Origin of the sequence: Ignisphaera sp. (genome assembly GCA_038735125.1) — an archaeon.
Lineage (GTDB): Archaea > Thermoproteota > Thermoprotei_A > Sulfolobales > Ignisphaeraceae > Ignisphaera.
This window is the reverse complement of sequence record JAVYNU010000002.1, coordinates 98,816-156,486: the sequence shown is the minus strand read 5'-3', so window position 1 is coordinate 156,486 and position 57,671 is coordinate 98,816. Positions and strand designations below refer to the sequence as shown.

55 protein-coding genes (1 of these 55 cut by a window edge) are annotated in these 57,671 nt (G+C 41.2%); 17 read left to right on the top strand and 38 right to left on the bottom strand.

All coding sequences use genetic code 11. The features are described from left to right. The 9 genes from QW284_04040 to QW284_04000 form a co-directional block, all read right to left on the bottom strand. On the bottom strand, positions 1–256 hold the beginning of the coding sequence (locus QW284_04040; protein ID MEM0338838.1) for a 4Fe-4S dicluster domain-containing protein. It extends 821 nt beyond the left edge of the window; 256 of the gene's 1,077 nt are visible here — the first part of the coding sequence; it begins with the start codon at positions 254–256; its stop codon lies off the left edge, out of view. Between the two features lie 225 nt (positions 257–481). Next, on the bottom strand, positions 482–841 hold the full coding sequence (locus QW284_04035; GenBank protein MEM0338837.1) for a DUF1667 domain-containing protein: 360 nt from the start codon (positions 839–841) through the stop codon (positions 482–484). A gap of 2 nt (positions 842–843) precedes the next feature. After that, on the bottom strand, positions 844–2,109 hold the full coding sequence (locus QW284_04030) for an FAD-dependent oxidoreductase (protein MEM0338836.1): 1,266 nt from the start codon (positions 2,107–2,109) through the stop codon (positions 844–846). Between the two features lie 39 nt (positions 2,110–2,148). Next, the gene (locus QW284_04025; GenBank protein MEM0338835.1) at positions 2,149–3,651 is read right to left on the bottom strand and encodes an NAD(P)/FAD-dependent oxidoreductase; all 1,503 of its coding nucleotides are present in this window, start codon (positions 3,649–3,651) and stop codon (positions 2,149–2,151) included. A 63-nt stretch (positions 3,652–3,714) separates the two neighbouring features. Beyond that, the gene (gene glpK, locus QW284_04020; protein ID MEM0338834.1) at positions 3,715–5,298 is read right to left on the bottom strand and encodes a glycerol kinase GlpK; all 1,584 of its coding nucleotides are present in this window, start codon (positions 5,296–5,298) and stop codon (positions 3,715–3,717) included. Between the two features lie 178 nt (positions 5,299–5,476). Continuing rightward, positions 5,477–6,379, bottom strand: a complete 903-nt coding sequence (locus QW284_04015) for a hypothetical protein (protein MEM0338833.1) — start codon at positions 6,377–6,379, stop codon at positions 5,477–5,479. Between the two features lie 15 nt (positions 6,380–6,394). Further along, positions 6,395–7,666, bottom strand: a complete 1,272-nt coding sequence (locus QW284_04010; GenBank protein ID MEM0338832.1) for a DUF4157 domain-containing protein — start codon at positions 7,664–7,666, stop codon at positions 6,395–6,397. A gap of 70 nt (positions 7,667–7,736) precedes the next feature. Beyond that, a complete protein-coding gene (locus QW284_04005; protein MEM0338831.1) occupies positions 7,737–8,348 on the bottom strand; it encodes a class II aldolase/adducin family protein in 612 nt (203 codons plus the stop codon). Positions 8,349–8,432: 84 nt separating this feature from the next. After that, positions 8,433–9,932 carry a rhamnulokinase family protein gene (locus tag QW284_04000; protein MEM0338830.1) on the bottom strand — a complete coding sequence of 500 codons (1,500 nt, stop codon included), beginning with the start codon at positions 9,930–9,932 and terminating at the stop codon, positions 8,433–8,435. A gap of 154 nt (positions 9,933–10,086) precedes the next feature. Here QW284_04000 and QW284_03995 point away from each other — a divergent pair, with 154 nt between their 5' ends. From QW284_03995 to QW284_03980, 4 genes are all read left to right on the top strand, one after another. Continuing rightward, positions 10,087–11,259: a sugar-binding protein gene (locus QW284_03995; GenBank protein MEM0338829.1), complete on the top strand. Its 1,173-nt coding sequence runs from the start codon at positions 10,087–10,089 to the stop codon at positions 11,257–11,259. A gap of 64 nt (positions 11,260–11,323) precedes the next feature. Then, positions 11,324–12,838 (top strand): sugar ABC transporter ATP-binding protein, encoded by a 1,515-nt coding sequence (locus QW284_03990; GenBank protein MEM0338828.1) that lies wholly within the window; start codon positions 11,324–11,326, stop codon positions 12,836–12,838. Between the two features lie 7 nt (positions 12,839–12,845). Next, positions 12,846–13,844: an ABC transporter permease gene (locus QW284_03985; GenBank protein ID MEM0338827.1), complete on the top strand. Its 999-nt coding sequence runs from the start codon at positions 12,846–12,848 to the stop codon at positions 13,842–13,844. Between the two features lie 121 nt (positions 13,845–13,965). Next, positions 13,966–15,369 (top strand): hypothetical protein, encoded by a 1,404-nt coding sequence (locus tag QW284_03980; protein ID MEM0338826.1) that lies wholly within the window; start codon positions 13,966–13,968, stop codon positions 15,367–15,369. Positions 15,370–15,584: 215 nt separating this feature from the next. Here QW284_03980 and QW284_03975 read toward each other — a convergent pair whose 3' ends face one another. The 4 genes from QW284_03975 to QW284_03960 all read right to left on the bottom strand — a co-directional run bounded on the left by QW284_03975 (position 15,585) and on the right by QW284_03960 (position 18,398). Then, a complete protein-coding gene (locus QW284_03975) occupies positions 15,585–15,947 on the bottom strand; it encodes a HEPN domain-containing protein (GenBank protein MEM0338825.1) in 363 nt (120 codons plus the stop codon). A 19-nt stretch (positions 15,948–15,966) separates the two neighbouring features. Next, a complete protein-coding gene (locus tag QW284_03970) occupies positions 15,967–16,293 on the bottom strand; it encodes a nucleotidyltransferase domain-containing protein (protein MEM0338824.1) in 327 nt (108 codons plus the stop codon). A gap of 466 nt (positions 16,294–16,759) precedes the next feature. Further along, positions 16,760–17,962, bottom strand: a complete 1,203-nt coding sequence (locus QW284_03965; GenBank protein MEM0338823.1) for a glycerol dehydrogenase — start codon at positions 17,960–17,962, stop codon at positions 16,760–16,762. Positions 17,963–18,182: 220 nt separating this feature from the next. Next, positions 18,183–18,398 (bottom strand): hypothetical protein, encoded by a 216-nt coding sequence (locus QW284_03960; protein MEM0338822.1) that lies wholly within the window; start codon positions 18,396–18,398, stop codon positions 18,183–18,185. Positions 18,399–18,958: 560 nt separating this feature from the next. Here QW284_03960 and QW284_03955 point away from each other — a divergent pair. Together QW284_03955 and QW284_03950 are read left to right on the top strand one after the other, a co-directional pair. Then, positions 18,959–19,540 carry a hypothetical protein gene (locus tag QW284_03955; protein ID MEM0338821.1) on the top strand — a complete coding sequence of 194 codons (582 nt, stop codon included), beginning with the start codon at positions 18,959–18,961 and terminating at the stop codon, positions 19,538–19,540. An 80-nt stretch (positions 19,541–19,620) separates the two neighbouring features. Further along, positions 19,621–20,040, top strand: coding sequence for a hypothetical protein (locus QW284_03950; GenBank protein MEM0338820.1), 420 nt, complete (start codon positions 19,621–19,623; stop codon positions 20,038–20,040). 30 nt (positions 20,041–20,070) lie between these two features. Here the strand turns inward: QW284_03950 and QW284_03945 are convergent, their stop codons facing one another. Together QW284_03945 and QW284_03940 are read right to left on the bottom strand one after the other, a co-directional pair. Next, complete coding sequence (locus tag QW284_03945) at positions 20,071–20,463, bottom strand: transcriptional regulator (GenBank protein MEM0338819.1); 393 nt, start codon at positions 20,461–20,463, stop codon at positions 20,071–20,073. Beyond that, the gene (locus QW284_03940; protein ID MEM0338818.1) at positions 20,463–21,788 is read right to left on the bottom strand and encodes a DUF438 domain-containing protein; all 1,326 of its coding nucleotides are present in this window, start codon (positions 21,786–21,788) and stop codon (positions 20,463–20,465) included. Before QW284_03940 ends, QW284_03945 begins: the two co-directional genes overlap by 1 nt. 236 nt (positions 21,789–22,024) lie before the next feature. Here QW284_03940 and QW284_03935 point away from each other — a divergent pair, with 236 nt between their 5' ends. Beyond that, positions 22,025–22,360 (top strand): rubredoxin, encoded by a 336-nt coding sequence (locus QW284_03935; GenBank protein MEM0338817.1) that lies wholly within the window; start codon positions 22,025–22,027, stop codon positions 22,358–22,360. 60 nt (positions 22,361–22,420) lie between these two features. Here the strand turns inward: QW284_03935 and QW284_03930 are convergent, their stop codons facing one another. Beyond that, complete coding sequence (locus QW284_03930) at positions 22,421–23,284, bottom strand: SPFH domain-containing protein (GenBank protein MEM0338816.1); 864 nt, start codon at positions 23,282–23,284, stop codon at positions 22,421–22,423. A 47-nt stretch (positions 23,285–23,331) separates the two neighbouring features. Further along, positions 23,332–24,564 (bottom strand): NfeD family protein, encoded by a 1,233-nt coding sequence (locus QW284_03925; GenBank protein MEM0338815.1) that lies wholly within the window; start codon positions 24,562–24,564, stop codon positions 23,332–23,334. Positions 24,565–24,856: 292 nt separating this feature from the next. On the opposite strand from QW284_03925, the gene QW284_03920 reads away from it, so the two are divergent. Further along, a complete protein-coding gene (locus QW284_03920; protein MEM0338814.1) occupies positions 24,857–26,134 on the top strand; it encodes a hypothetical protein in 1,278 nt (425 codons plus the stop codon). Positions 26,135–26,301: 167 nt separating this feature from the next. On the opposite strand, the gene QW284_03915 is transcribed toward QW284_03920, so the two are convergent. From QW284_03915 to QW284_03905, 3 genes are all read right to left on the bottom strand, one after another. Then, on the bottom strand, positions 26,302–27,516 hold the full coding sequence (locus QW284_03915; protein ID MEM0338813.1) for a hypothetical protein: 1,215 nt from the start codon (positions 27,514–27,516) through the stop codon (positions 26,302–26,304). Positions 27,517–27,580: 64 nt separating this feature from the next. Beyond that, positions 27,581–27,832, bottom strand: coding sequence for a hypothetical protein (locus tag QW284_03910; protein MEM0338812.1), 252 nt, complete (start codon positions 27,830–27,832; stop codon positions 27,581–27,583). A 238-nt stretch (positions 27,833–28,070) separates the two neighbouring features. Further along, entirely contained in the window at positions 28,071–28,967 is an 897-nt protein-coding gene (locus tag QW284_03905; protein ID MEM0338811.1) for a hypothetical protein, read from the bottom strand. A 556-nt stretch (positions 28,968–29,523) separates the two neighbouring features. Between QW284_03905 and QW284_03900 the strand changes: the two genes are divergently transcribed. Beyond that, positions 29,524–30,249: a pyridoxal-phosphate dependent enzyme gene (locus QW284_03900; GenBank protein ID MEM0338810.1), complete on the top strand. Its 726-nt coding sequence runs from the start codon at positions 29,524–29,526 to the stop codon at positions 30,247–30,249. Next, on the top strand, positions 30,246–30,587 hold the full coding sequence (locus tag QW284_03895; GenBank protein ID MEM0338809.1) for a pyridoxal-phosphate dependent enzyme: 342 nt from the start codon (positions 30,246–30,248) through the stop codon (positions 30,585–30,587). The genes QW284_03900 and QW284_03895 overlap by 4 nt, the downstream gene beginning before the upstream one ends. Before the next feature lie 133 nt (positions 30,588–30,720). Here QW284_03895 and QW284_03890 read toward each other — a convergent pair whose 3' ends face one another. Genes QW284_03890 through QW284_03880 form a run of 3 tightly spaced genes read right to left on the bottom strand, consistent with a single transcriptional unit; the run spans position 30,721 to position 32,919 of the window. Then, positions 30,721–31,410: a SagB/ThcOx family dehydrogenase gene (locus tag QW284_03890; GenBank protein MEM0338808.1), complete on the bottom strand. Its 690-nt coding sequence runs from the start codon at positions 31,408–31,410 to the stop codon at positions 30,721–30,723. Further along, a complete protein-coding gene (locus QW284_03885; protein MEM0338807.1) occupies positions 31,407–32,135 on the bottom strand; it encodes a cyclophilin-like family protein in 729 nt (242 codons plus the stop codon). Before QW284_03885 ends, QW284_03890 begins: the two co-directional genes overlap by 4 nt. Positions 32,136–32,193: 58 nt before the next feature. Further along, complete coding sequence (locus QW284_03880) at positions 32,194–32,919, bottom strand: hypothetical protein (protein MEM0338806.1); 726 nt, start codon at positions 32,917–32,919, stop codon at positions 32,194–32,196. A gap of 107 nt (positions 32,920–33,026) precedes the next feature. Between QW284_03880 and QW284_03875 the strand changes: the two genes are divergently transcribed. Continuing rightward, a complete protein-coding gene (locus tag QW284_03875) occupies positions 33,027–34,976 on the top strand; it encodes a glycoside hydrolase family 42 (protein ID MEM0338805.1) in 1,950 nt (649 codons plus the stop codon). Positions 34,977–34,979: 3 nt separating this feature from the next. Here the strand turns inward: QW284_03875 and QW284_03870 are convergent, their stop codons facing one another. From QW284_03870 to QW284_03860, 3 genes are all read right to left on the bottom strand, one after another. Further along, on the bottom strand, positions 34,980–35,810 hold the full coding sequence (locus QW284_03870) for an aldo/keto reductase (GenBank protein ID MEM0338804.1): 831 nt from the start codon (positions 35,808–35,810) through the stop codon (positions 34,980–34,982). A gap of 98 nt (positions 35,811–35,908) precedes the next feature. Then, on the bottom strand, positions 35,909–36,637 hold the full coding sequence (locus QW284_03865) for an ABC transporter ATP-binding protein (protein MEM0338803.1): 729 nt from the start codon (positions 36,635–36,637) through the stop codon (positions 35,909–35,911). Between the two features lie 2 nt (positions 36,638–36,639). Then, positions 36,640–38,115, bottom strand: a complete 1,476-nt coding sequence (locus QW284_03860; GenBank protein MEM0338802.1) for an ABC transporter permease subunit — start codon at positions 38,113–38,115, stop codon at positions 36,640–36,642. A 96-nt stretch (positions 38,116–38,211) separates the two neighbouring features. Between QW284_03860 and QW284_03855 the strand changes: the two genes are divergently transcribed. Continuing rightward, a complete protein-coding gene (locus QW284_03855; GenBank protein MEM0338801.1) occupies positions 38,212–38,709 on the top strand; it encodes an AAA-associated domain-containing protein in 498 nt (165 codons plus the stop codon). A gap of 70 nt (positions 38,710–38,779) precedes the next feature. On the opposite strand, the gene QW284_03850 is transcribed toward QW284_03855, so the two are convergent. From QW284_03850 to QW284_03840, 3 genes are read right to left on the bottom strand one after another with little or no spacing between them, the layout of a single operon-like run. Next, on the bottom strand, positions 38,780–40,120 hold the full coding sequence (locus QW284_03850; protein ID MEM0338800.1) for a TldD/PmbA family protein: 1,341 nt from the start codon (positions 40,118–40,120) through the stop codon (positions 38,780–38,782). Further along, positions 40,120–41,550: a TldD/PmbA family protein gene (locus tag QW284_03845; protein MEM0338799.1), complete on the bottom strand. Its 1,431-nt coding sequence runs from the start codon at positions 41,548–41,550 to the stop codon at positions 40,120–40,122. Before QW284_03845 ends, QW284_03850 begins: the two co-directional genes overlap by 1 nt. Positions 41,551–41,587: 37 nt before the next feature. Continuing rightward, a complete protein-coding gene (locus QW284_03840) occupies positions 41,588–42,427 on the bottom strand; it encodes a hypothetical protein (GenBank protein MEM0338798.1) in 840 nt (279 codons plus the stop codon). A 272-nt stretch (positions 42,428–42,699) separates the two neighbouring features. Here QW284_03840 and QW284_03835 point away from each other — a divergent pair, with 272 nt between their 5' ends. Next, a complete protein-coding gene (locus QW284_03835) occupies positions 42,700–43,266 on the top strand; it encodes a hypothetical protein (protein ID MEM0338797.1) in 567 nt (188 codons plus the stop codon). Here QW284_03835 and QW284_03830 read toward each other — a convergent pair. The 3 genes from QW284_03830 to QW284_03820 form a co-directional block, all read right to left on the bottom strand. Further along, positions 43,259–44,089, bottom strand: a complete 831-nt coding sequence (locus tag QW284_03830; GenBank protein ID MEM0338796.1) for a class II glutamine amidotransferase — start codon at positions 44,087–44,089, stop codon at positions 43,259–43,261. The genes QW284_03835 and QW284_03830 overlap by 8 nt on opposite strands. A gap of 46 nt (positions 44,090–44,135) precedes the next feature. Beyond that, complete coding sequence (locus tag QW284_03825) at positions 44,136–45,470, bottom strand: cyclic 2,3-diphosphoglycerate synthase (protein MEM0338795.1); 1,335 nt, start codon at positions 45,468–45,470, stop codon at positions 44,136–44,138. A gap of 118 nt (positions 45,471–45,588) precedes the next feature. Next, on the bottom strand, positions 45,589–46,482 hold the full coding sequence (locus QW284_03820; GenBank protein ID MEM0338794.1) for an RAD55 family ATPase: 894 nt from the start codon (positions 46,480–46,482) through the stop codon (positions 45,589–45,591). On the opposite strand from QW284_03820, the gene QW284_03815 reads away from it, so the two are divergent. The 3 genes from QW284_03815 to QW284_03805 are packed head-to-tail and all read left to right on the top strand — an operon-like array spanning position 46,457 to position 49,033. Next, the gene (locus tag QW284_03815) at positions 46,457–47,446 is read left to right on the top strand and encodes an ABC transporter ATP-binding protein (protein MEM0338793.1); all 990 of its coding nucleotides are present in this window, start codon (positions 46,457–46,459) and stop codon (positions 47,444–47,446) included. The two genes, QW284_03820 and QW284_03815, sit on opposite strands and share 26 nt — an antisense overlap. After that, positions 47,436–48,257: a hypothetical protein gene (locus QW284_03810; protein ID MEM0338792.1), complete on the top strand. Its 822-nt coding sequence runs from the start codon at positions 47,436–47,438 to the stop codon at positions 48,255–48,257. The genes QW284_03815 and QW284_03810 overlap by 11 nt, the downstream gene beginning before the upstream one ends. Then, positions 48,254–49,033, top strand: a complete 780-nt coding sequence (locus tag QW284_03805) for a hypothetical protein (protein MEM0338791.1) — start codon at positions 48,254–48,256, stop codon at positions 49,031–49,033. The genes QW284_03810 and QW284_03805 overlap by 4 nt, the downstream gene beginning before the upstream one ends. Before the next feature lie 7 nt (positions 49,034–49,040). Here QW284_03805 and QW284_03800 read toward each other — a convergent pair whose 3' ends face one another. The 6 genes from QW284_03800 to QW284_03775 all read right to left on the bottom strand — a co-directional run bounded on the left by QW284_03800 (position 49,041) and on the right by QW284_03775 (position 56,990). Further along, positions 49,041–49,985, bottom strand: a complete 945-nt coding sequence (locus QW284_03800; GenBank protein MEM0338790.1) for an iron-sulfur cluster loop — start codon at positions 49,983–49,985, stop codon at positions 49,041–49,043. A 24-nt stretch (positions 49,986–50,009) separates the two neighbouring features. After that, the gene (locus QW284_03795) at positions 50,010–50,879 is read right to left on the bottom strand and encodes an ABC transporter permease (protein MEM0338789.1); all 870 of its coding nucleotides are present in this window, start codon (positions 50,877–50,879) and stop codon (positions 50,010–50,012) included. Between the two features lie 6 nt (positions 50,880–50,885). Further along, positions 50,886–51,941, bottom strand: coding sequence for an ABC transporter permease (locus tag QW284_03790; protein MEM0338788.1), 1,056 nt, complete (start codon positions 51,939–51,941; stop codon positions 50,886–50,888). After that, complete coding sequence (locus QW284_03785; protein MEM0338787.1) at positions 51,934–53,406, bottom strand: ATP-binding cassette domain-containing protein; 1,473 nt, start codon at positions 53,404–53,406, stop codon at positions 51,934–51,936. Before QW284_03785 ends, QW284_03790 begins: the two co-directional genes overlap by 8 nt. A gap of 67 nt (positions 53,407–53,473) precedes the next feature. Then, a complete protein-coding gene (locus QW284_03780) occupies positions 53,474–54,817 on the bottom strand; it encodes a BMP family ABC transporter substrate-binding protein (GenBank protein ID MEM0338786.1) in 1,344 nt (447 codons plus the stop codon). Between the two features lie 310 nt (positions 54,818–55,127). Beyond that, positions 55,128–56,990, bottom strand: a complete 1,863-nt coding sequence (locus tag QW284_03775) for an ASKHA domain-containing protein (GenBank protein ID MEM0338785.1) — start codon at positions 56,988–56,990, stop codon at positions 55,128–55,130. Positions 56,991–57,140: 150 nt separating this feature from the next. Between QW284_03775 and QW284_03770 the strand changes: the two genes are divergently transcribed. Further along, positions 57,141–57,671, top strand: a 531-nt coding sequence (locus QW284_03770; GenBank protein ID MEM0338784.1) for a thymidylate synthase, incomplete at its 3' end; no start/stop codon positions are given.

Here is a 57,671-nt window from a genome sequence, read left to right as displayed (position 1 = left end):
CAATAGCTATATCTGTTCTTGGCGGGTAAAGGAAGTTTTTGGGGGATTGAAAGGAATGGACAAATCCAAAACCAGCATTAATTCTATAGTATCCAGGTCTTTGAGTTGTGGTAACATCTAGTGGAAGTTCGCTGGCACCTGAAATAAAATCAAATTTTATTTCATTGTCAGACTTCTTATAGCCATACACAATCCCAATGCTTTTAACAGATTCATAAACTTTTAAAACATCTTCCTCATTACCTTTGTAGAGCAAAATCTTGGTCACCGCGCAGTCACAACATTATTAATATCATCTTTACCGAATTTTAAATATTTGTTAAAATATTTATTGTATAAATTGTTCATTTAACACTAATATTTATTGCACCTTATTAATAATCTTAGTAAAAGCGCAAGACATAAACAGTAAACAAGTATTAAGAGCTTTACAGATATTTGAATCCTTGCATCAACGTTCTTCGTTCTTGCTTAATGAAATTTACTTCACTTTTCTAACCCTCCTAGTTGCCACTATATTTGCACCACATATATCTTTCAATACCACTTGGCCTATTTCTATCGGTGCCTCTAAAACAAGATTCGATGCAATCTTCATTATCTCTTCTATGCATTTTTTCGGCACAGGCTTATCTGTTTTAACCGATACCGTTGGCAAATCGCCGTTAAGTACTGGGATAACTGTCATTACAACTCTTCTAGGGTCTAAAATTTCTTGGGTTGCAAATTCTGTTCCCCTGGGGCATAGATTTCCCTCGATCCTCTCTATTTTGTTATCATCACTTAGGTATACCCTTAGTGCACATCCAATGGGGCATATAATGCATGTTAGTTCTCGCATTTTCACTGTGGTAATACCTCAAGAGTTATTCTATCAAAACTCTTTGCTTTTTGCAAAATTGATCTGCTTAGCGCTAGCCTAATCATTTCTGCTGGCCTTACTTTAAACATCCTCATCTTTAATCCTATCTCTGGTATTTGCACAACAACATTTGATTCTGGCGAAGACACCCTCGCATATATTACAACAGATTTTTCGCAACTAATGTAATGTGGAGCAACAAGTCTTACGTTACGACCCTTAACAACCTTTTTCCAGCCAGACTCTGGTGTGGGTATACCATTGTTCTCTATGAAGTATTTCGCGCTTTCAGCAGCCCACTCACCCTGCTCTGCAGCATAGTCAACCAAATCATTTATGACCAATGCATTGCCGGCAACAAATAGACCTGGCATGGTAGTCTCAAGATAGTCGTTGACTATGGGCCCCCTCGTTGCTGGATCCATAACTACACCAATTTGCTCTAAAAGCTCTACATATGGTACAAGCCCAGCTGCAACAATAACGGTATCGCATGTAATCTCAAACTCTGTTCCTGGAATTGGCTTTAGATTTTCGTCTACTCTAGCTACAACAACTTTCTCAACTCTATCTTTACCAATAACTTTAGTTACAACATGACTAAGATACAAAGGTATATTGTAGTCTTGAAGACATTGAACAACATTTCTCATTAACCCACCTGGATATGGCATTAACTCAATAACTGCCTTGACCTTGGCGCCTTCAAGTGCAAACCTTCTAGCCATAATCATTCCAACATCTCCAGAACCTATTACAACAACTTCTTTTCCAGGCAAAACGCCATAGATATCCATAAGTGTTTGAGCCTCTCCTGCTGTATAAATGCCATCTGGTCTATTGCCAAGAACATTTATTTCGAATATGTGTCTTTCTCTAGCACCTGTTGCAAAGATTATTGTTCTTGTCTTAAGCCTCTTTACACCATTGCGTGTAACTACATTTACTATTTTCTCAGTTGGGTTCACTAAATCTATTGAGTGCACATATGCGTTCAATAGATATTCCACACCATGGCTATGTAACTTATCCAACAACCTCGTTATGAATTCTGTACCCGTTAAATCCTCCTTAAAATAGTGGAGACCGAAGCCTGGATGCACACATTGAAGTGGTATACCGCCTAAAAGACCTCTATTTTCTATGAGAAGCACCTTTAAGCCAAGCTCTTTTGCCTTGATGGAGGCTGCTATACCTGCTGGGCCACCGCCAATAACTATTGTATCATACACCCTAACCTCAACCATGTGGAATCACAGACCATAATTTAGTTGATTGACCTTGAATCAACTTTGATCTTTAGTTTCAAGCTTAAGCAAAGTTTTAATATCTCCAATACCATATCTAGTCTTCTTGACGGTAACCTCGTGTAGAGGTTTCTTCATGTATTCTGATATGAGTAGAGCTATTCTCCATCTACAGAAAGACCCTTGGCAACGCCCAAACATGGCTAAGGTTCTAAACTTTATGCCGTCCAATGTAATTGTCTTAACACCTATCTTCTTCATTCTCTCTATAGCCTCCAAAATCTCTGCTTTTGAAACCATTCTACAATAGCAAATTATCTCTCCATAATCTGGATTCTTCTTTATCAACTCATCCACTTCCTCTAATCTCCTCTCCTTCAATCTAATGATATTCTTTCTAAACGGATTCCAACTCTCTTTTTTCCTAAGTTGGATATCGTATGTTTTTATCATTTGCTCTAAAATGTAATAGGCAATTGCCGGGGCAGCAGTAAGTCCTGGAGATCTAATGCCGATAGCGTTCGCAAATCCCCATGGATTATCATATGCTTTGAGAAGCCAGTTACCATCAGGGGGCTCTGGTCTCAATCCTGCAAAGGTTCTAATTAATTTTGTGCGCGAGGGCAAATCAGCTAAAAGTTTTGATGTTTCTTTCCAAAGATGGTCTAAACCCATTTCTGTTGTTGAAACATCCTCTTTAGCATTATATGGCAAGTCTTCAGCTGTTGGCCCTATCAACAATGTGTTATGTGTTGTTGTTACAACGTAAATACCTTTAGTTATAGGTGTTGGTGTTGTGTGAACAACTCTTTGAGGCTTTACCTTTACAGTTTCGTCAAAAAGCAGATATTCTCCTTTCCGAGGCTTTATAAAAAAGCTTTCCTCCACACTTGCTGAATGAGAAATTTCGTCACCATAAAGCCCAGCAGCATTTACAACTATATCAGCTTCTACAAAGCCATTATCTGTTTCTACACCAAAAACTCTTCCATTTCTTATAACAACTCTCTTAACCCTCGTTTCTGTTAAAAGTTTAACTCCATTATCTACTGCATTTTCTATAACTGCTATAACAGCTTCGAAAGGCGATATTACACCAGCTGTAGGTGCATATACAGCCCCTAAAGCATTTCTATTTAGAGCTGGCTCAAGCTGAAACAGCTCATCATTATATACAATCCTTACACCTGGTATTCTATTTAGGTTAGCCAATTCGATATACCTTTTAGCATTTTTCTCTTCTTGAGAATCAAAGAAAACCATTAGTTCTCCAGGCCATTTAGCAGGGATATCAAGTTCCTCTACCCACGTCCTCCAAAGCTCATTACCTTTTCTACATAGCTTAGCTCTTAAAGGATATACTTGCGGATCTTCCTCATGACAGGGGTGTATAATGCCTGTATTGGCTTTACTGACACCCCATCCAACATCAAATTCCTTCTCAACGACAATAACATTGAAATTTTCATACATGCTAAGAACCCTAGCTATAGATGCACCAATAATACCAGCACCTATTATAACAACGCGGAGGGTTTTCAAATTCTAATATCACCTAATAGTATTAGTACAATACAAAAAGATGAAGAAATTAAGAATTAATATTTATTCGTAGCCATATGCCCATGGAACCTCCTTTGCCCATCCAAGTGCTCTTTGAACAGCTGCCTTCCAGCCTTTATACAGTTTCTCCCTAGTCTTTTCATCCATCTTGGGTATGAACTCCCTATCTACCCTCCAATTCTTTTTAACATCATCTAAATTCTTCCAAAATCCAACTGCTAACCCAGCTAGATATGCTGCCCCCAATGAAGTTGTTTCAAGTACAACTGGTCTTACAACTTTAATGTTGAGTATGTCTGCTTGGAATTGTAATAGAAAATCACTTTTTGCAGCACCTCCATCAGCTTTCAGAATAGTTATATCTCTATTTGTATCAGCCTTCATAGCCTCTATAACATCTCTTGTGAGATAAGCTATAGCCTCTAAAGCTGCTCTAGCTATATGTCTTCTCTCAGTCCCTCTTGTAATGCCTATTATAAGCCCCCTTGCATAGTGATCCCAATACGGAGCTCCCAAGCCAACAAACGCTGGAACAAAATAGACACCACCAGTATCTGGTGCTGACTCAGCTAATGGGTTAATCTCTGCGGAAACCTCGATAATCTTTAAACCATCTCTAAGCCACTGTATAGCTGCGCCAGTTATAAATATGCTTCCCTCTAAGGCATAAATAGCCTTCCCTGGCTCAAGACTATAGAAAATGGTTGTTAGAAGCCCATGTTTGGATGGAACTGGTGTAGATCCTGTGTTGAGTAATATGAAGTTTCCTGTTCCATAAGTACACTTAACATCGCCTACATCAAATCCGGTCTGGCCGAAGAGTGCGGCTTGCTGATCTCCAGCATCACCTGCTACAGGTATGTTAACACCTTCAAAAAGCTCGTTGCTAACCTCTGGTCCCGTGTAACCGTAGATAGTCTTATCGCTTGAAGGTCTTGGAAGAGGTAGTATATCCCTCGGTATCTTACCTTGAATCTCCAAGAGCTCATCATCCCAATCAAGCTTGTGAATATTGAATATCATTGTCCTAGAAGCGTTTGAGTAATCCACTACATGTGCTCCATATCTTTCAGGTGTTAGAACATCTTTTGATCCTCTAGTTAAATTCCAAATAATCCAAGTATCTATAGTTCCAAATAAGAATTCGCCTTTCCTAGCCTTCTCTCTAACATTAGGAACATTGTCTAAGATCCACCAAATCTTTGTACTTGAGAAATAGCAGTCGGGTATCAGACCAGTTTTCTCTTGTATAGTCTTAAAGTAGTGCTCGCGTAGATAATCTACTTCTCTGGCTGTTCTCCTATCCTGCCACACAATAGCATTATAAACAGGTTTGCCGGTTTTAGGATCCCATATAACTGTAGTTTCCCTCTGATTTGTAACACCAATAGCAACTATCTCTCTAGGATCAACCTTTGCCTGCTCTAAAACCATTTTTATAACTACCTTAGTTTTTTCCCAAATTTCGAGAGGATCATGCTCAACCCAGCTAGGTCTAGGATAGATTTGATTATGTTCTAGATAGGCCCATCCACCCTTTATGGGAAGCCCATCATATGTAAATATCATTGCCCTAGTACCAGTAGTTCCTTGGTCAACCACCAAAACAAATTTTCTCTCAACCAAATTCAATCACCCTCTATACTACATTAAAGAGGTGACTATTTTAAAATATTTCTTAAAGGAGAGGATACTGGAGCTTAGAATCCATAGTCATTATACTTAAACGAGGACGCCAATCCTTTATGCTTATTCATATGGTGGTTGCAGAAATGCTAACTGAGTTGATCTAAAGTGTGTTCGATTATCTTCTTCTACACCCTATGTAAATTCCTGCTATGGCTGCTAATATTGCTATCGCACCTCCAATTGCTATCGCATGTTCTATTTTCATTGGTATTTGAATCAAGGTAATTGTTGTTGACGATATTGTTACCAGTGTTTCTGTTGACGATACTGTTTGATATATTGGAACTGTTTTTTGAATTGATATTGTTTCTGTCGTTGTAGTTGTTTCTGGGGTTATCAATGTATAGGTGTAAGTATGTGTATATCTAAGTGTTGTTGTAAATGCTGATGTTATTGTGGTTGAGGCTGTGTATGTATGTGTCGTTTCAATTGTTTGTGTTAATATATTAAATACTGTTGTTGGCATATAGGCCACTTGCGTTATTGTTATAACTATTCTTGGGGTTTCTATTTTTGGAGGGGTTTCTGCAAATTTCTTTAACTCCTCTGTGCTTGTATTGACCATGAATATTTTTTGTGTTCCTGCAAAAGGTGTTTTTAGCAAAGCTTCTGCCGATACAAGCACACCTTTGTAGTACTGCAAAACCATGTTGTCAACGGTGTAGTTTCCTGTGTATCTCGGGGATATTATCATGTTTCTGCTTTCTGGCGTAGAGTTGCTTATGTTTATGGGGTATCTGGTTTCAAAGTAGATTGCCGTTATTAGCAAGTCTGTTACAGAATTGCATAGAGTACTATTGGAAACTGTGTCTACAATCCCTAGCGAGTAGCTAACAGCCTGGCTACTGACATTTTCTATCTCAAGTCTTAGAATGTATAGGCATCTTGCAGATCCGATCTCAAATAGAACTCCGTATTCAATCCAATCACCAACTCTATAAACAAATTCGCTTTGTGCTTGCAGAGCCGGGAGCAGAAACAATAGCACCAGTATCGAAAGGCTTAAAGCACTTCTCATGCTATATCCAAGCCCCTACCTCTTCACAGTTATGTATACAGATTTTATAAATGTCCATGAATCCCCCCTGTATATCTCGACCATCAATGTGTTATTATTGTATTCCCCTCCAAGTGGTTTTACAGCATTTGAGAAAACCTCGTAGAATTTATCTAGGCTTTGTTGGGATCTCCATGTTATGTTCCAACATAGAGTCCATGTCACGTGAGTCACATTCTCAATCTTGTATAGCACTACCCTATCGCCTCCCCAGCTAGATGCTATCTCCATGGCATTATCTAAACCCATTCTCCTAGCAAGCACAAGCATGACATAGTATTCGCCGAGCCTATCAGAATAAACCTTGCTACCACTACAGTTACAGGCGATGATAGGGTCTTCAAAGCCTTTCTCACCTGTGGACAGGTAGACAACGTACCTATCTGGGTGCATAACCATAGATGTTGAGATAGGGGGCATCGAATAAGCTTTGTTGACGATGCCCCAGCCACTCAAATTGTACAGGTATGAAATGAACCACTCTCCATAGACATACGGAAACGTTACAAGAGCTATATACGGGTTTCCAAGATCTATCCCAGTCCTTGGAGATGGTGTGCACAAGCCAGTTATGACACAGTATAGATGCTGTGTCCACCCAGCATCGCCCTCTATAAGAGCTTGTTTAGCTAAGCCAGAATCTGTTGTGTTATCCCCAGAGAAGATGTTTGGAAAGTGTATGAATTGAAGAACATGTGTAAGCTCATGTGCTAGAACATTTCTGGATCCAGGGCTATTGGGATCAAAATAATCTGTGTTTATATAAATTGTTGTGCCAGCTGTTGCAGCTAAAAACATTCCGATGAAACCCCTCTCGCCAGAGATTAGAGAGAAGTTAAGTGGTGTTAGAAACGTCAGCTTGTAGACCATCTCCTTGTATAGAACATCTGGAGGCACCTCAGAAGACTCGCTAGGAGCCCAGTGCTCCAAGGCCCACGAAGTATTTATAAGCTCGAAGTTAACACCGCCATTAAATGATAGGTTTCTGATTCGCTCCACAACATTCTCAACATCTCTAGCCAAAGAGAGTATCAGTTCATAGCGAGAACTCGTTGATGTGATACTGGTTACAGGGTTTGTATATATAGGTGTCGTCACTACTGTTGTCACATATGTTACCGTTCTTGTCTTCGTCAATGGTACTGCCGACTCTTGCTTCACAAAAACTATATATATGTACTGCACGAGGACTGCTACAACTATTGCTGCAAGTACCACAGCAAACAATAGCAATGGTGCCCTACTCAAGTAAATCACATAAAAATGGTTTGTAGCAAAACAAAGTAATAAATATTCAAGAAAATTTAGGTATGGTAATCTACCTTAGCATTATCAGCTTGTAGAAAATGGTTCGAGTTGCTATAACCTCTGCCAATTCCGCTAGCTCGAGTGCCATACCAATGTTATCAGAGACAGATACAACACCATGCCTCTCCAAGTATATTATCTCACAACCCTCTGCAACCTTCCTAGCAACAGCATCCGCCAAATCTGTTGTCCTTGGAATAAGTTCTTTCACGAGACATATCCTCGGTTTGAGAATGTACTTCAGCTCCGTGTCTAGGAACAGATCCTCCATATCTTTTTCCGATATAAGCGGAGAGTAAACCCCATGTATATGCACAACAGCTTTGCATTTACTACAGCTTCTATAGATAGCTAGATGCATTGGCAGCTCTGTTGTCGGTTTTCCACCACTAATCACATTACCCTCTATATCAACCTCAACCAGATCCTCAGGCTTGAGCTCGTATTTTAGTCTTATGGTCGGAACAAATGCTGATGGCGTCATAACAATGGTTTTCTCATCTACCCTAACACTGATATTGCCTGTAAGTGGTGTTATTAGTCCCTTTAGATACATCATTCTAAGAGCTTCACATATTTGTCGCATAACCTTATCTTTCTCGCTAATGTCATGTTGGTTCATAATATATCACAAGCCATATTGATAATAGCCCAGTTTTAATAAGCTTTCAAAAAGTGTTATAAAATGCTAAAATGTTAAGATATATCACTTTATTCTGCCAAGCTTCTCTAGCATATCTAGAAAAGATGAGTACATATCATCATGTTTAGCACTATAACGAGGCTCGAATGTTCTTAGATTAAAGGAGTTTCTTACATATTCCCTAATCTCTTTTAATGATTTTATGTAGCCTAAACCAACTAGCTGTGTAAGCATATTGCCTATTGATGTGGCTTCCTCTGGCCCTGCTACAACAACTCTATTTGTAAAATCTGCTACCAGTTGATTGTGTAACCAGTTCCTTGATCCCCCTCCAACAATGTTAATCTCTCTTATCTTCTTTCCTGATATATCCTCTAACCTTTCTATAACAAATCTATATTTCATTGCAAGACTTTCTAAAACCAGACGAACCAGCTCACCGATGTTTCTAGGCTTGTTTTGCTTTGTCTCTTCAAGAAACTTCATGATTTCTCCAACCATATTTGTTGGTGCTAAAAATCTTGGGTCGTCTGGATCAATGAATCCTATGAATCCTTTTGCTTCTGAAGCCATTTTTGTTAGTTCCTCATATGAGTAATCCTCTCCTTTTAGTGCAAGTGCACGTTTTATCTCTTGTAGGAACCACATTCCCTGGACATTCTTTAGAAATCTAATTGTGTTGAAAATACCTCCTTCATTAGTGAAGTTATATTCCATAGCCTTTCTATTTATTATTGGGCTAGACAGTTCTATACCAACTAAACTCCATGTACCACAACTTATATAAGCAGAGTCATCTTCTATTGGAGAAGCTGCAACAGCTGATGCAGTATCGTGTGTAGCTGGTGCAATGATAGTTATGCTTCTTGGTATATCCAGTTCTTCTGCAAGACTAGGGCTCACTTCACCTAGTCTTGTTCCAGGTTCAATAATATTGGGAAATATATCTGTTGGAAACCCTATTTCCTCTAGCAAATCAAAGGCCCACTTCTTTGACCATGGATCAAGGAACTGAGTTGTAGAGGCATCTGTATATTCAGATGCTATAACACCTGATAGCCAATAATTGAATAGATCCGGTATCATCAAAAAGGTTTTTGCCGCTTTAAGCGAAGAGGAGTTATCTTTGACCATAGCGTAGAGTTGGTAAAGTGGATTTATAGGCATGAACTGTATACCTGTTCTCATATATATTCTCTCAGCAGGTATAGCTCTCAAAAGCTCTTCCATAGCCTCTTTCCTTCTAGGATCCCTATAGCAATAAGGCAGTCCAACAAGCTCACCATGATTATTCAACAAAGCAAAGTCAACACCCCACGTATCAACCCCAATAGAAACAATGTCTTCACCATACCTTCTGTAGGCTTTGAGAATACCTTCCTTAACTTCACTCCAAATCTTTGGAACATCCCAATATAGATGATTACCTATTCGAACAGGGCCATTAGGAAATCTGTGTATTTCTTCCATTTCAAGCTTTTTGTTATCTACATCAACTTTTCCTACAAGGCACCTACCACTACTTGCACCAAGATCAAATGCAACTAATATTGTGCTCTTCATTATTTTTCGCCTGCAGCACAAGTCCAATTCTTATTACTTTATTTATTGAACCATTTTAAGTTTTATCTTATTATCGAGTATATATATGCTGTTTTATTCACTTCTTAAAAATTTTTAAACCGCAAACATGATACCAGTAATATTGGTGTCCAAGGTGTCGGTATCAAGAGCCCTATCTAAACTATGGACTATAATAATCATAGTCGTAGTAGTTGTTGCGGTTGCGGCGGGTGGAGGGCTGTATTACTACTATACTACAACATCAAAACCTCAGAAACTGACATTCGTATTGATAGGCAAGGGGGTACATCCCTATTGGTCTGTAGTTGAAGCAGGCATGAAAAAAGCAGCTGATGAAATACGAAGTAAGTATGGCGCTGACATTGAAGCAACATTCTTTACACCAACTCGTGAAGAAGCATATTTACAGCTATCGCAGGTAGATACATACATAGCTCAAAAAGTTACAGGCCTTGCTATAGCACCTGTCGATGCTGAAGCTGCAATACCCTATATCAACAAGGCATTGCAACAAAACATTTTAACAATAACATTTGACACAGATTCTCCCAACTCTAACAGGCTAGCCTATCTAGGTACTAACAATTACAAAGCCGGCTACCTAGGTGGTTTAGCCGCATATATGCTAGCCAAAGAAAAAGGCTACATCAAACCAGGGGCAACATTAAAGGTTGGAATAATTACAGCAACATTATCTGCACAAAACGCACGTGAAAGAGTCCAGGGGTTCCAAGACGCTATAAAGAAATGCATTGAAACAGATCCTGACATAAGAGGCAATATCAATCTAGTGATTATAGGACCATATGAAGATAAAGGTGATGTATCCACAGCCGTTAATTATGCACTATCGATTCTACAAGCAAATCCAGATCTTCAAATAGCCTTTGGCTCTAACGCATATGAAGGGCCTGCATGGAGCCAGGCAATGCAACAACTTAACTATCCCCCTGGAAAAATAGTTCTAGTTGAATTCGATGTTACATCAGATAATGTTCCACCACTCCAACAGGGCTATGCACTTGCCACCGTTGGCCAAAGAGAGTATTTCATGGGATATTATGCTGTATGGCTCCTATACAATATGACTAAGTATGGTGTTGACAAAGCTCTCAAGAGCTTCATACCTGGCTATCCAAACAACAAAATATATGATACTGGCGTAGACCTTGTTGGAACGCAGCACATGGAATTCACAGCACCAACAGGAGAGAAGGTGGTAATCCTAGGTCTCTCTGAATATAAGCAACTAATGAGCAAACTTGGTGTCGATCCATCACTTCTCGGGTTACAAAACGTGAGTTAAAACAAAACCATTTTTTAACTTTATATTTATTGAACATGTTTGATAATGATATAAGGTGGTTTTAATGGAGCTTAATGTGAACAATGGTTTACTTGTTTTAGAGAATATTTGGAAGAGGTTTCCAGGAGTTGTTGCACTAAAAGGCGTATCGATGTGTGTTAAAAAAGGCGAGATTATCGGCTTAGTTGGAGAGAATGGAGCGGGAAAGTCGACGTTGTTGAAAATTATATTCGGCATATTTAAGCCTGATAGTGGGAGGATATTGTGGAAAGGGAGAGAAGTTCATATCGAAAATCCTTTGCATGCAATGAAGATGGGGATTTTCTATGTTCCTCAAGAGCTTTTGCTTCCACCTAATCTATCAATCGCTGAAGCAACTATGATGGGAATCGAAATTAGGGGAGGTTTAAAAATTGTTAACTATAAACAATTAAGCGAAGAAGCTAAGAAAATTATGTCAATTGTTGGTATTGAGAATTTAGATCCGAAGACAAAAATAAGACAGCTAGATGCTGCGACGAAGCAGCTTGTTCTGATTGCAAGAGCCTTGGCCATGAAGGCAGAGCTACTGATTTTTGATGAGCCTACCTCAAGTTTGAGTATAGCCGAGACCGAAAGATTGTTAAATACGATGCTGGAACTGAAAAAGAATGGCATAGCCCAAATATTTGTTAGTCATAGGATTGAAGAGGTTATAAAGGTTGCTGATAAAATAATTGTTTTAAGAGACGGATACAAAATTGCAGAGTACGACAATACCACTAAAAAGATCTCAATAGAAGAAATTATAAGGGCTATGATTGCTCGCGAAATTAAGGAGTTCTATCCAAAGGTGGCAGTGCCAATAGGTGATGTGATACTAGAAGTTAGAAACCTGACAACGAAAACTTTGCATAAGGTAAGTTTTAATGTAAGAAGAGGGGAGATAGTTGGAATTTTTGGTCTTCTTGGCTCAGGAATCTATGAAATACCGAAAGCCATTACAGGCTTAATCGAAAAAACCGAGGGAGAACTGCTCTTGGATGGAAAACAAATAAGCATTAGAAGCCCCACAGAAGCCATCAGAAAATACGGCATTATCTACATACCAGAAGATAGGAGAAATCTTGGTTTATTCTCCCTTCTCCCAATAAGAAGTAACATAACAATATCGTCATTAGATATTTTAAGCAAGTACAAGGCCATCCAGGTAATAGATAATTATAGAGAGCGAGATATTGTAAGCAAATTGATGAAAACATTAAATATAGTGCCACCGGATCCAAGTAGGAAAGTGATGTATCTGAGTGGTGGAAACCAACAGAAAACATTAATTTCCCGAGCGTTTTCAAGACCGGTTAAAGTTGTGTTTTTGGGCGAACCCACCGTGGGTGTGGATGTTGGGGCCAAGGTCGAGATTCGTAAGCTTATGGTAGAACTAGCATCTAAAGGCTGTGGCATTGTTTTGATATCTGATGATGTTCATGAGGTGCTTGGAATGAGCGATAGAATCATTGTGGTTTCTAAGGGTAGGGTAGTAGCAGAAACCTTAAGAAGTGAAGCAACCGCAGAAAAATTGCTGGAATATGCATCTAGGTGAAAAATGTATGGCGAAGCGGCAAAGTACCGAGGCTAAAGCTGGTCAAGTATCAATAAAAACAATCTTGCTTGGAAGTCCTGAGATAGGTACTGCAATTGGCATACTAGGATTAACAATTATCATAGGCGCAATAAACATTAGATTCATAGAGTTCTCAACATGGGTAACAATACTACGTTGGTTTGCTGGTATAGCGATTCTCGCTATGGGCGAATCAATGGCGTTAATTATTGGCGGCATTGATCTATCTGTAGGATCCTTAGCCTCATTATCGTCTATGGTATTCGCATATCTCCTTGTGAATATAGGTGTAGATCCAATCATTGCGTTTATAGCCACCTTGTGCATGGGGATCATTGTAGGGCTGTACCACGGATCTATAGTGGCAATATTTTCACCTCCTCTACCAACGACTATTCCAGCATTTATCGTAACCCTAGGGTCATTAATGCTGTTAAGAGGGATAGCGATTGGCATGACAAAGGGCTTTCCAATAAAAATCTATGACATGTCTAAAATAGAGTTCTTGGCGTCGTCATATGGAGTTGCAATTATACTGCTATTACTAGCGTTATTAACAATGTTCATTCAGCAGAGGACAGCTATAGGAAGATACCTCTATGCTATAGGTGGTAACCTAGAGGCTGCTAGAGTTGCTGGTATTCCAATACATAAAGCAAGGATATTTGCATTTGTGTACTCTGGTGCCATGGCTAGCATAGCTGGAATGATATATGCGGGGCTAGTAGCATCTGGTTACGCAGATATAGCCACGGGGCAGGAACTCTTGGCAATTGCGTCTTGTGCATTGGCAGGTGTAAGTCTAGCTGGAGGCGAAGGAAATGCCTTCAACGCCATACTCGGAGCATTGCTTGTGTCAATTGCTAGAACTGGTATAGTATTCATAGGGATTTCGCCTTATTGGCAAGATGTAGCAACAGCATTGATACTGGTTATAGCTGTGATCGTTGACTTATCGAGAAGAACACTAATATTTAGATCTTAGGGAAAACTTGTAATACGTTTTGCAGAAAACTTATTTTTTTAACTCAATAGAATCTTATATAATATTTCAGAAAAACTTAAAAAAGACTTTCATCATATATGATAGGATTTGGTGGGTGGTTTTGGAAAGGATAAAGATTGGGTTTGTTCCTCTGCATCGATATCCATTTGACGAGTCGTGGGCTCAGGAGCTTAAGAAGAGGTTTGTCAGCGTTGTTGAGCAGAGGTTTGGGAACTTTGTCGAGGTTGTTTATCCTAGTGAGAAGGATACTAAGATGGGGTTGGTTACAGATGATGAGGATGCTGAAAAGGTTGTGAAGCTTTTTAGGGAGAGGGGTGTTGAGGGGCTGGTGCTATCAACTCTTACCTTTGGAGATGAGCTTGCTGGTGCTAGGGTGGCTGAGGAGTTTAGGGGTTTGCCAATAATTGTCTTTGCTACTAAAGAGCCTGAGACTCTCCCTGGTGGGTTTAGGAGATCCGATTCTTTCTGTGGCACACTGTCCTTGGCCTCAGCTTTGTATAGAAGGAAGATACCATTTCTGTTCGGAGGTATAGTGTTTCCAGAGGACAGGGAGTTTGTAGACAACTTTGATAACTTCATTAGAGTTGTTTCTATACATAGGAGGTTTGTCGGGGCTAGAGTTGGAATTGTGGGTCCAAGGCCAGAGAGGTTCGAGACTGTAACATTTAATGAGGCTAAAATGGCTGAGAAGTTTAAGCAGAGGGTTGTTCACGCAACACTGCTTGAGGTTGTTGAAGAGGCTAAGAAGCTTGGTGATGATGACCCAGCTGTTCAGAGAATAGTAAGCGAGATTACAAGTTATGCAGATGTCTCGCAGATACCCAAAGAAGCACTCCTCAAGATAGCTAAGCTAGAGCTTGTCTTGAGAAGATTCGCAGAGTCGAAGAAGCTTAGCGGTATTGGCTTTAGATGCTGGACAGAGATTCAGAAATACTATGGTGTTTCGCCATGCCATGCAATGGCCAGGCTAACACAAAGCGGCATCATGACAGCATGCGAGGTTGACGTCTATGGGGTTTTGACAATGATAATGCAGTACGCGGCATCGCTTGAACAAACACCACCATTCTTCATAGACTGGACAATCAAACACCCAGAAAAACCAAACGTGCTCTTAGCGTGGCACTGCGGAAACGCTCCACCAGCTCTATGCGCCGGTAGATGCTCATTGATATACCACAGCATAATGTATAGAGATGTCGGTGTTGAGAGAGCATATGGAACCTATGAGGGGAGACTCAAACCAGGTGTTGTAACAATATCAAGGCTTGTTGAATATGATGGAGAATTCAAGTTATTCATAACCAGAGGCAGGGCACTGGAAGATGAGAAGCCAAGCTTTAGAGGTAGCTGGGTATGGGTAGAGGTGGAGGACCTAGACAAAGTGTATAGAACACTAATAGAAGAGGGCTTCGTACACCATGCTAGCATGATATATGGAGACTATGTGAAGCCCCTTGCAGATGTGGCAAAGATTCTTGGAATAAAAACAGTTATTGTATGAAGCAATTCTCTTTTTTAGGTATTTATTTAAGTCAAATTATTTATACAAAATTATTTATATAGGTTCATGGCCACATCTGAGATGTGTACATGGGATTTGTTAGCAAGACTCTGAAAACATAATGCTAAAATTTTTCTTTGGCCCTAGGCTTTGAATATCTTAGTAGTTTTTACTAAGTCTCCTTTATTTGCTCTTTAAAATACTTATCGATTTTCTCAACGATTTTCTCGGCTATTGTCAACATTCTTTGGGGGGTTCCCCTGGGCTATTTCTTTCCAGGGTTTTCTAAGTCCCGCATTTGGGTATCTCGATATTGTGTAGTATGGTGAGAGTTCTGATAGAGCCTCCATCTCATTTGGCTCCAATGATATTGATGCTAGTGTTGCAAGCTCTACGAGGTCATGTGACTTGGGAGGCCCGATTCTTCTAAAGGCTATCATAAATGCCTTTAGTGCTTTTTCTACTGCTTGATGGGCTAAGAATACCGATAGATGATAACTCCCTCTAAGATGGGCCTTCCTAGCCTCATCCAAATCCACCAAAGCACTTTCAAACCAATCCAAAGCCTCTTCCCTCACTGTATGCACCTACTCAAGCTCAAGTTATTTTTATCCAGTATTCCGAGGCATCTTGAATAACAATGCTTCTCTTCTTAGCATACTCAAACTCCTCAGGTGTGTAGGTAAGTATCTCAAAACCTCTGTTAGGTGGCAGAAGCTTTCTTACAAGAGCATACCTCTCCCCGAGACCAAGACCCCTAAAACCATCCGAAACAACAATGAGATCTATAACGCTATCAACAAGCCAATCACACCTAGCATAACTACCAAACAAATAGACCTCGGCAAAACCCAAAACAGCTCTAAGCCTATCAGCAAAAGCCCTAAGCAACTCCAAAACATCTTCAGGAACACAACTAGACACTAAACACATCCAAAAAAACAGAGAATCTTTAGCATCTTAAAAGCTGTTTATGGTTTTGAAGCTGTGCCCAATTTTAAGCTAGGTACCACACCTCCTATCTTCTTCTCCTAATCTTCGAATTGCCCTCCTTGCCCAAGATTATATGCATTATATAAGCCCTTCTACTTTTGAACACCCTACCACATCTTTTACATATATACATAGAGCCCCTATATTTAGACACCATATAAAAGTGTTCATAGCTTAAATACCTAGGGAAATCTTTATATGGTTAGGGTTAGTAGCTATTTTCTAATTTGAAGGTCTTTATAGGATTGGTAAAACTTATAGCACCTACAGATGTGTCTAGGTGTCTCCGAGACTACCACTCCCGAGCAGCAACCCCACACAGCTACTTTCAGTGCGAAGGGCTGGCATAAGAAGCTAAGTAAGAAGCTAAGAGAACCATCATGCTTTATCTCTTACTTTACCTCTTAAATTTCCTTTTGGGGATTTTCTCAGCCACAGTCAGGCCTATTTCGTTTGCTATTTTTATGGCATTGAAAACCATTTCTGGGGTCACTCTATACGACTTGTTGTGTATAGTTTCACCTAGTTTTGTAGCTGCTTTAGCAACTTTCATAATGTCTTCATCTGAGATTTCCTTGAATCCAAGTTCTTCTAGGTTTATCGGAAGGCCTATTCTGTGACCAAACTCCATAATCTTTACTATCTCGTTTTTCGGATACCCATCTAAAATCATCTCTACCAGCGTGCCGAAGAATACCAGCTCCCCATGGTATGGAAACTGTCTGTGTTTATATTTTGGATCTGTTTCAAGTGCTGTAAAACCATTGTATATAGAGTGCGCTGCTGAGAGTCCTCCATCCTCAAATGCTATTTGACTTAAAAGTGTTGTTGCCTCTACAACCGCCTCTAGAGCAGGTGTTACAACCCCTAGCTCAACACTCTCTATAGCCTCTTCCGAATAGTCAAAGAGTATATCTATCATGAGTTTTTGGGCTGCTATGGCTATCATAGGTGGGTATCCGTGAACAGGCTTCAGCAGAAGGTTTTTGGCACCCGCTCTAACAGACGATGGAACCTCTGTGTACTTGCCCATCGCATCTCCGATACCACATGCCAAAAACCTTGGAGGAGCCTTAGCTATGATCTCAGTATCCACAAGCACAACATCGGGTCCCTTGGGATAGAATCTATACTCCTTAAAAACATGGTCACATGTATAGATAACCGCTACCGAACTGCAAGGAGCATCTGTAGACGCTATAGTTGGAATGACTATGAGAGGTAATCTAAGGTTATTTGCAACAGCCTTTCCCGTATCAATAGCCTTTCCACCACCTGCAACAACTACAGCATCGCAACCATTAGACTTTGCTACTCCAGATAGAAGTTGTATCTCCTCATCACATGTTTCAGATCCGCAAGAAGTCTTCCCAAAGAACTCTTTAACATAATCAATGCCGCTTTGTGTAAAAGATTCGAAAAGCCCATACTTCTCAATAACATTCATGACTATATTATCTGCAAACACAAGAGGTTTTCTAATATTATAATTCTTAGCAATCTCGCCAATCAGTTTAATTGATCCAGGCCCTTGAATATATCTTCCAGCTGTACCAAACGTTTTAATGTTCATCGAAGGCACATAAAAACTCAGCATCATTTTTAAAGCCACCGAATCTTTATCTATGTAGGAAAATATAAATTTTTATGAACATTTGCATAGAGTACCATAGTCATATCCATCGTAAATCGTAATGTTTATAGTAATTTAACAAGTAGACATGGAAACTACATTTAGGATTCGAATAGTGCACATTAAGTGAACATTAGAAGCAGTTTTAATTACAACAACTATTAGCTTATTGTTGGTATTCCACTGTTTAGTGCTTCTCTACAACTGGATTTCTTTTCTCTTTTAATTTCTCAAATTCTTCTCTAGTAATTATCAGCGGCTCTATTGGGGCACCCACAGCTGTTATGCATGGCACTACAAGATCTATTCTCTCTGTTGGTTTCTTAGGCAGCTCATCCCCAACAACTACCAGAACATCTATATCACTCCATTCCTGTGGAATACTAGTTCCCGAGATCCACACCAGTTTGTGGAGAGGAGCTAGGGGAAGCTGTGATAAATCGACACAGAGACCTAAAAAGACCAAGGTAGGAAATGGTCTACAGCTATAACTTTTAGTCTGTTCCGTATAGAAGGTTTGGATCTGCCCATTATTTTTAACTACTTCTAATAAAAATATCTTTAATTATTTTCCTCACTCCCACCTGCCCCTACTCCCTCTGGTATCTGCCTCGCCAAGCGGATAAACGCCTTCATCGGAAACCTCACAAGCAACTATTAGTATACAGACTCAAAAGTTTCTCAAAAGTTTTGTACCCAGCAACAGGGGAAGCGACTAAAGGTAATTAAAATTCATGAGAAGTAATGCAAAACCCTAAACGGCTTTCCATGTTAGTCTCTTTGTGATTGGGTTTCTGAAGATGGAGACAGTGTAGTTATTGTTTTTAGAGAGGTATACATAAATCATATTCTGTACTGCATAGACCATGTAATGTATGTTTGATTGTTCGTGTAGAAGTTGGATTTAAATTTTGGATTGCCGATTACAGTTTCTGATATTGCTGCATGCTAGGTGAGTGACTAATGGTATCATCTCTAAGTGGTATTGTCGAGGGGTTGAGGAGTCGGTATAGAGATGTTAACTGCGCCATTGCATGTGTTAGCGGTGGTGTTGACAGTACTGTAGCTGCAATTATTGCTAAGATTGCTTTTGGTGATAAGGTCTACCCTGTTTTTATTGATACAGGTTTTATGAGGATTGGAGAGGGTCTCAGGGTCAAGGAGTACCTCAAGAATTTCCTAGACATCGAGATATATGACTTTTCTGAGCAGATAATCTCTAGGGTTGAGGGTCTCGAGGATGCTGAGGAGAAGAGAAAAGCGTTTAGAGACGCTTTCTACAGAGCTGTCAAAGCTGTTACTGAGGAGAAGGGCTGTGAATGGGTTGTTCAAGGGACTATAAAAGCTGATGTTGTTGAAACTATTGGCGGTGTTAAGACTCAGCACAATGTTTTGAATGAAGAGCTTCTCAAAAGGTATGGGCTTAGAGTTATAGAGCCTCTAATAAATCTCTACAAGCATGAGGTTGGGAACTTGCCAAGGAGCTTGGACTACCCAAACAAATTGTTGAGAGACAGCCCTTCCCAGGGCCAGGCCTTCTCGTAAGGTCTGTTGGCAGACTCTACAGAGAGAAGCTTGAGTTAGTCAGAAGAGCGACCTCTGTTGTAGAGGATATGCTGAATGGCATGGGCTTCAGCCAATACTTCCCAGCGGCATGGGAATACAACGTGGTGGAAAAAGGCTTTGTCAACAGCTATGAGCACCTCATATTCTCTGTTAGGGTAACAGGTGTTATAGATGGTAGGCGTAGCTATGGCCACCCCATTCTAGTTAAAGCAGGGGATTACGATCCATACACAATATACAAACTATTTGACACATCGAGATATCCACACATACTTGTAGAGCTCGGTGAAAAGAGAGAGGGAGACTACCTGATAGCGATAAGAATTGTTAAGACAGAGAACTTTATTGTGGCTGAGGTTCCCAGGGTAGATATAGGCTACCTAAAGAAGGTGGCTGAAAAGCTTCTTGAGATCGACAAGGTCAGGGCCATGGCTTTTGATGTGACTCCAAAGCCTCCGGCAACAATAGGGTATGAGTAGTGTTTAAATGGAGTGGATAAATCTCAAAAACTATATGTTGACTTTGTATAGAGATGGGCATATATTACACTTTGTAATGTCTATCGATGGCTCTATCTCCTTATGTTTTTTGCATAGATATTTCCTAGCCATGAAAGCCATTACAATTCTATCCAACTCTCTCACAACATCGTATTCACTCATATGATTTTCGATAATCCTGTTCGCCAAACCCTCTACAAGCTTCACAATATCTGCATATTCATCTATATTGATGTAGCTTCCCCTCTCCCCACTTAAATATCGTGTTACTAGAGATTGTGATATGCTCAACTTCCTAGCTATCTCCACACCCATTAAACCCTTTTTCGCAAGCTCTAAAACGAGTCTTCTTTTTATTGCTGGGACAACATATTTTGATGCTAGCTCGTATGTGGATCTCATTATAGAACCACTATCTTCTTCTTTATCTCCTCAACATTGTTTATAACGTCTGTAAAGTCTTCGACTATCTCGAGAGTTCCTAGATACTCTCCCCTATCATTTTTGACAGCGACTATAAGTACTCTCAATATCCTGTCTCCTTGTCTAGTCCAAAACTCTCTATACTCTGCTTTGCCGGCTTTCAGCTCATCCACGGTTTCCCTAACCAACTTCTCTAGTCTTGGTGGGTGGCAAAACTCTATTCTTCTACCAAGAATGGTCTCAGTTCTTATGAACCCCTTCAACAGTTTGCTTTCATTGAATAGTGTTACCCTATCATTTTTATCCGCATATGTTATTTCGATTGGAATTGATTTGAGTAGCGCCTTAATCTCCTCAACATTTAGATACCCCGTACCCAGATCTATATCGTTCTCCTCTACAATATTGTAATCATCTGGCTTCAAACCCATTTTAGCGACAACATCCTTGAACTCCTGTGGGAGCTTCTCAAGTTGCTGTGGCTCTACAACAGGCTTTAGCTCATGTGGCAAAACCGGTTTTGAGCCAGGCTTCCAAACACCGTCTTTCGCCTCGACTATCCACCCAATCCTATTAGCAATCTCGTATATAGCAGCCCACTCACCCTCTGTGAATAGCACCCACACAGCTGGGAACAGGATCTTGTTTTCTCTAAACACAAGCTCTCCAATCTCTCTAGCAATCTCCATTCCAAGCTCTCCAACAGCTCTGACATCCTCTAGTGATCTGCTGTTCCGAGCCTTTGTGGCAAGATCAAACAACTTTCTGAGCTTTACGATAATCTGGTCTTCTCTACCCCACAAAACTCTTGGAACTGCTATGATCCCCCTTCTCTCAAGATATGGAAATATGAGCATCTGCACCTTTCTATAGTGGCTTCTTAAAGCCCTTAGATTACTAGCTAAGTCCATTAGTATTGAGAGTTGCCTCAAAGCCTCGTCAGCATCCCTAGCCCTTAAGAGTATGGAGGACTGGAGGCCAAGAGCCTCAGCCTGCTTCAATATCCACTCATTCTCTCTCATGAGCAGGTCTACAGGATGGCCCTTTGGAACGTCTGAGAGCTCTCTACTGGCAAGATACTCTCTAAACAGCTCTACATGCAGATCACAGAGCTTTAGAATATCGTTAATTGATATGCCCTCGCCAACAAGTTGCTGCTCTATCAAAGGAATTTCAAATGGGGATATCTGCTTAAGTATATCTCCAAACCTCTTCTTGAGCTCCTCTACACTCTCTCCTCTGTGAATAGCCTTCAACATGTTTTTAACTAGCTCTGCCTTTTTATTCATATCCAAACTTGACATGTGTCAAGCACCGATTAGAATAGATGGCTGGAGAGCAATATAAGAATAGCGATAGTGAATCGCAATGAAAAACCCATAAAGAGTTTTACATCGTCACATCATTTTTACACAACATCGCAAGTCGTTTATAAAGCCCTTACAGTTGTATGTTTACATCTATGCTCTAAGACAAGGATCTTTTCAAAAGGAAAATCTATATATAGGTCGCCTTTGCCATAGTATATACGGGGTCTTGCATGCCCCTCTGGAAATGCCAGGTGTGTGGATTTGTATATGAGGGTCCAGAGCCCCCTGAGAAATGTCCTAAGTGTGGCGCCCCCAAAGAACAGTTCAAACAGCTTTCACCACAAGAAGAGCAGCTTGTTCTAAGGTCTAGAAAGACTAACTATCTCCACATGAAGGCTCTATCACTATTAAGAGAGCTTCAGGCTGTTGCTGAAGAGATTATCCAAGATAATCTGGATCCACCATGTGTTAAGATAGCAAATGAGGAGAAGGAGTTCGCTTTAACGATGATTCAGAAGATTATGGCTGAGCTTGAAACCCATATGAAGAAGGGCAAGTGGGGCTAAACCCAATAGAATGCCATGTTTAAAAATGATTTGATTTAATAAAAAATGTTTTTTATAGCCTCATTCTCTTTGCTCGCCTCTGCCAACCATCTTTGTTAGTGCTGTTAGCAGCTCTAGTGGAATGACTATCTTCGTAGATGGTGCTTCTGCTATCGATTTGAGCGCCTCTAGATACTGAAGCAGAATGGCGTTTGGCCCTAGCTTCGCCGCCGCCTCGTTTATCAGCTCAAGTGCCTTCGCCCTTCCCTCTGCCACAAGTATCTGGTACTGTTTCTCTCCCTCACCCTTCTTTATCATTGCCTCTCTCTGGCCCTCAGCCTCTAGAATAGCCGCTGTTCTCTTGCCATCGGCCTCAGCTATCATAGCCCTCCTATTTCTTTCAGCCGCCATCTGCTTTATCATCGCCTCTTGAACCTCCTTTGGCGGTTTAATCTCTTTTATCTCAACTGATGTTACTTTTATCCCCCATCTATCTGTGACCTCATCTAGCCTAGCCCTAAGAGTAGAGTTTATGTACTCTCTTTTTGCAAGCACATCATCTAAAAGCATATCGCCTATTATAGCCCTTAGAGTGGTTATTGCTATACCTGTAGCCGCATTAACATAGTTTTGAACTGCTGTAACTGCTTTTATAGGATCGAATATCTTCATATAGACAAGCAGATCAACATCTACTGGCGCATTATCCTTTGTTATGCATGTCTGTGGAGGGATATCAATTACAAACTCCCTCAAGTCGATTGTTACACCAGTGTCTATTATGGGTATCAAAAAGACTATTCCAGGCCCCTTAACACCAACAAGTTTACCAAGCCTAAACACAACCAATCTTCTATACTCTGGCACAACCTTTATCCTTGGAACCACAATTGCTAGTATAATTATCAAAAACAGTATTAGTAGAAAGATTGAGACCACATCCATATCTGCCACCAAAACACATAGTTTTTGGCTGTAAAATAAATGCTTTTCTAATCAATTTTCTCGACATATAGCTTTAGACCATCGACCCTAACTACCCTCACTCTAGAGCCTGCTGGTATAGCCCCCCTAACAGAGTATGCTGTCCAATCCTCGCCAAGTACATAGACAACGCCAGGGCTTGTTTCACCAATATCTGTTTTGGCGATGCCTATAGAGGATAGAAGCTGTTGCTCCAAAGATGGTCTTCTTCTCCTAGCGGTTTCAACAGCTTTATACGCTGCAAAAACCATTATAGATGATATTGTTGCCAAGCCTCCAATAACTATGTAGACAGCTTGGGTAAGCAGCTGTGGGGGTGTTAGATAGATCTGGTAGGCAGCTCCAATAACGAGTAGTGCTATACCACTAACCCCGAATAAGCCGAACCCAGGTGTGAACATCTCTACTGCTAATAGTGTAGCCCCTGAAACAGCTATTATCAATGCAAATATGTCTGGGGGTATAATATTCATTGAGTAGAGAGATAGGGAAATAAGTATTGCGCCAGCTACTGCATATCCCTGGAAACCAGCTGTCAGAATCTCAGCCACAACCAAAATAGCTCCAGAGACTAGAAGAATCATAGACACTATTGGCAGTGAAAATACAGAGACTAGCCTATCCCATAAACCAGGTCTAAACACACCCGAGACAGAGACTCCAATAGCTTTTTCAACCTCCTCTAGAGAGTCAGCTCTTCTAGCAAAACCAATCGATATAGCCTCATCAGCTGTTAGAGTCTTTCCCTCTCTAACCATAGACTCTGCAACCATAACAAGAGTCGCATTGTTGCCGAAGAGCCTCTGAGCCAAAGACCTGAACCTGGCAGCTACATACTCAACTGTTTTCTTGTCAGATGGCTGGGGAATAGCATCGCCAATAACAGAGCCAGAGCCCATGAAAATACCTCTGCAAGCCAATGCAACCATAGATGCAGCTGAGACAGCATATCCACCTGGGGGGACCCACGCATAGCAAGTTATGTTTCTCTCAACAATTGTATTAACAATCTCGTCAGCAACAGATAGATACCCACCATAGCTATTGATACCCAGAATAACAACCCTATCACCAGCATCCCTAAAAACCCTCTGAAGAAAAGTCAATGCACCACCATCTACATTCATAGCCAGATCAACAAAAACAGCATTAGAATCCCCAGCAAACGCTATAGAGACTAAAGAGGCTAGATAACCTAAAACAACCAAAACAGCTATTACAAAAACCCTTGAAACAGCCATAGCATACACCCTAAATCATTTCGACTCCATTTATCGAGCTACACTATTTACTTTATCAATCTGTTCTCACAAAACAAAAACTTATAATACTTTATGGTGTACACTATGTTGGATCGAGCATAAAACTTTATGGCTATGAGAACAGCGAAAATTAATTTGCAATCCAATGTAGAATGATAATAAATGATTATAAATTATTGAACTGAGTATTACTGGTACACTCTATAAACATTGTTTTCCACCGTTAAAAAAAAAGCTTGCTCAGCTATACATTATATTATGAGGTGAGCAGATGGCTCTTACCACAATCTTTCGTGGGCATAGAACACTGGTTGTGTCAGCCCTTGTAGCTACCGTAGCAATAATAATACATGGTGTTGCGCCTGGATATTTCGCGATAAACAGTATTGATGTTATGAATAGTTTTAGCTCCTCATTGCAGAGTATCGGAGGATTTCTGAAGAACTCTATAAGAGACTTTATAGGGAATTTGTTTAGTTGCGCCACTTGTACATATGATCATAAGGATTGTATTATTATACCTGGTAAGTATTGTAACGGGACTGGTGTGTTCTCCAGGGAGATGATGATCTATGGTGGAACCAATGGTTCGTGGATCGACAGGATCTATTTAAGAACATCCATAGTTCCTGTCCCAAACAACTATGCCTATGCTATTGCGCATTCCCTTAGGCAGAGAGTTGGCATTAGCGTCAATATTGATGAGCAGCATCTATACACAATAATATTGAGGATAATTAGGCATACACCTGTTAAGGAGAGATGCAGTAGCGAGGAATGTGTTAAGATTTATAGGGTTCCAAGCGATGAGGCAATAGCATTTCTGGTTCTTAAAAATGGTAGCGGTATATCGATATATGTTGCCAAATTCAATGGCAGTAGGGTTGTCAGCATCTCTGCAGCTAGATACCTTGTTTATAGTCGAGAAATTGTTCTAGAGAATAGGCGGAGCATTAGGGATGAAGTGAAATCAAGGCTCAACATCACAGAAAACGATATTGAGAGGCTTGGCATCCCCACAGAGGTTGTAGAGAAGCTTATTGTCTATCGCTATAAACTTGATTTGAATAGTCTTGGCAAAGAATATACAACTATCGATGGCATCAACATTGATCCCGCAATGGCCCCGGGACCAGTTCTATATGAGCTAAGGTCCCAGATAGCAACAGGCTCCATAGTCTATGCCGAGACCATACTCAGAATAGAAACTTATTGGTCTCCAGTAATAGGGGTGATAGTATCGGCTATAGACAGAAGTGAATGCAAATCCTATACCCCAACAATGCTTGTATCTGACTGTTATCACAAAGTATATCTAACTGCATCGACAGTTGAAGGAGAGGCTTATGGAAAATATGTGCTTATTGTAGGCATACTCCCACCGATATACATAACCTACTGTGCTGGGGCAAAAATGGCTGTAAATAGAACAACTGGGCTACCTATTGTTGGCAATACACGTGTTTGTTGGTGGCTTGGCTCACCGCCACCAAGTCCGAGGGGATCCACCGGGTGTAAAGATATGTGCCCAGTTTGTATATATGGGTAAAGCCTGTCATAGGCAATGCAACAACTCTTTCCAAAGGATTCCAAAATCAGGGAAGGGTAATGTGTTTTCGAAACATTTTATGTGTCTAGCTGAAAGATTCTGACCTCTCTGTTTTTTAATTGGGGTAGGGGCAGCAATGCTAAAAGCAATGTTTTTTGTGTTTGGAGCTATTTGCTTCTTTTCTTTATTAAAATGTTTATTGCTATAGCTATTACCGCTGCTATTATTGAGAATATTGCTGAGAGGAGAGCTGTTGTAATGAATGAGCCTGTTAAGTCCCTGGCTAAACCTCCTATTAGTGGACCAGCTATGGATGCTGCCATTACAACTGATGTTTGTATACCCAGTAGTTTCCCCATGTTGTTTTGTCCAAACAGCTTTGGTATTAGAAGCATATGTGCAACTGGTTCTCCGCCAAATGCTAGAAATCTCAGCCAAATCATTGAAACTACCGCCTCTATGCTATGTTTGGTAAAGCTTATCGCTAAAAACATTGATGCTGCTTCTACAGCGTATAGCAGTGGGAGAGTCTCTAAAACACCTAGGCGCATAGCTATAAACCCCCATGCAAAGGCTCCTACACTTTGCAGCACACCCGATACGCTCATGACCATTGGTACATAGCTTCTAGATATAGTAGTGCTATCCATGCCCAGGTTCTTGCAGAAATCTGTTGTTATAGGTGCTAGGAACTGGAGGAGTATAGTGGATGACATAGCTATGAAGAATATTGGAGCAAGTAAGAATATGAATGTTGCCGGGATTTTTGCAAAGGTTGTCGAAGACCCTTTTACAGAATCTCTATATAGGCTTTGTCTAGAGTATATAATGCCGCAAACAATCATTGCTATAAACGATACTATTGATAGAGCAAGAAATACTTCAAACACGTCAAACACCTCTATCATTGCAGATATTATAGGAGACCACATAGTCAGAGCTAGATAGCTAGCGCTTTGGGCAATAGCCAAGGCAATGGCAGGTTTGTCAGAGAATGACATTAGCAGAGCGGGATTAACGCTCAACACTAGAGCTGTTGCGCCAAGGCCAGCCACAACATTTCCCGCATACCACATCCACATAGATAAACCCCATGAGAAAAACTTCATGGGGTAAAATACAAAGGCTGATAGAAGCTGTGTTAAAGCACCTATGTAAATAACAACCGAGGGCCCCCTCCTATCGTATAGACCACCAAGAAGATAAGATGAGAACACAGATGCCACACCCGATAGCATAGGACCTAGGGACAGCAGTGTAACAGCGCCAATGCTATAGTAGCTCATTAGATGTGAATAGAATATCGAGATATTCATTCTCCAACTAGATACGAGAATAGCTATTAAACCAGCCAACATGAGAACCAATCTCTTGCCGTTCATTGGCACCCCCTTTACATGCACATTTTGCATAGAAAGGGTTTTTAATATTTAGACTAATTATTTGTTATCTCCCATGTTTTCTAGCTATAGCAACTACAGCATTTTTGTCAAAGTACACTAACTCTACTACTGTGAAGCCCTCTCTAGATAGGAAAAAGCGAAGAAGATTCACAGGTATGTCGCTTGCATTGAATATGATTCTGATCTCCTCGACCTCCTCTCTAGAAATACTACGCAAGCTATTTACTAAAACAGCTATGGGATGCGAATTGCAAGAGCTTGGCACACCCCTCAAATCTATTTCCTTGGTTCTCAACCTCCTCACCACACCATGGCAGACCCCACCATCGAAACCCAGGAGTTAACACTATTACATAGATATTTGTTGAGGAAACAAAAGTTTTTGCCTTGTTTGCGAAAAAAGCTTTTGATGATGAGTGCACGTCAGGTTGAGTGATGATTGAACAGTCGTGTGCTGAGCAAGGTAATTTCAGTTTTTTGCATAGACATGAGGTTTAAGAGCTGTGGAAAATTCCTTGGTGTTGTATAGTGGGCTAAGTTGCTTTTCTAAAGATTTTGAATCCGTTGGTGTAGCACCATAGAAGCAGTGCTATAGCTATGATTATGCCTCCCACCAACGCATATATAATACTCATGGTGTTCTGAGGAACCTTTTCCAGTGTTGCTGTAGAGAGGATTGTTGTTAAAACAGTTTCTTGGGATGACACAGTTTTTGTTGTAGTAACTGTCGCAAATTGTGTAGCTGTTTGCTGTGATGGGGCTTGAACAGTTTCTCTCTGTGTTAAGGTAATTAAGCTGATGTAGGTTGATACTTGCTGCACTGTTGTTGGTGTAATACGCTCCACAGTAACTGTTGTTGGTTGTAAAAGAAGAGCCCACACTGTTGATGTTGTTGTGGTGGGGGATAGCTGTGTGAGGGTTACTGTTGATAGAAGTGTTGTTGTCGCTGTAATTGTTGTAGTTGGTATAAGGACTTGGGGTGTAGTGGCATTTAAGCCGCTAACCCTCTCTAGGCTTATGCTCACATATGCCTCATAAGATATGAGATTCATTAGTATAATGGTATAGTTGCCGCCCGCCATAGTCTTAATAGAGAATGTTGTTTGCTGCCTAGTTGCATTAATTCTAAAAATGGCCACAGGATAATTCTGCGGATCCAAAACAATTCCAGCTACATCTATACAAAAATCGACTGTACATGTAGCTCTACTCTTTATTGTGCCAACCACACTATCTAGTGGATTTAGCCTAATCTGAAACCTTACAAAAGACTTTGGCGGTATAAAAACATAGTCATTGGAATATATGACCTGGCCATACAGACTCTGAATTGATGCATGCAATGCAATTCCTATAAGAACAATCAGTACCACTAGACTACATTGTTTCCCAACCCTTTCAACTAACTGAAAGATATTCACAGCCTGCATATCTTCCCTCCAGTATACGCAACCATGTAAACACATATATATAGTTTATCTCTTCTAGTCTAAAAACAGCAATAGAGATCGAAACATCTACACCAAGTGATGATAAGATCGCCGCTCTGATCAGTGATGATGGCCGAGTTCACTGACAACATATTCTCTACTAAGCCAAATAAGACACAGAAAGTTAGCATCGATTATATCAGCGCAATTCTCTCCTATCATCAATCAACAGCGGTGGAGGATCATCATCAAAATTTTGCATCAAAAACACAAAAAATATGTATATGTATAAAATGTTTATCAGTGCGTATAGCTGTTATCACAATTCAAATCGCGGCCTCTATCATCATCACATCTATACATGAATAAAAAATACTATTAAAAGCTTTTGATTATATTTCATCCATAGTGTGGAGCTGTAGTAACTATGACAGATGTGATGAGGGCTGTAGCCTCTGCTGATATGTGATGTTGCCCCTACCCCCTGATCAATCCTATGGCTACGCAAATCTTAAATTATGAAAAATATAGTGTATAATACTGTGTGTGATAGTGATTGGAGGCATCGTGGATTTGTAGGTCTTGTGGTTTTCGTGCTAACATATTTGATGGCTATTATTGGAGGTGCCCTGTTTGCGGATCCCCGATAGATATATCTTATGAGCCTGTCTATGAGTTTGGTGGTAGGGGTCTTGATAGGTTTCGTGGTTTGCTTCCTTTTACGCCTGATAGGTATAGGGGTGAGGGGGAGACAAAGCTTGTTGAGGAGACCATTGATGGTGTTAAGCTGTTGCTTAAGCTTGAGTATATGAATCCGAGTGGCAGTTTTAAGGATAGGGGATCAGCTCTATCCATCTACTATGCCTATAGAATGGGTTTTAGAAGAGTGGTGGAGGACTCGAGTGGAAACGCGGGTTTGTCGGTAGCTCTATACTCATTGGTCTACGGGCTAAAACCAACGATAATTATACCCAAAACTGTTTCTAGATCTAAGAGAGATCTGATTAGAGTTGTGGGAGGAGATGTTGTAGAGGTTGACACAAGGCGTGATGCCGCTCTCTACGCTGCTAAACTATCTTTGACAGGATTCTATGTTGCTCATACATGGAGTCCTCTATACATATACGGCTCAGCAACAATAGCATTTGAAGTGTATGAAGAGGTGGGCGAGCCCGATGCTGTAATAGCCCCAGCAGGTTCTGGGGGATTGTTGCTAGGCATTATAAAGGGTTTTGAAATTCTCAAAAAGCTTGGAAAGGGAAAAAGGTTCCCCGGCCCATAGCAGTCCAAGGCTACAGTGTTCAGCCAATATTCAAAGAGGTTAAAGGGTTCGAATCAGCTGGAGAGGAATCAACTCTAGCAGAGGGAATAATGGTTCAAAACCCACCAAGACTAAAAGAGGTGGCTAAAGCGATTAAAATGTATGATGGGGATGTAATACTAGTTGGAAACAGCGAAATAAGAAAAGCCCTTGAGAATCTAATTGACATGGGATTCTTAGTAGAACCAACATCTGCCACAGTATATGCAGCATTTGAGAAGATCAAAGAGAAGTTGAGAGGACTTAGGATACTTGTTCCACTTACCGGATCAGGACTGAAGATGGTTCAAGAACTATAGAAACATGATTAGGGCGGTCCAGCACCGAAAGCCCTCAGCACATTTTGATTGCATATTACACTATGGCTATAGGCCTTAACACAAAATATAATGATAAAAACAATTGAGAATATTGATGTAGAAATCTATACTTTTACGCAACCCCCTTTCTAACGCTTTCGATATATCTTGCTATGTCTGCAAACTCTGTTTTTCGCTGTGTTCTTGGTTTCCCAATAGGTATTATGTACATTGGTGTCTCGCCACTTTTCAGAGTTAATATCTCGGCAACTCTTCTATCATCAAATGCTCCTATAGCGACTGTTCCAAGGCCTAGGGTTGTTGCCATCAGATATATGTTTTGCCCTGCATGACCCACATCCATAGGCACATATCTTGTTCTACCCCTCTCGCCATAGAATCTAGTTGTTCTTTCAAAAACAGCTGTTATCACAATGTCTATGGGTGCTTCTCTAACCCATGGCTGATTCAAAGCCGCTTTTGATAGAGCCTCTCTATAGTCCCCATGCTTTATCAGTTCAATTGCATGTGCTCTATCGTTGTATTTGTATATTGCTGGTTCTAGGTATGTACTATTTGTTAAAACACTTTTCTCTCCGACGACAACATATATTTCTAGTGGGTATGTTGCTCCAGCGCTTGGAGATGATCTAAAACCGTGTTTGGGGTCTGTAACTCCATAGGCAGCCCACAAAAGCATTGAAAGCTGCTCAACTGTTATGGGATCAGGTGAAAACTCTCTAACACTTCTCCTCAAAAGAATAGCCTCCTCAACAGAAACGCTAGAAACCTTTTTAGGGAAAGGCAGTAGTATTATGGTCAAACTTGAGTCACCTCAAATTGTTTATAGATCTTCTCAAGCTCTTTCACAGCTACTTCAAGCTCATCAATGTTATTAATACCAGCTGTAATAACGATATCGTTATTCTCTGAAATATCTGGTCTTGCATACCTTGGTTTAAATAATTCAACAGTTCTTTTTATGAATAAGAGGTTTTGCACATTTGTAATGTCATTAGCATATTTTGCGATACCCTCACCCTCCAGATGCATGCCATATTCCTCAACATAAACATTGAACGAAATTCTGTTTCTGCCACTATATTTATATGCACTAACAATTTTTTCGCCGTTTCTCAATGGAGTTGCAACTCTATAACCCAAGTCTTGGAGTTTTTTCACAACGTCTTTGAATCTTTCATCAATTACATGCTCAAATACTTCAACGGGCCCACTCCAACCAGCAATTGTGTGCAGAGCATCCACCACAGCACCAATATGTATCACTGGTGTGTAGGGCTGTGAAAAGCCGTGGAACATGCATATAGCTTTTTGTGGTGGCCAATAGTATACACCTCCCCTCTTAACACGGTATACAAAATCTTTTTCGCTGAAATCTATTTTTATTGGCGATGGAAAGCATATCTCTTGTTTCCATGTAGTAGCCTCAGATTTAAATGGAATATAAGACTTTATACAATTGCTATGATTCTCAACATCTATCACAAGAGAGCTATTTGTATTCTTAAAAAGCACCTCTAAAAGCATATTTCTAGGCCTCTAAAAATTCTGTGCCCCTGATGTATAAGCAAAGCAGTTTTATTATCTACCTTTTCTTTTTCTTTGGGGCTGATATCTTAACCCTAGCTATTTCAGTAGATTTATATGCATCAAGTGCTACGAAGGTTATAATGGCTATTCCAAAGCCTATTAGAGCGGCCGCCACAAACATCCCTCTGGCGTCTACGCCACACACATATCTTATCTCTCTTTGGTTCCAGCTAGATGGTGACAAATCGAATTTTATCGATGGTGAGGATTCGAATGAGAGGGCTGAGATATTGAATGAAACAACCCTGAATTTAGACGATGCGTTGATCTCAATTGTGTAAACGCCTTTTGGCATTGAGGGTGGCGATAGGAAGAATTTGCTGTCTGAAACAGTCGATGTGTTGTACTGCAAGGGTATGTACAGCAACGTGGCATTTTTACTATCCCTCACTGTTATCGATCCTGTAACATTCTTCGACTCAGACACTATGTCGTATTTCACTAGAAATGGTGAGACAGCTGATGTATTCAAAGAGATTGTGTCTCTATATGTTTCGCCAGGGCTTAGCGTCACATTTGATATCTTTCCAAAAACTATTGTGACGTACTGTGTGTAGTTGCTGAGCAGAGATAAGACGCCTTCGAATTTGTTTGGTACTGAGACATATGTTGAACACGACTTTAAGTCGATACCGTAGTTAGATAGTATTAGCACCCATCCAATAACAAAGGCTAGGATCCCCGTGGCTATTAGGACAACAGCTACATCTCTACTCAACATAATGCGCCACCCAATCAATTTATCAATCTAGTAGGTATAGCAAGGGTTAAAGTATATATACTTTTTCCTTAGCCACAGTTTATCACGCAATAAAAAAGGGGCTAAAAATGTCTGTAGCAATAGATGATGGCATCATTTTAATTGATGGGGAATTCAAGTTTTTGCTAGGTGTTAACTATTGGCCCAGAAAATTGAATATTAGAATGTGGAGGGACTGGAATGAGGATGCGATTAAAGAGGATTTGAAGTTGATGAGATCTCTTGGTATCAGGGCTGTCAGATTCTTTATAAAGAACGAAGATTTTGCTGATGAAGATGCAAACGTTTTTCCAGATGCGCTGAGAAAGCTGGGGAGGTTTCTGGATCTGCTAAGAGAAAACGGCTTAATTGGCTTTCCAACTCTTATTGTGGGGCACATGAGTGGGAAGAACTGGGAGATTCCATGGCTAAAACCGGAGGAGATCTACACCTCTCACGGAATTGAAAAGACTATAAGATTTGTAGAGGCTATAGTCAAAAGCTTTTCTGACCATCCATCGATCAAGGGGTGGATTCTAAGCAACGAGCTTAGTCTTGTTAAAAGGGCTGAGAAGAGGGAAGAGGCTCTAGCACTTCTAAAACTCTTTTCCAGAACAGTCAAGGAATTGGCAAACAATGTTTTGGTCTCCTCTGGCGATGTGCCAGACAGCTATTTGCAGGAAACACCAAATGTCAAATCTATTGTAGACTATGTTGGACCCCATCTATATCTATACGACACCGATCCAGTCAGACATGGATATACCTATGGAGCTATGATAGAGCTTTTCTCAAATGACGGTACACTACCTGTGATACTAGAGGAGTTTGGTTTTAGCACACACCAATACTCAGAGGAGAGTCAGGCAAGATTCGTAAACGAGGTTCTATACACATCCCTAGCCCACAGAGCCTCAGGTGCTTTCATATGGTGCTTCTCAGATTTTATCCACGAGAGCGATCCGCCATATGAGTGGAGACCTCTTGAACTAGGCTTTGGCATAGTCAGAAAAGACGGTTCTCCAAAGCCTGTTGCAGAAGTTGTGAAGAGGTTTTCAGAGGAGCTAGAAACTATTGAGAAGCTCAAGATAAATACTGTGTTTAGGAGAAGACCCGAGGTATCAATTGTATCTCCGTTCTATCTCTTCAAAGACTATGAATTTGTGTGGTACAAAAATGCGCTGGGCTTTTGGAGGGTTATACAGCCAGTCATAGCCGCAAGCATAATAGCATCTTCTTGTGGGGTGGACAACACAATTGTGTTTGAACTAGACATAGACAGGGTTGTTAAAAACAAAAAGCTACTGATAATGCCGTCAACTATATTGGCCTTGTCCTCGACATGGAGAAAGCTTCTAGAATATGTAGATGGAGGTGGATCGCTATACACATCACTTGTAAAAGGATTTGGAGATTTCAAGGCTTCACACGAATCCGCAACACATCTGTGGACAGAGCTCATGGGAATCGAAAACATTCTTGAGGCTGGGTCATATGGCTTCGTATACTATGGCAAGATCTCTATAGAGTTTGTCAAGGATCTTGGAGAAATTAGAAAGGGAGAGAAAATCGATGTCAACATCCCAATACCGATATACACATATAGGTGTAGAGCCGTTGATGCAGAGGTTATAGCTGTTGATGGCAATGGAGAGCCTGTTATCTTCAGAGCTAGGAGAGGCAATGGCTATGCATATACATCGACAATACCGATAGAGCTTATAGAAGCTGTTTCAGTGCATATGGACTGGAGTGGGAGGATCCAGAGGCTATACAAATCAATTGCAGCAGAATCCAATGTGAGCATAGTCTACGAGTCTACATCTCCCGAGGTGGAGGTAAAGCCGTTCTACGGCAGTGGATCAGACATAGTCATAGCTGTAAACCACGGCGATAGCAAAACGGTTGAGATTCTGATTAGAAGAGAAGCTAAGAGCATATCGAAAATTGGGGGAGATGCAAAGATTGTTTCTGCCGAGGGTAGAAAGGCCATTGTTGAAATGCCGAAGAAATCAGCTATTGTCTTGCAAATCACATAACTTTTATCTGGATCCAAACACCCTGCTTATCTCAAGCCAGTCCTCCCTAGACAGTCTCCACCCCATTGCACCGGCATTCTCCTTGACATGCTCTATACTAGCAGCTTTTGGTATTGGGATAACGTTGTCTATGCATATAAGCCAGTTTAAAGCTACCTGCACTGCTGTCTTGCCATATTTCCTACCAATATTCTCTAGGTAGGCGTTTCTCGCGAGCTGGCCTCTTTCAAGTGGTGTGTAAGCCATGTACATAAGACCCTCTCGCTGTGCATATGGTATAACATCTTTTTCATCGTCTCTATGAAGCAAGCTGAAATGGTTTTGTACTGCAACAACATCGTATTTCTTTGTACATGACCTAGCCTCCTCTATTCCCCTCACAGAGAAGTTTGAAAGCCCATAGAATCTTATAACACCATCGTCAACAAGCTTCTCAAAAGCCTTTATAGTTTCGCATATTGGTGCAGCATCGCTTGGCCAGTGGAGGAGATATAGGTCTATGTATGTCCCCAGCCTCTTAGAGCTTGCCACAGCAGATTTCAGCACATTATCGTATGAGGCATTGGAGGGCCAAACCTTTGAAACTATGAAAAGCTCATCTCTTTTGAAACCCCTTATAGCTAGACCCACAATCTCCTCGGCATGTCCACCACCATACATTTCAGCAGTGTCTATAAGTGTCATACCAAGCTCTATACCCTTTCTCAAAGCCTCTACCCACTCCCTATCCATCGAATAGTCTGGCACCCAATAACCGCCGCCAATGCCCCATGTACCCATGCCCAACGAAGATACACAGCCAATTTTATTAAAGCATTTAACATCTTTAGCCATGGTCTACCACCAAAAAACTGTTATCCAAGCCCAGCTATGCACAATATGTAGAACTGTGCTTATCTCTTTAAAAAATCTAAGCCCTATGAGCTCTATCCTCAGCTCACATACTCATAGACTTGGTCTACAACATCTTGGAAACTCTTCGATCTTCTATCCCTAGGCCTTGGCAACTTAACCTCAATTATTTTAGTTATCTTCGCTGGTCTCGGCGTCAGTATCACTATCCTATCTGCCATGAGCACAGCCTCCTCAACATTGTGAGTGACCATAACTATGCTCTTAACTGTTGTTACCCCAGACAACCATAAGTCGAGTATCTCGGCCCTGAGAGCCTCAGCTGTTAGCGGATCTAGCTGCGAGAACGGCTCATCCATTAGAAGTATTGTGGGCTCAACAACAAGCGCTCTAGCAATGTTCACCCTCTGCCTCATGCCACCGCTAAGCTCATATGGATAGAAGTCCTCGAAGCCTTGGAGGCCAACTAGAGATAGATACTTCAGGGCCTTTTCCCTTGCAACTTTTTTATCGACGCCTTTTGCAATGAGAGGAAGAGCAACATTGTCTATGACTGTTAGCCAAGGCAACAGGGTAGGAGATTGAAAAACAAATCCATAGACAATATTTCCAATTGTTTTTATCTCACCATCATCAGCTTTTTCAACACCTGCTATAATTCTAAGTAGTGTCGATTTTCCACAGCCCGATGGGCCTAGAATTGCTATGAACTCCTCGCCAATGTCAAGTGTTATACCATCTAATACCCTGAGAACCTTACCTCCTTCGCCAAAGTTTTTAACGATGTTGATGAGGCTAACAAGAACCATGTCTATTCAACCACAAAAGATTTTTCAACGCGTTTAAAAACCTGTGACCAAACAGTCTTATTCAATAACACTATCATCAGAGCCCATAGAATGACTATATAGAGAACCCTGCCGTAGCTTCCTTCATACGCATATCTGCTCAGCAGAGAGCCTACACCACCAAGATCAATTACTGTGGTGCCACTCTCAAAATATTCTGCAACTATTGATGCATTCCACGCCCCACCCCAAGCACTCAAAGCGCCAGAGGCAATTGATGGTAAAAGCGATGGTATTAGAATGTATCTGAAGTAATTAAACCCTTTTATGCTATAGACTTTTGCCAGCTCTAGAACCTCTAACCTAATCTTTGGCACACCAAACAGTATAACATTGAAGAATTCATACCAAAGAGAACCCTGTAGAAAGACAATGAATGAGACTAGCCAAGGCATTTTCGCTGCTAATGGTGATAGAATAGGCCACCAGAGTATAGCTGGTATAGATGCCAAAATCTCGCCTACAATAGCTATCGATTTGCCCCAGCCTTTCACAAGAGAGAGATACGCCATGCCAACCGTTATTATAAGAGAAACTATTACGACCAGACCAACTCTAGCGAGAGAAATTAGGAAGTTTATTGCGAATTCCAATATGGGTAAAGAACTTTTTTGTAGGTAAATAGTAGCATTGATGTATAGAAAAGATAGGGCTAGGAATGGAACAATAACTATTGTACCGTGTCTGGTTATACCCTTCGACTCAAACTTTATTCCAATATGCATGATACTCTCCCAAATGATGGATACAAATTTATAAATATAGTAGAATGCTCTATGCCATGCTGGAAGAATGCGTTGCTGGATTACTAGATTTGTAGCTGGATTAAATATAAGTAAATAAGATGCCACAATAATCGCGAAAAGAATTGCAATAGCTGTGTAGAATCCTAGCATGTTCCCCCTATTGTAGAAGTCCATTATTAGAGAGCCTATGCCTAGAAGCTTGTACTCCTCAGAACCAGCCGATATGACCTCTGCTGATGTTAGGAAGAACCATCCCCCAGCCCATGAAATTATACTGTTAGCAGCTATAGCAGCTCTAGCTGCTGGCACATATATATATGCAACTCTAGAGAATGTTTTAAGACTGTATATACTAGCCATATAAAACACCTCAGGATCCAAGGATTTTATAGAGCTATAGACACCGAATATCATGTTCCATAGAAGACTGGTTGTTATTAGAAAGATTGCTGCAAGTTCTAGTCCAATGCTTCTAGGGAGGAAAGTCACAAACATCACAATTGCTATTGGGAAGAAGCCTAGTATTGGAATGGACTGGAGAATATCTAGAATAGGCATCAAAACCGCTTCTGCGATTCTTCTCCTAGCCATTAGAATGCCTAGTGAGATGGCAACTAGAAGAGACAGTATATATGCAGCAAGCATTCTTCCAAAACTCGCCAAAGATGCTAGGGCTAGGAGTACAGCATCCAACATCCCAACCTTTTTCAGTGCTCAGTCATTGTCATAGATATAACATAGATTTAAAAAGCTCTTTAGATAATTAAATTATTTAGGTGCTTATTGGAGGTGTCAAAAGAGGCAGATAGAAACTTTCGTCCCATTCCACGCGATGTGCTCCCAGACCACGTTATAGGGTTGGTAGAGGCATTGTATAGCCTGGGTGGCTCGGCAGACCCCATGCACATAGGCGATATTACCAGCGAGTCTATAGATGTTCTTCCAAAGGCTATAGATGTTGCAGAAGCGTTGAACCTGCTGAAATATGAGAACGGCTATCTACACATAACTGAACTTGGTAGAAAAGTTGCTGAGGCTAATGCCAAGAAGCTGAAGAAGATTCTTAGAGAAGCTGTTCTCGCAAACAAAATCGAGCCTCTCTACGAGATTTACATAACGTTAAAGAAGAGAAGGGCTATACCTATTGAAGAGTTTGAAAGTATAGTTGAAAAACATTACAGAAGGGTAAATAGAGATGTTATAAAAAATGTTCTTGTATGGGGCGCTTACCTAGAGCTCTTCAAAATGAGTGAAGATGATTCGCAAATAGTTTTAATACATGACTAGATCCGCTACATAAAAAATTTTATAAAAATTTTAGCTGTGTCTACGGCACATAAACCACAGTTTATATCGTTTATATCATATGCTTAGACGTATTTATGTTTCTTATAAGTACGAACGGTATCTTTGACGGTGTTGAAACCTCCCACCACTGGATCTTATACAATTCCTTCTCCATCATTTCAATATTGTTCAGTATATTCGGGAGTTTATCTGCTATCCTAATTTTTGTAACTGGCTTAACTATTCTACCATTCTCTATATAGAATATAGCATCTCTGGCAACTGTAGAGAATAATCCTTCAACATAGTTTTGAAGTCTTGTATACCAGTTATTTGTTATTAGAATACCCCTCCTAATCTCTGATATCATCTCATCTAGTGTTGTATTGCCAGGTCTCACAACTATGTTCCACGGTTCTGGGCTAATCCAACCAGCATTAGCTGTTGAGCTTGCCCCCAGCAATCTGGCTGTTTTTGTATTATGTAGAAATGTCTTTAGAATGCCATTCTCTATGATTGGCTTGTTAAATGTCTCTAGGGCCTCATCATCAAAGCTTCTGTAATTGGGTAGTTCCCTGTTTCTTGGCTCGTCCAAAACTGTTAGATGCTCTGATGCCACCTTATCCCCAGGCTTGTTCTTCATGAACATCGACCAGCCCATTACAACCGAGTATGCTGATGCCATTGAAACTATATATTCAAGTAGATTGCCAAAGACCATGGGGCTTAGAATAACATCGTAAACACCTGGCTCAATCACGCTTCTATTTCTAGACTCTACAGCGTATCTAGATGCTATAAAAGCCATTGTCTCAAGCTCTTTAGTGTCTAGAAACGTTGATGTGAAACACCACTGCCCACTTCCATCTGGTTCCGCAAATGCTCTAAGATAGCTTTGCAGAAACGTCTTTCTCTCCTCTAGCAATGCTCCCTTAGATGTTGCTAAAACAGTTTCTGTTTCACTCATTTGAAGCATTCCAGCGACGCTATCTATCTTCTTCTCTCTGTGGGCAACTTCTATAAACATTTCGGCGAGCTTGCCGATGTTGTCCATACCATCATGTATCCCCTTATCAAAGACCTCTTCACTATATGTAATCTTGGTTGGCTCAGGCAGGGGCGCATAGATAGATGATTCCTCTATCTTTCTAGACAATGTCAATAATGTTTCAACTGGTTTGTAGAGCTCTTCAAGACTTTTTGGCTCGAATCTGAGAACAAATATCCTCTTCTCCTTAGCTAGGTAAAGATCTACACCAACCCTCTTCCAGTTCTGAACCACGCTAACCTCGCTATTAGCTATTTTACTCATTATAGTATCTGTTATCATCGCTTTGACAGCTACGTCGTCAAAACCTTTTTTGCTAAGTTCATTTACAAGCTTGGCTATAAAATCAACATCTATTTTCATCATATTGCCACCCCAAGCCTAATATTCTTTAGCCTCACATCTGGTCCTCCAAACCATACTGGGACACCCTGCATAGGTTCACCCTTACCACATGTCCCAGCATAGAATCTAAGCTCTTTTCCAACAGCATCTATACTGCTATAAAAGGATTTTGTTGTAAGCTCTAAAACAGGGTTTCTAACAAGCTTTGTCAGCTCCCCATGCTCGATCAGATAAGCCTCTAAACCAACATATCTCTGGCTCCACCTCTCGTCGTCTATGTTCCACTCCATATAGCTTTTAATATATACCCCCAGCTTTACATCCTCTAAGAGCTCCTCGAATCTGTGGTCACCTGGTTTTAGATATGTGTTGGCCATTCTCACTATAGGCTCGCTTGTATAGTCCATGGCCCTGGCAGCTGCATTGCTTTCAACACCAAATATCTTCGCTGTCTCTCTATTATGCAGAAACTCGTTTATTAACCCCTCTTTATACAGATAGCGGGGTCTGGCAGCAACACCCTCGTCATCATATAGATAGTAGCCATAGCTACCAGGGATTGTAGGGTCATCAATTACAGTCGCATTCTCATTTCCTATCCTATAACCAATCATACTAGGTTTTATAAAGCTTCTCCCAGCCTGGGCAGCCTCTCTACCAAGTATCCTATCAGCCTCGCTTGGATGACCACAGCTCTCATGAACTATTAGAGCAACTATTTCACTGCCAACAACAACTGGCACACTATCTTTTGGAGGCTCTACAGCTGTTAGAAGTATCTCCTCAAGCTTTCTAGCCTCATCAGCAGCAGCCCCAACAACATTCCACTTCTCAAGCCATTCCAGGCCACCTGAAGCCCCTAAAGTCTCTAGCCTTTGGATATAGCCTTTTTGAGGGTGATGAGCCACGATGTTGTAGTATATGGATATTCTTGGAATAGAGCTCTCCACATAGGCTCCATCACTATTAACTACAACCTTCTTCTCAACCCACTCTGTATACGAAAGTGTTGCTACTGGAACCTTCGCCTCTTTAACAGAATTTGACGCTGAGTCCCAAAATAGCTTGTGTAGACTAATCTTCTCTTCAACATCAATATCAGAGAATTTCTTCACAGGATTCACAGAGTATTTAACTCTACCAAGTCTCGCCTCTGACAATTCAATAGGCTTTTTAACCGCATTCCTATGTGTTCTCGCCCTTGCAACAGCCTTTTGAACAACCTCTCTAATGCTGTCTCTACTCAAATTGTTTGTCGATGCAAATCCTAGAACACCATCAACCAAAACCCTTATTGCAATCCCTTCGCTTAACTCGCTATATGCAGATATTAGTGCTCCATTCCTAGAACTCATACCTTGCAACTCTACGCTATGATACCTAGCTTCAGCATATTTTGCCCCAGCCTCCTCAGCAACCTGCAAGGCATACAATAGCAAATCCTCCAAATTTCCTGCACCAGGTATAGGATTAATAAGAGAGTTTTTATTTTCTTACCTCTATTAAAACCGATTTGACGAGATAGAAGGCAACTGGTATAAGAACGATTCCAAATGCTATTGCTATTCCTATTGAAAGCATTTTCAGCACATCGCCTACATAACCATATCTACCAAATATAGCGGCTAATCCAACTAGTATAAATGATAGCATCACAATGAACTGGAGATATGGTGCAACCTTTGCAAAGTCTGGATGCTCTTGCAAAATCATTTTAGACACATCAATAACTATTATGACACCTATGGCAATAGCCACAATACCTACAAGCAGGGGGTATATCATCTCTGATGGAAGTTTAAATAAGGTGAATGCAACTGTTAGCATTATAGCTATCAAGCCAACCAGTATCACATTCTCTATCAAGCTGATCAGGTATTTATATGAATCTCCCCAGCTTCTAGAGAGAGTCGAGCCTAAGTATTTTGAAAGCATTATAGACAATATGGTGCCAAGAGCTATGACAGCAACACCGCCGATAAGATAGGGTATGTAAGAAACAACAGAATATATGAGAGCGCCCCCATCACCACCAAGGGGGATATAGCCGATAGCCACAACAAGTGATAAAGCTACGATAAAAGCCATAGTCAAACCACCAATAAGACTCGATAAATCAAGTTCTAACACAGCTATACTCTTTCCAATATCTGTTCTTAGCAAAGGCTTCTCAATATATTTGTCGATAACCTTATTAACTATTTTACCAACCACATACCCTATGACAATACCAACAACAATCCATATCAATGCAGCAATCAAATTCGGAAGGACAGCTACAAAAGACTGCCATAACCCGCTCAACACATCTCCTACACTACTCAACTAGGATACCCAGCAACTAGATTTTTGGAAGACTTTATAAGTTTTTGCCTAGACATAGGTGATGGGATCACAACTGTTACGTCTTTAATAAAAGGGCTCTTAGGTGTGGTGTTTAATCAAATCAAATGAATATACTATTAATAATACATGATATACTAGATTAGCAGAGATTTTAAGTTGCGGAAAAATATTTTTAGTGGTTGTACATATTGTGAAGAGTACCCCTGGGTCTGAACCATGATGAGAAGGCATTTGTCGGATGGTGATGCACTATGAATGTTAGAGAGATCTTTGATCTCATAGTGTCTGCTTCTGTTGTCTTCGTAATATTTTCTCTTCCCTATTTTAATCCACTCAACTATGAAATGTTGCTTGCCTACCTCCTCGCCACAATAACCGCATTTGTTTTCCATGAACTTGCCCATAGATCCGTTGCCAAATCCAAGGGCGTTTTCGCCGTTTATAGAGCTTGGTACCTGGGTCTTTTAATGTCTCTTGTTCTTGCCATAGCTTCTCGTGGAGCACTTGTTTTTGTTGCTCCTGGGGCTGTCGAAATTTATATGCCAATCTATTTACCGTCAATAGAATCTAGCATCGCTATTGCAGGTCCCATAACTAACGCAATAATATCGTTGATATGCATACCACTATCGATGGTTCCGAGAATCTCTGTTTATGCTCGTGTTGTAGGCTATGTAAACTCTTTTTTAGCACTATTCAATTTACTGCCCATACCGCCTCTCGATGGGTACAAGGTTTTCAGGTATGATGTTACTAGATGGGGGTTATCAATGCTCTTATCCATAGTTTCTTTCATACTCTACATACTTTTTATATAACCTTCACTCTCTTCAATTCTATCGAACTGTCTCTAATCTCAATGAAATCTATCTCCCCATTATCCAACGGCTCGCCCCTCCATCCAAATAGGCTCTTAAGGTAGTAGCCTATAGTCGAAGAAGCTATGACCACGCTGTTCTGATTTGGTGTGATTCTTAATAACTGGTAATAGTCTCTGTTCTTTTCACCTTCGCCAGCTATATAATTCAGAGAGAATGATACAACCTTATTATTTTTCTCATCAATCATTATACCAACACTATTGAGAGACGTTTCAACAGCCCCCATCTCTATAAGTCTGCTCAATGTTCTCGACAAAGAGTCTGCATCTATGCTATCAACCTTTTTTGCAATCCAATATGCAATAAAGAACGAATCGGCATAACTACTTGCAAGATCTTCTAATCCAAGCTCTTTCGCAAGCAAATTCTTATTGACAGAGCCGTTGTGTGCAAACCACAAATGGAGTTTTCCAGGTATGTTTATGTAAAATGGATGAGAATTAAACATATTTATTGGTTCCAATGTCGTTAATCTGCTATGCATTACCATGTGAATCCATTGCAAATCCATTGGAATACTTTTAACAAATCTTCTAATGTCTTCATCTAATAGCGGTAGCGCTGTTTTATAGTGTGCAAATCCCATCTCACCAAATTTCATAAATACATATGCTACTCCCCAGCCATGATTATGGGCTCTCCTACCCCTTCTAACCCTATCAAGAATAACATCATATTGCGTTGCAAGTTTAAACCCCCTTACAACCCTGATTAAATTACCTGTTTTGCCAAGACCTACAAAGTGAAGTATTCTACACATCTATCTATCCACCTATGCGGTTTTTACGTTATTAGTGATTTGTATATTAATAAATGTTCTTGGGTGCTGTTCTAGAGAGGAATTCATCTACAAGCGCTTCTATAGATGGCCCTTCAACTATTTTCATATGCCAGAATACTCTTACCACTGGTTTGTTGATTTTTATAATTCTTTCTATTCTTGCTGGTGTCCCCAGTACAACAGCATCTGCAGGAACCCTGTTTATAGTCTCTTCAAGATCCTTCAGTTGCTGGGGTGTATAGCCCAAGCTTGGTACTACGGGCCCTATGCCGGTATAGAGCTCATAAATCTTTTTTATATAGCCAACAGCATAATCTCTTGGATTGATAACCATAGCTCCAAACTTCTTTGCCGCTATGTATCCAGCTCCATAAGGCAGACCTCCATGCGTGACTGTCGGAGCATCCTCAACTACAACAACTCTTTTACCCGAGATCTCATTGACATTGTCAACCTCCACAACGAAATCTGCTTTGACTATATGCGCGTCTTTATTTATCTTCCTTACATTATCAATAATTTTATTAATGTCGTCCTCTTTTGCCTCCCCAACCTTAGTTATTATTATAGCATCAGCTAGTCTTATGTTGACCTCGCCTGGATATGCATTAACCTCTATTCCAGGTCTTGTACCGTCTGTTACAGTAATCCAGTACCATGGTCTATAGAATGGCCAATCATTATTTCCGCCATCCCACAGTATCACATCTCCAAGCTTCTCAGCCTCTATGAGAATACTTGCATAGTCCACACCTAATAAGACTCTTGACCCAAGTTCTAGGTGAGGCTCTATCTCTTCTCTCTCCTCTACCGTAACACCATACTTATCTAAGTCATCTAAACTCTTGAACACTTGGACTAGCTGCGTTCCAAAGTCCCTGTATATCATGGGGTGTCTAATAACTGACACCTTCAACCCCCTTCTTCTAAGCTCTTGAACAACAACCTTTGAAACTGTGCTCTTTCCAGCTCCGGTCTTGGTTGCTGTAACTGCTATTACAGGTTTTATCGAATCCAACATGGTTTCTCTCAAGCCCAGAATCCTGAAGTTGCAACCTGTTGAGAGAACATATGATATTATTCTGCCAAGCTCCTCATAAGTCAAATCACTTACACATAGAATAGCCTCGTCAACACCATAGAACTTGACAATATTTGGAAGCATATCCAGAGGATATATGGGGATGCCACTAGGGTATCTATCACCAGCGACAAACCTAGGAATTCTTCTAAATTCAGCACCTGGTATTTGCGTGAACAGAAATGCTACAACCTCTACACTGGGATCCCTCTTCAACACAGCTATAAAGTTATGTATATCCCTGCCACCTGCACCTATAACCACTACCCTTCTAGTCAAAATATATCACCAGATCTTATGATTCTTGAGAAAGTAAATAAACTGTATTTATATCTGAAACCAAGTATGGAGATTTCGAGCAATTATTTATGTTATGTTACGTAATAGAATCTCTTAATCACATTTGTAATTGGCGAACAACCCTTATGTCTCCATCTTCGCTAAATGTATAGTAAACCCAGTCAAGGTTATGCCTAGTCATTTTCAGTTTCTTCACCATAGCTCTCCACAAAACATCTCTAACCTTTTGCTGTGTTGTATACCACACCTTCCCAGCTATTATAACCCCATCTACATTGTGCTCAATATTTGCTAGCAACTCCCTTGCCTGGGGTGTCGATGTATGCAGCGTTGCAACTGTTATAATGTTTCTAGCTTTTGAAAAGTTCGCTCTAATGACTTTTATATGCTCCGCCAAGTCCATTACTTTGTAGAAGCTTAGAAACTCGTTTAGGGAATCTATTGCTATAAGGCCTTTGCTCTCTAGACCCATGTCATTTGCGATACCTAAAAGCGTTTCAATTACATGCTCAATGTTCTGGGGGTTCACCTTGGCTATTACAGATATATGTGACTTGAAGTCTCTGTCTCTTATCCTCTCACTATAACCATCTACAATAAAAAACATCCCCTTTTTTACATACTCTATAACGTTTATCTTCAGGCTTTCAAGTTGCAGAGCAACAGTCTTGGGATCATCGTCTAGAGCAAGGTATAAAACAGGTTCTTCTAACTGAAGAATGCTCCCAACAATTTTTGCGAGAAGCACACTTTTGCCAGAACCGCTTTTGCCGGCTATGATAATGAACGAGTTTCTGGGTATCCCCCCAGGAAACATTGTTTTCAATGGCTCTGAGCTCAGCATCAATATAGACATGTGGAAGACCAGAATCTTATCCACAGCAAAACTTTTAAGTTTATGAAGAACATTATTCTCAGTCTTTGAAATGTAGAATGAAATGAATGCTCTAGCATGGTTGTTGTAAATGAAGGGAATAGTTGTTGATGCCATTAAGAAGACTTATGTTAGTAAAGAGGGTTTTAGGAAGAAGCGTGTTGTCGAGGCTTTGAAGGGGGTTTCGCTATCTGTGGGTAATGGAGAGATACATGCTCTTCTAGGCCCTAATGGCGCTGGAAAATCGACCCTCGTCAAGATTCTGGCAACACTTCTTCTCCCAGATTCTGGAAGGGCATATGTAGATGGCTATGATGTTGTTAGAGAGGCTGAGAAGGCTAGGAGGGTTACTGGCGTTGTTTTAGATGTTTCGAAAGGTTTCTACACCTCACTAAGTGGCTATGAGAACCTTGTCTTCTATGCTCTTCTAAAAGGGTATTCCTATCAAGAGGCTAGGAGAAGAGCGAAAGAGGTTCTCGAGCTTGTTGGGCTCTACGAAATGAATGCCCACAACAGGCCCTACTACACATATAGCCTTGGAATGAGGGCTAGGCTCTCAATAGCAAAAGCTCTTTTAACCAATCCACCCGTTCTACTCTTAGATGAACCAACACTTGGCCTAGATGTTGAAAGCGCAAAGGCTGTAAGGAAGCTGATCATAGATCTTGCTAAAGAGGGTAGAACAGTTCTTATAACAGGTCATAACATGTATGAGATAGAGCAGATAGCATCATCAATAACCATAATAAATAGTGGCCGTGTAATAGCATCTGGAGATCCATCAGAACTCAAAACAAAGCTGGGCTTGATGCTCAAGGTCTCTACAAGAATAGAAGGTCTTCACACTCCTCAAATTCTCGAGAGAATAAAAAGCTTTTTACCAATTGAGAAGACTAGCATCGAGCCTCTCGACAGCTCCACAAAAATTGTTTTCTACACCAAGGCTAGCAGAGAAGAAGTTGTGCAGAGCATTATGCAGATGCACAGATCATTGGATTTGAAAATACTTGATTTGATTATCGAGGAGCCAACGCTTGAGGATGCCTATATAGCTGTTATTGGGGAGGGGCATGATCATTAACATTCTAAAGGCTCTTACCTATAGGGAGATTGTGTGGTTCAAAAGATTTGCCTCTGACTATATAGTTTCGTGGATACTGCCACTGGCTTTCTCACTAGGTGTAGTATTTCTGCCTGCAACCATATCAGATGTCAACACAGTTGTAGGTAGAATGAGCTCGATGTTCGGTCATCAAATGGATTTGAAAACAGCCTACAGCCTAGCACTTTCTGTAACGGGCATAGTGAACATAGTTGCCATAACAATAAACGATGTTATCCAAACAATATTCTCAGAGTTTAGATTTATGGAGGTTGGGTGGATGATACTGGAGACCACAAGTTTAATCAGATACGGAATCGCCAACGCCATTGTCAGACCAGCTATAATGACACCTCTAACAACATTGTATCTAGTGCCAATTCTAGCTTATCTAGATGGTTTGAACGGTTTGACAACATTTGCGATACTTGAAGCAGCCTTCGAGATAACGGCCATCGCCCTAGGGTTCTACGCGACAGTTATAGCCCTTGCACTAACCTTTTACACGAGGATTTCAAGGCCCTGGACAATAGCAAATGTTTTAGCACCTGCCATATTAGCTGGTGCTGGTGTTTACATCCCAGTTAATCTTGTGCCAGCTGTTCTAAGGTTCTTCGCATACACAACTCCGGTTCCAGAGTCTTGTGAAATAGTTTACCTGATAGCGTTGAGGGGGGTTCCAGGCGAATTCATAGGGTTTATGGCTATAGCCTCATTTGCGATGACACTATATGTGGCGGTCTCTGGGCTGCTGTCTAAGAGTGCTGACATTAGGGTGAGGAGAGGGTGAATATGAGGAGAACACTGCATGTGCTCTACATAGGATTTATATTGTCTAGAATGCATATAGCAGGCTACGTAGCATCTATTGTCAACTCTATACTGTGGTTCACAGTAATGTTTGTTCCCACAGTCATATTCAGCGGATATCCTCTAGAGGCCCTATCAGTTCTCCTGCCAGGTGTATATGCACTAACAGTAGCAAGCAGCGCTATGTGGACATCGACCGAGTTTCTGAGGTGGAATGTCTACCAGGGGCTAACCGACATGTATAGAGAGAACGGTTTAACAGTATTCCACTATCTTCTAAGCAACTCTGTTGTGGACTCTGTGGTGCTTGGCACTTCCTCATACCTTCTCTCAGCATATATAATGGCATCTTATCTGGGGCTTGGAATAGATGTTGCTCTCCCAAAAAACTACCTGTACCTCTTCCTAGCAATCGCCTTATCCATACCAACATATCTACTTGTAGGTTCTATAATCGGCTATCTAATGGCCTCAACCTCTATTAGTGGGTCGTGGGTAAACATAATCCAGATGATAATAGCCTTGGGCACAATCGTACCGCCAAAAACATTTCCAAATGCGTGGATACTACTTGCAAACCCCCCAACAATTGTGGCAGAGATCCTTAGAATAGGCTACAACTCCAATACACTACCATCGAACACTCTCATAATAATTGGTGTGGCGATGATATTTGCATACACAGCTCTGAGCCATTTCATTGCAGTGTTATGCGATAGAAGAATTGCCAAATACGGCCTAGAATACAGGTTCTGATACCTAGTCAGTAATACCATGTGTCATAGTAGAGGGGTTCGTTGGCAAAGCTCCCCATCTCATATGCCCTGCAAAAACTTTTGAATGAGCAAACACCACATTTTGGCTCATCATATCTACACACGCTTCTACCAAAATACCACATGAAATCATCTATCAAGAGAGGGTCAACACCACTAAGCCTCGACAGCATCTTGTACGCCTCTCTAACAGCTAGGCGAATCAAAACATCTTCGTCATGCGATATGGGGGAGCCTCTAACGACCTTCTCAGATAGGCTATCCTCAAGCTCTACAACACCGGTTCTCAGCGCTATCCTCGTCAGATGGTTGTCTACAGCCACATGCAGATTTTCCTTGTCCATGGGATTGAACAGACCTCTGTAGACTAGGAACTTAACTAGGAGAAAAATCTTCTTCTCTACAGGATCCTGATACGCCTTGAAGACCTTTAGCAGGTCTGCAAGGCCATAGCCATTCAAAGACCTTATATAGTTTTTGGATAGCAATATAATGTTTTTGGGGTTGGAACCGTAGACTAGAATCATCTTCTGGCCCAAGTCGTTGAGCAGATGCGTTCTAAGCCCAATGTCAACTGGCTTGGCATCGCCTATAGAAAGCCACTTCGCCACCTCATCCTCTCTAACCCTAGCCAGATGCTCTGGGCTAAAGAAATCTGGGTTGTTTCTAAACATCTCAATCCCTAGCCTGTACAGCAGATCCGCACCCCTAAGCCTCTCACCAACTATAACAGCCTCGTAGGGTTTTCCAGGCCTGCTTAGCCTATGATCCATTGCAACCATGACCAGGAAGTACATCAGAACCTGCTCTAGAGGCTCATTCGATTTTGGGTAGAACCTATGGTCAAAAACATTCATCTTATGCTCTTCGCTAACCACTCTAGGCAGAGTCTCTGCAATAGAGGCTATCCTCCTGTTGACAAGAGTGGGCATAGCCCATCACCATAAATTTGAATTTTATGCTGCCCTCTCCTCCCTGAAGTACACCTCCCCAAGAGCTTTTGGCATTGCAACTTTTTTGCTGAGTGGAGTGGCATACACAATGACCACTACCGCTAGCGATACTATAAATGGCAGTGCATTTACGATGTCTGTTGGAACTCCGTACAATAGCTGTAACGCATATGACGATGTGTATAGATATCCGAATGCAATGGCTACGGTATATGCTATTAGGGGGTGCCACGAAGATGCCATTGCAAGGGTTATGGCCAGGAATCCGTATCCCATGCCCGTGTACTGTGACCAGCCACTTCTATAAATCGTTGTGTAGATGTAGGAGCCTATGGAAACTAGCATATATCCGATTATGGTTGCTATGTACCTTGTTCTCCACACCCTGACACCAGCTGCCTCAGCAGCTCTTGGGTTGAATCCACAGGCCCTTATCTCTGTTCCAAGCCTCGTTCTATATAATGTGAACCATGTTAAAACCGCCGCTGCCACTCCTATCAGAGCTAGGATCGGCTTTCCAATACCTATTGGGACCAGGGACCTGCTCTTCATGTACCTAAGCCCTATTAGCGCTCCAACACCATAGAATGCTATGTTTAGAGATAGCCCAGTCAAAACATGTGGTGCATGCAATACATTGATGAATGTTGCGAAGATCAGCGATAAAGCTATTGCTGATGCCAGCGAGATGAGAAGCCCTTGGACATAGCCGATGTTTTGAACGGCCACAAACGTTACCGCTATCGAGAAGGTTATTATGCCGTCTATCGCAAGGTTTATAACACCACTCCTCTCAACAACTATGTCTCCTAGGATCCACAGAGCCAGTGCTATTGCTAGTGGATCTGCTAGGATAGTGAGTATGGGCCCCATCATGCCTCACCTAACAACTATCTTGTATTTGGATACAAATTCCGCGACTATTGTGGCTGCAAACAGTGTTCCTATTATGGACTTCGCCAATGCGTCGCCTATAGCAGCACTCCCAATTTGTAGAGCAAAGCTTAGCCTATATAGAGCAGCTGTGTAGTAAGACGATATCACAATGCCTATTGGATTCAAGCCGCCGAGCCATGCAACCATTATGGATGTGAAGCCCATTCCACTGCCAATAATGCTCCCCTCAACAAGCTTTCTATGGTAAACAAGAATCTCTGCACCACCGACAAAACCTGCAAAGGCTCCTGATATGCAAAACGCTACTAGCGCAAGTCTTTTGCTTGATATGCCAGCAAGCTCGACAGCTGCTATACTAGAGCTTAGGGCTCTTAGCGATATCCCGAATCTTGTTTTGTAAAGCAGTAGATAAACTATGGCAACAAGTACAAAGGCTGTCACAACGATGTACCAAGAGAAGCTGTAGCCTGGTACTACAGGTAGCTTAGATGTATCTGGAATCATATCTGTTGTTGTATAGCCGTAAACACCTCTGCCTCTCCAAGGGCCTTTGACTAGGTAGCTAGAGAAGTAATAGGCTATATAGTTCATTAGGAGAGTTGTAACAGCCTCGTTAACCCCCAGATAAAGCCTCATAACAGATGGTATGAGCGCCCACAGCAATCCGATGATTGCTGCAAAAGCTAGGGAGGCTATCGGGGCTATATAATCCATTTTCCCAAGCGGTGTGAACAAGGCTATGTATGTTGCTCCCACAGCCCCCATCACAAGCTGGCCTTCTGCACCAAGATTCCACAGATTTGCATTAAATGCTATCGCCAAGCCGAGTGCAATTGGCAGGAAAACAGAGATGTATCTGAAAACATTTAGATCTACAAAGCTTTCGAAAGCTGTTCGAATCGTTTCAGAAAATCCCAATCCTGTGGCAACAGATGTTATGTAGACCGCTATCAAAAACCCTATGAATGCTGTTAAAAACCTTGTCAAAATGCTAAGACTTGGCGGTAAAACTCTTTTCACAACGACTATTCTAGCCATGCACCATAGCCTTCTCGATTTCACTTCTAAAACTCTCTAGATTGCTGCCCTCAAAAAGCTTAGCTATTCTACCATCCACCATAACAGCCACCTTATCCGAGATCTGAACAGCCTCATCAACATCCTCTGTGATTAGAAGAACACCACCGCCTGACAGGCTAAACCTCTGTAGAATGTCTAACACCAAAGCCCTTGACCTCTCATCGAGCATTCTCGTGGGGTTGTGGGCTACAACAACCTTCGGCATTGTTAGGAGGAGTCTGCTTATAGAGACCTTCTGAACATTTCCACCAGACAATTTAGATACTTGTATAGCTGGATTCTCAGGAACTATGCCAAGCTTCTTAATAGCGTCTAGAACAGCATCCTGGCTCAGCCTCTCCCTAGCATACATCCTCATATTCTCGATTATCGATAGCGTTACTGCTGTACCCTCTTTGAATGGGTCTTCAGGTATGTATACAAGTCCTTTTCTGGTTCTCTCGCTCGGAGGGCTCTTCGTCACGTCAAATCCATTGATCTTTATAGAACCGCTTGAAGCTTTTCTGAGACCGGCTATAGCCTCCCCCAGCTCTTTCTCCCCATTCCCAGCAACACCAACAATAGATACAACCTCACCTGCTCTAACATCAATTGAAAGTCTATCCACAGCTGTTTTCCCGTAGTCGTCGAGAACAACCAGCTTATCGACTGAGAGAACATTTTTAGAATCTTTTGATAGTCTCTGCAAAAGCTGTCTCGAAACTAGTTTGAGATACTCCTCTGTTCCAAACATTGCATGGCGAAGCTCCGATGGGTCGGCAGCACCATTGAAAACCCTAGCAACTTTTCCACGTCTAAGTACAACAAATCTATTTCCTATCTCAAGCGCCTCCGGTATCTTGTGTGTAATGTATATAACCGTTCTATTGCCTGACACAAACCTTCTTAGAATCTCAAAGAACTTTGTTTTCAGATCTTGCGGCAGGTATGTAGCCGCCTCATCAACTATTAGAAGCCTGGGGTTTATCAGCAAGGCTTTTGCCAATTCGATGAACTGCTTCTCTGTATAGCTAATGCTAAAAACCTTTTTATGCACATCAATGCCTATGCCAAAGCGTTTCAAAAAATCTTCAATCCTTTTGGCGAGGGTACTCGAAGGCGGTTCTCCGATGAAGAGGGCTATGTTCTCTAGGATGCTTAGATCGTCTATTAGCTGCGGCCGCTGGCTTATCATTACAAAACCTTTTTTCTTGGCATCAAATGGTGATGAAAATCTAGCCTCAGAGCCGTCAACTATTATCTTGCCTCTATCGGGGACATAAACACCGTAGAGAACCTTGGCGAGAGTTGATTTCCCCGATCCATTCTCTCCGAGAACCACTAGAATCTCATTGAAGAAAATATCTAGTGTCACACCATCTAGAGCAACAACATCACCAAACCTTTTGTAAAGGTCAACAACTCTTATGAATATCCTATTCATGTCCCCTTCCTCAACACAAATAATTTGGATGTGAGGATATAAAAAAGGTCATTCATTTCATATATGTTTATTTGATAGTGCCTTGAAAAGCAACCCACTTAACAAACCAGTCCATGTTCCACAGATCGTCGTGCGTTAGCCTCTCACCAGGCTGCACATTCACCGGAGCATTGTCTGGCTGTCCTGTGCAGAATCTGGAGTAGTGCATTCCGGCTATGCAGTAGCCTGTTAGAGGGCCTGTGAATGGGTCGAAGACTGGGGCTATTGTGGCTGCTGGTACGTGGCTAGACCCTGTCGATATATTTGCTAGAACTTCGAGTTGATGTGTTAGAGCAGTTCCTTGTAGAGGCTGTAGGAGTGGTGCTTCTTTCATCTCATTGTATCTCCTCATAACGAGGTCGTAGACAGATAGTGTCTCGCCTGTTCTAACATCCTTTACCATTATGCTCTTGAGCAGTGGAACAAACTTTGGATTGATTCTCATAACACTTCCATTTGGATAGACATGTGCTCCCAGATCAACTGCTCCTGTGTTCAGGAGGTACCAGTAGTCAACGTTCTGGAGGTTGCTGGGGGTGTAGATACCTGCTTTGATCTTGGCCAATATATCGGCGTATATAACCTCCCATCTAACAAGCTGTCCACTTACAACAACATCTGGGCCCCACTCATACATTGGGCTGTAGTGGCTAAACACATATATCTGCTTGCCCTGCTTGTATAGACTCTCAGCATATTCTACAACAGCCGTTGAGTCCTCTGTAAATGCAAGCACATCAACATTGAACTGGTTGACAAGAGTCTCCGCAGCAGCCTTGGCCTTGTCCGGGTTGAACCAGTCGCCAATCTCAATAACATACACTGTTATGTTCTTGCCTAACTGCTCGCCAACCTCTTTAGCCCCTATGGCAAAAGCATTTATGTGTCTAACAACCTCTGGAATTGTGTGTGCCGCAACATACCCTATCTTACCTGTCTTCGTTAGCGCCCCCGCCATTAAACCATTTAAATAGTATATCTGATATAGATCAGCAAAGTATGTGCCCATGTTAGGCAGCCTCTTGTAGCCAGAGCAGTGGAAGAACATCACATTCTTGTACTCCTGCGCCTTCTCATATGTCTGATCCATGAAATCAAAGCTTGTTGTGAATATCACTGTATAGCCCTTTCTAACAAGATCGTCTATCACAGCTGGTGACTGCGATGCCTGCACATTCTCAACATATGTTGTTTCGAGCCAATCCTTGTAGAGCTCTGCAACAACCCTCCTACCAACATCATGCATATAGCTCCATCCATAGTCTCCAACAGGTCCAACATAGATCCACGCCGCTTTGATCTTCTGGGGAGCTGTATATGTAGCAACCGTAGCAACCTCTGTTTTTGCAACTGTTAATGTTGTTGTCAACATCGTTGTCTGAGTGACAGTTTGTGTAGCTCCACCCGGTTGTGACATGTATGATATAATCGTTGCAGTTGTAGTTATGGTTGTTGTTGGTCTGGCTATATAATATCCTACTGCATAGCCAACCACAATACCTATTATCAACAGGGCTACTGCTACAATATATGGTATTGTAGGCATTTTTACATACACCACGCTACACGCTATCCACTTAAGTTAATAAGCTCTGTGTATAACAGATATGTAGCTATATACATAAACTATGTAAACATCTTAAAAATAAGATGGGAGACTAGTGTTTCAAAATAGATCTAATCTAATATTGTTTCGGCAGGTAGAGCGCCTGAATAAACTCTTGCTTAAATAGAGGATGTATTGATAACTCTATATACTTTATGTTTTTAGCTAGACCCTCAAACTCTCTTCTTATCTTACTCGATTTTAGAGCCATTTTAGCACCACTAATAGCTGTGTTGCCCACGAAAACAAATTTTCTTGCATCTACTTTGGGCAGCAAGCCTATAGCTATAGCGTTGTCAATGTTTATATGTGTTCCGAAGGATCCTGCAATAAATATTTTTTGAAGGTCATTAACAGATATGTTGGCATGTTTAAGTAGAATGTTCACCCCTGATGCAACAGCTGCTTTAGCCAGCAGAAACTCATTTATATCTTTTCCGCTAACCGTTATGCTCCTCCCTATCCCCGTTTCATGATCCCATGCAACAACAAACTTCTTCCCGTTATCAACGACCATCCTCTTTGACTTTATGTCTTTTCTGAACCTCCCCCTATAGTCTATCAAGTTGTTTCTGTATAGATTAGCGATAAGGTCTATCATTGCTGATCCACATATCCCAACAGGCTTTGAGTTTCCAACAACGTTGTATCTAACGTTGTAGTCCCCAATTGACTTGTCAAAATATATGAAGACCTGGTCTATGGCGCCGACAACAGCTCTCATACCAAACTCTATTGTGGCGCCCTCAAAAGCCGGCCCAGCGGGTGTTGAGCATGCCAATATCTCGTTACCTGTATTCAAAAGGATTTCGCTATTGGTTCCAATATCTATTAAAAGACATGGGGCATTGCAATCTCTAAGCCCAACAGCTACAGCATCTGCTAGGGCATCCGACCCTACATAGCCTGCCACTATAGGTAATGCATATACAACACCCCTTTCATTGATATTCAAACCAACTTCTCTTGCATGTAGATACACACTTCTTCTGACAGCTGGTACATATGGAGAGGATCCAAGGTATCTGGGATTTATCCCTAGGAATAGATGGTGCATAGCAGTATTTCCAGCTATAACAACTTCGTATATCCTATTTTTATCTACATTGGCTCTCGAAGACATTTTCTCTATAAGCATGTTTATAGCTGTTACAACAAGTTTTTGAAGCTTCTCTAGATTCTCCTTATCTCTACTAGCATAAGCAATTCTAGATATTATATCTGCTCCATAGCTCGCCTGGGGATTTGGCATAGATTCCACGGCTATTGTCTCCCCCTTGACAAGGTCGACAAGATGTGCAACAATTTTCGATGTGCCAATATCTACAGCAATGCCATAGATGCTGTTTGTTGTGTCTCCAGGTTCTATAGAAAGTATCTTGTTTCTCCATAGAACAACTGTCACAGACCAGTTCCCAGATCTCAGAACCTCGGGAACTATTCTAGCTATGTGGGCATCCACATCATAATCGCTTGCCAGAGTCTTCTTACTAAGCATATCTAAAATCCTATCTAAATCGGCAGTAACATCATTTAGAGAAGCTGGGTTTACAGAGACAAAAACCTTTTTCACTAGGGGGTCTAGAGGAACCTCTATCTCAAAACCAACATCTGCAGAAACATATCTTTGCACAAGACTCTCTTGTGGAACGAGAACAACATAGCTTTCACCTAGTACTCTAGCCTGGCATGCAAGCCTAAAGCCCTTCGATATATCCTCAGCGCTCAAAATACTCTTCTCAGACTCTGTCAAGGGGGATGCTAGACCCTTTTCCACAACAATTCTGCATTTGCCGCACTCCCCGATACCGCCACAATCAGCTCTTATAGAGATCCCAGCCTCTCTCAAACAATCCAAAAAAGTTTTTGAAGACATGCATAAAACATCTCTTCCAAGGTTCTTCACAAATACCCTAGATACCTTGCCCTCTCCACCCACAGCCAACACCACTCAGACCAGTTTGATTATACCTCTATCACTACTTCTGTACTAATAAGCGAGAGCCATGTGAATTTCATGTAGATACTATTTCGGTTGGGCCTCTCAGGAAATATACTTTGTTGCACAAAAATATTTCTAGGGCCTAAAATGAGCGTTGTCTATGTATATGCCAAGAGCCTTCCAGAGGCTTGGGAGAAGAGCCTTGTTGAGCTGTCGAAGGTTGGAATAGTCATAGAGACGGAATACAACGAGAGGTCTATTGATGCCCCAGCCTTCATAGTTGTTGAAGAGCCTTTCTCAGAACCTAGAATACATCTAAAAGGTATTGTCGCAGGCTCTCTCAAAGGCCTTCTGGAATATGTTGACGAAGTTGTTAAAGGAACCCACGACCACCTCGTAGAGAAGTTTGGCTACACATACCACGAAAGGCTCTTCAGCTATAGACTACCAAACGGCGAGATTGTCAACCAAATTGAAAAGGTAATTGAGAAGCTTAGAAAAGCCCCATACACAAGAAGGGCACAGGCAATAACGTGGCAGCCTTGGAAAGATTTGGAGACAGAGCACCCGCCATGCCTACAGAGAATGTGGTTTAGAGTCGTAAACGGAAAGCTCGTTATGCACGTGCATATGAGAAGCAACGACGCATTGAAAGCTGCATACATGAACATGTATGCA

Coding starts and splice junctions, on each gene's coding strand:
- QW284_04035 (MEM0338837.1), bottom strand. CDS start 841: ATGCGAGAACTAACATGCATTATATGCCCCATTGGATGTGCACTAAGG.
- QW284_04030 (MEM0338836.1), bottom strand. CDS start 2,109: ATGGTTGAGGTTAGGGTGTATGATACAATAGTTATTGGCGGTGGCCCA.
- QW284_04015 (MEM0338833.1), bottom strand. CDS start 6,379: ATGAGAAGTGCTTTAAGCCTTTCGATACTGGTGCTATTGTTTCTGCTC.
- QW284_04005 (MEM0338831.1), bottom strand. CDS start 8,348: ATGAACCAACATGACATTAGCGAGAAAGATAAGGTTATGCGACAAATA.
- QW284_04000 (MEM0338830.1), bottom strand. CDS start 9,932: ATGAAGAGCACAATATTAGTTGCATTTGATCTTGGTGCAAGTAGTGGT.
- QW284_03990 (MEM0338828.1), top strand. CDS start 11,324: ATGGAGCTTAATGTGAACAATGGTTTACTTGTTTTAGAGAATATTTGG.
- QW284_03985 (MEM0338827.1), top strand. CDS start 12,846: ATGGCGAAGCGGCAAAGTACCGAGGCTAAAGCTGGTCAAGTATCAATA.
- QW284_03965 (MEM0338823.1), bottom strand. CDS start 17,962: ATGATGCTGAGTTTTTATGTGCCTTCGATGAACATTAAAACGTTTGGT.
- QW284_03955 (MEM0338821.1), top strand. CDS start 18,959: ATGGTATCATCTCTAAGTGGTATTGTCGAGGGGTTGAGGAGTCGGTAT.
- QW284_03950 (MEM0338820.1), top strand. CDS start 19,621: ATGGGCTTCAGCCAATACTTCCCAGCGGCATGGGAATACAACGTGGTG.
- QW284_03945 (MEM0338819.1), bottom strand. CDS start 20,463: ATGAGATCCACATACGAGCTAGCATCAAAATATGTTGTCCCAGCAATA.
- QW284_03940 (MEM0338818.1), bottom strand. CDS start 21,788: ATGTCAAGTTTGGATATGAATAAAAAGGCAGAGCTAGTTAAAAACATG.
- QW284_03935 (MEM0338817.1), top strand. CDS start 22,025: ATGCCCCTCTGGAAATGCCAGGTGTGTGGATTTGTATATGAGGGTCCA.
- QW284_03930 (MEM0338816.1), bottom strand. CDS start 23,284: ATGGATGTGGTCTCAATCTTTCTACTAATACTGTTTTTGATAATTATA.
- QW284_03925 (MEM0338815.1), bottom strand. CDS start 24,564: ATGGCTGTTTCAAGGGTTTTTGTAATAGCTGTTTTGGTTGTTTTAGGT.
- QW284_03920 (MEM0338814.1), top strand. CDS start 24,857: ATGGCTCTTACCACAATCTTTCGTGGGCATAGAACACTGGTTGTGTCA.
- QW284_03915 (MEM0338813.1), bottom strand. CDS start 27,516: ATGAACGGCAAGAGATTGGTTCTCATGTTGGCTGGTTTAATAGCTATT.
- QW284_03905 (MEM0338811.1), bottom strand. CDS start 28,967: ATGCAGGCTGTGAATATCTTTCAGTTAGTTGAAAGGGTTGGGAAACAA.
- QW284_03885 (MEM0338807.1), bottom strand. CDS start 32,135: ATGCTTTTAGAGGTGCTTTTTAAGAATACAAATAGCTCTCTTGTGATA.
- QW284_03880 (MEM0338806.1), bottom strand. CDS start 32,919: ATGTTGAGTAGAGATGTAGCTGTTGTCCTAATAGCCACGGGGATCCTA.
- QW284_03875 (MEM0338805.1), top strand. CDS start 33,027: ATGTCTGTAGCAATAGATGATGGCATCATTTTAATTGATGGGGAATTC.
- QW284_03870 (MEM0338804.1), bottom strand. CDS start 35,810: ATGGCTAAAGATGTTAAATGCTTTAATAAAATTGGCTGTGTATCTTCG.
- QW284_03865 (MEM0338803.1), bottom strand. CDS start 36,637: ATGGTTCTTGTTAGCCTCATCAACATCGTTAAAAACTTTGGCGAAGGA.
- QW284_03850 (MEM0338800.1), bottom strand. CDS start 40,120: ATGAAAATAGATGTTGATTTTATAGCCAAGCTTGTAAATGAACTTAGC.
- QW284_03835 (MEM0338797.1), top strand. CDS start 42,700: ATGAATGTTAGAGAGATCTTTGATCTCATAGTGTCTGCTTCTGTTGTC.
- QW284_03830 (MEM0338796.1), bottom strand. CDS start 44,089: ATGTGTAGAATACTTCACTTTGTAGGTCTTGGCAAAACAGGTAATTTA.
- QW284_03815 (MEM0338793.1), top strand. CDS start 46,457: ATGAAGGGAATAGTTGTTGATGCCATTAAGAAGACTTATGTTAGTAAA.
- QW284_03820 (MEM0338794.1), bottom strand. CDS start 46,482: ATGGCATCAACAACTATTCCCTTCATTTACAACAACCATGCTAGAGCA.
- QW284_03810 (MEM0338792.1), top strand. CDS start 47,436: ATGATCATTAACATTCTAAAGGCTCTTACCTATAGGGAGATTGTGTGG.
- QW284_03800 (MEM0338790.1), bottom strand. CDS start 49,985: ATGCCCACTCTTGTCAACAGGAGGATAGCCTCTATTGCAGAGACTCTG.
- QW284_03795 (MEM0338789.1), bottom strand. CDS start 50,879: ATGGGGCCCATACTCACTATCCTAGCAGATCCACTAGCAATAGCACTG.
- QW284_03790 (MEM0338788.1), bottom strand. CDS start 51,941: ATGGCTAGAATAGTCGTTGTGAAAAGAGTTTTACCGCCAAGTCTTAGC.
- QW284_03785 (MEM0338787.1), bottom strand. CDS start 53,406: ATGAATAGGATATTCATAAGAGTTGTTGACCTTTACAAAAGGTTTGGT.
- QW284_03780 (MEM0338786.1), bottom strand. CDS start 54,817: ATGTTGACAACAACATTAACAGTTGCAAAAACAGAGGTTGCTACGGTT.